This window comes from Desulfuromonas sp. (assembly GCF_002868845.1).
Classification (GTDB): domain Bacteria; phylum Desulfobacterota; class Desulfuromonadia; order Desulfuromonadales; family BM501; genus BM501.
This window is the reverse complement of record NZ_PKUB01000020.1, coordinates 1-57,671: the sequence shown is the minus strand read 5'-3', so window position 1 is coordinate 57,671 and position 57,671 is coordinate 1. Positions and strand designations below refer to the sequence as shown.

Annotated in this window: 41 protein-coding genes, 1 tRNA gene and 1 pseudogene (1 of these 43 running past the window's edge); 23 read left to right on the top strand and 20 right to left on the bottom strand. The window is 64.7% G+C overall.

The features are described from left to right. Together C0617_RS06240 and C0617_RS06235 are read right to left on the bottom strand one after the other, a co-directional pair. On the bottom strand, nt 1–1,000 hold the 5' portion of the coding sequence (locus tag C0617_RS06240) for an Rne/Rng family ribonuclease (RefSeq protein ID WP_291316154.1). 509 nt of this gene lie to the left of the window's left edge; only the first 1,000 of its 1,509 coding nucleotides appear in the window; its start codon is at nt 998–1,000; its stop codon lies beyond the left edge, outside the window. A 100-nt stretch (nt 1,001–1,100) separates the two neighbouring features. Then, a complete protein-coding gene (locus C0617_RS06235) occupies nt 1,101–3,599 on the bottom strand; it encodes a TIGR03960 family B12-binding radical SAM protein (RefSeq protein WP_291316153.1) in 2,499 nt (832 codons plus the stop codon). A gap of 164 nt (nt 3,600–3,763) precedes the next feature. Here C0617_RS06235 and C0617_RS06230 point away from each other — a divergent pair, with 164 nt between their 5' ends. From C0617_RS06230 to C0617_RS06165, 14 genes are all read left to right on the top strand, one after another. Continuing rightward, nucleotides 3,764–4,486: a PHP domain-containing protein gene (locus tag C0617_RS06230; protein WP_291316152.1), complete on the top strand. Its 723-nt coding sequence runs from the start codon at nt 3,764–3,766 to the stop codon at nt 4,484–4,486. A gap of 9 nt (nt 4,487–4,495) precedes the next feature. Then, entirely contained in the window at nt 4,496–4,891 is a 396-nt protein-coding gene (locus tag C0617_RS06225; RefSeq protein ID WP_291316151.1) for a DUF4870 domain-containing protein, read from the top strand. A gap of 4 nt (nt 4,892–4,895) precedes the next feature. Beyond that, nucleotides 4,896–5,984, top strand: a complete 1,089-nt coding sequence (locus C0617_RS06220; RefSeq protein WP_291316150.1) for a glycosyltransferase family protein — start codon at nt 4,896–4,898, stop codon at nt 5,982–5,984. Then, nucleotides 5,981–6,643, top strand: a complete 663-nt coding sequence (locus C0617_RS06215; protein ID WP_291316149.1) for an endonuclease III domain-containing protein — start codon at nt 5,981–5,983, stop codon at nt 6,641–6,643. Before C0617_RS06220 ends, C0617_RS06215 begins: the two co-directional genes overlap by 4 nt. Nucleotides 6,644–6,747: 104 nt before the next feature. Continuing rightward, nucleotides 6,748–10,458, top strand: coding sequence for a PAS domain S-box protein (locus C0617_RS06210; protein WP_291316148.1), 3,711 nt, complete (start codon nt 6,748–6,750; stop codon nt 10,456–10,458). Beyond that, complete coding sequence (locus C0617_RS06205; protein ID WP_291316147.1) at nt 10,455–10,739, top strand: hypothetical protein; 285 nt, start codon at nt 10,455–10,457, stop codon at nt 10,737–10,739. The genes C0617_RS06210 and C0617_RS06205 overlap by 4 nt, the downstream gene beginning before the upstream one ends. A gap of 61 nt (nt 10,740–10,800) precedes the next feature. After that, on the top strand, nt 10,801–11,124 hold the full coding sequence (locus C0617_RS06200; protein ID WP_291316146.1) for an MTH1187 family thiamine-binding protein: 324 nt from the start codon (nt 10,801–10,803) through the stop codon (nt 11,122–11,124). A 9-nt stretch (nt 11,125–11,133) separates the two neighbouring features. Next, the gene (gene nhaA / locus C0617_RS06195; protein ID WP_291316145.1) at nt 11,134–12,477 is read left to right on the top strand and encodes a Na+/H+ antiporter NhaA; all 1,344 of its coding nucleotides are present in this window, start codon (nt 11,134–11,136) and stop codon (nt 12,475–12,477) included. Between the two features lie 121 nt (nt 12,478–12,598). Continuing rightward, nucleotides 12,599–15,388 (top strand): isoleucine--tRNA ligase, encoded by a 2,790-nt coding sequence (gene ileS / locus C0617_RS06190; protein WP_291316144.1) that lies wholly within the window; start codon nt 12,599–12,601, stop codon nt 15,386–15,388. Continuing rightward, entirely contained in the window at nt 15,388–15,879 is a 492-nt protein-coding gene (lspA, locus tag C0617_RS06185; RefSeq protein WP_291316143.1) for a signal peptidase II, read from the top strand. The genes ileS and lspA overlap by 1 nt, the downstream gene beginning before the upstream one ends. A 74-nt stretch (nt 15,880–15,953) precedes the next feature. Next, nucleotides 15,954–16,030 (top strand) — tRNA-Pro (locus tag C0617_RS06180). Nucleotides 16,031–16,087: 57 nt separating this feature from the next. After that, nucleotides 16,088–16,678: a glycerol-3-phosphate 1-O-acyltransferase PlsY gene (plsY, locus tag C0617_RS06175; protein ID WP_291316142.1), complete on the top strand. Its 591-nt coding sequence runs from the start codon at nt 16,088–16,090 to the stop codon at nt 16,676–16,678. Between the two features lie 31 nt (nt 16,679–16,709). Continuing rightward, nucleotides 16,710–17,711 carry an endolytic transglycosylase MltG gene (gene mltG, locus C0617_RS06170; protein WP_291316141.1) on the top strand — a complete coding sequence of 334 codons (1,002 nt, stop codon included), beginning with the start codon at nt 16,710–16,712 and terminating at the stop codon, nt 17,709–17,711. Nucleotides 17,712–17,907: 196 nt separating this feature from the next. Then, nucleotides 17,908–18,792, top strand: a complete 885-nt coding sequence (locus C0617_RS06165) for a hypothetical protein (protein WP_291316140.1) — start codon at nt 17,908–17,910, stop codon at nt 18,790–18,792. Nucleotides 18,793–18,960: 168 nt separating this feature from the next. Here the strand turns inward: C0617_RS06165 and C0617_RS06160 are convergent, their stop codons facing one another. The 13 genes from C0617_RS06160 to C0617_RS06100 form a co-directional block, all read right to left on the bottom strand. Further along, nucleotides 18,961–20,550, bottom strand: a complete 1,590-nt coding sequence (locus C0617_RS06160; RefSeq protein ID WP_291316139.1) for an NAD(P)/FAD-dependent oxidoreductase — start codon at nt 20,548–20,550, stop codon at nt 18,961–18,963. A 7-nt stretch (nt 20,551–20,557) separates the two neighbouring features. After that, on the bottom strand, nt 20,558–21,946 hold the full coding sequence (locus tag C0617_RS06155; protein WP_291316138.1) for a GMC family oxidoreductase: 1,389 nt from the start codon (nt 21,944–21,946) through the stop codon (nt 20,558–20,560). Beyond that, entirely contained in the window at nt 21,946–22,680 is a 735-nt protein-coding gene (locus C0617_RS06150) for a flavodoxin family protein (protein ID WP_291316137.1), read from the bottom strand. The genes C0617_RS06155 and C0617_RS06150 overlap by 1 nt, the downstream gene beginning before the upstream one ends. Beyond that, nucleotides 22,673–29,056, bottom strand: coding sequence for a type I polyketide synthase (locus tag C0617_RS06145; RefSeq protein WP_291316136.1), 6,384 nt, complete (start codon nt 29,054–29,056; stop codon nt 22,673–22,675). The genes C0617_RS06150 and C0617_RS06145 overlap by 8 nt, the downstream gene beginning before the upstream one ends. Nucleotides 29,057–29,149: 93 nt before the next feature. After that, nucleotides 29,150–30,355 (bottom strand): hypothetical protein, encoded by a 1,206-nt coding sequence (locus C0617_RS06140; protein WP_291316135.1) that lies wholly within the window; start codon nt 30,353–30,355, stop codon nt 29,150–29,152. 6 nt (nt 30,356–30,361) lie between these two features. After that, on the bottom strand, nt 30,362–31,147 hold the full coding sequence (locus C0617_RS06135; RefSeq protein ID WP_291316134.1) for an outer membrane lipoprotein-sorting protein: 786 nt from the start codon (nt 31,145–31,147) through the stop codon (nt 30,362–30,364). Next, nucleotides 31,101–33,431 (bottom strand): MMPL family transporter, encoded by a 2,331-nt coding sequence (locus tag C0617_RS06130; RefSeq protein ID WP_291316133.1) that lies wholly within the window; start codon nt 33,429–33,431, stop codon nt 31,101–31,103. The genes C0617_RS06135 and C0617_RS06130 overlap by 47 nt, the downstream gene beginning before the upstream one ends. Nucleotides 33,432–33,981: 550 nt before the next feature. Continuing rightward, nucleotides 33,982–34,488 (bottom strand): hypothetical protein, encoded by a 507-nt coding sequence (locus C0617_RS06125; protein ID WP_291316132.1) that lies wholly within the window; start codon nt 34,486–34,488, stop codon nt 33,982–33,984. Between the two features lie 169 nt (nt 34,489–34,657). Next, entirely contained in the window at nt 34,658–34,822 is a 165-nt protein-coding gene (locus C0617_RS06120; RefSeq protein ID WP_291316131.1) for a hypothetical protein, read from the bottom strand. A gap of 356 nt (nt 34,823–35,178) precedes the next feature. After that, nucleotides 35,179–37,248, bottom strand: a complete 2,070-nt coding sequence (fusA, locus tag C0617_RS06115; RefSeq protein WP_291316130.1) for an elongation factor G — start codon at nt 37,246–37,248, stop codon at nt 35,179–35,181. 44 nt (nt 37,249–37,292) lie between these two features. Beyond that, nucleotides 37,293–39,119 (bottom strand): TIGR04442 family protein, encoded by a 1,827-nt coding sequence (locus C0617_RS06110; RefSeq protein WP_291316129.1) that lies wholly within the window; start codon nt 39,117–39,119, stop codon nt 37,293–37,295. A gap of 67 nt (nt 39,120–39,186) precedes the next feature. Further along, nucleotides 39,187–40,008: a GPMC system MBL fold metallohydrolase gene (locus C0617_RS06105; RefSeq protein WP_291316128.1), complete on the bottom strand. Its 822-nt coding sequence runs from the start codon at nt 40,006–40,008 to the stop codon at nt 39,187–39,189. After that, nucleotides 40,005–42,380, bottom strand: coding sequence for a methyl-accepting chemotaxis protein (locus tag C0617_RS06100; RefSeq protein ID WP_291316127.1), 2,376 nt, complete (start codon nt 42,378–42,380; stop codon nt 40,005–40,007). The genes C0617_RS06105 and C0617_RS06100 overlap by 4 nt, the downstream gene beginning before the upstream one ends. A 355-nt stretch (nt 42,381–42,735) precedes the next feature. Here C0617_RS06100 and C0617_RS06095 point away from each other — a divergent pair, with 355 nt between their 5' ends. Further along, nucleotides 42,736–43,029 carry a DUF1540 domain-containing protein gene (locus C0617_RS06095; RefSeq protein WP_291316126.1) on the top strand — a complete coding sequence of 98 codons (294 nt, stop codon included), beginning with the start codon at nt 42,736–42,738 and terminating at the stop codon, nt 43,027–43,029. A 137-nt stretch (nt 43,030–43,166) separates the two neighbouring features. Here C0617_RS06095 and C0617_RS06090 read toward each other — a convergent pair whose 3' ends face one another. After that, a complete protein-coding gene (locus C0617_RS06090) occupies nt 43,167–43,490 on the bottom strand; it encodes a transcriptional regulator (RefSeq protein WP_291316125.1) in 324 nt (107 codons plus the stop codon). Between the two features lie 70 nt (nt 43,491–43,560). Between C0617_RS06090 and C0617_RS06085 the strand changes: the two genes are divergently transcribed. The 8 genes from C0617_RS06085 to C0617_RS06050 all read left to right on the top strand — a co-directional run bounded on the left by C0617_RS06085 (nt 43,561) and on the right by C0617_RS06050 (nt 50,512). After that, on the top strand, nt 43,561–44,004 hold the full coding sequence (locus tag C0617_RS06085) for a tetratricopeptide repeat protein (protein ID WP_291316124.1): 444 nt from the start codon (nt 43,561–43,563) through the stop codon (nt 44,002–44,004). Between the two features lie 46 nt (nt 44,005–44,050). After that, nucleotides 44,051–44,398, top strand: coding sequence for a DUF3147 family protein (locus C0617_RS06080; protein WP_291316123.1), 348 nt, complete (start codon nt 44,051–44,053; stop codon nt 44,396–44,398). Nucleotides 44,399–44,776: 378 nt separating this feature from the next. Then, nucleotides 44,777–44,938, top strand: a complete 162-nt coding sequence (locus C0617_RS06075; RefSeq protein ID WP_291316122.1) for a hypothetical protein — start codon at nt 44,777–44,779, stop codon at nt 44,936–44,938. Between the two features lie 46 nt (nt 44,939–44,984). Next, a complete protein-coding gene (locus C0617_RS06070; RefSeq protein ID WP_291316121.1) occupies nt 44,985–46,475 on the top strand; it encodes a leucyl aminopeptidase in 1,491 nt (496 codons plus the stop codon). Nucleotides 46,476–46,614: 139 nt separating this feature from the next. Beyond that, the gene (locus tag C0617_RS06065) at nt 46,615–46,779 is read left to right on the top strand and encodes a hypothetical protein (RefSeq protein WP_291316120.1); all 165 of its coding nucleotides are present in this window, start codon (nt 46,615–46,617) and stop codon (nt 46,777–46,779) included. A 203-nt stretch (nt 46,780–46,982) separates the two neighbouring features. Then, nucleotides 46,983–47,189, top strand: a complete 207-nt coding sequence (locus C0617_RS06060) for a cold shock domain-containing protein (protein WP_291316119.1) — start codon at nt 46,983–46,985, stop codon at nt 47,187–47,189. Nucleotides 47,190–47,382: 193 nt separating this feature from the next. After that, nucleotides 47,383–49,062 carry an energy-dependent translational throttle protein EttA gene (gene ettA / locus C0617_RS06055; protein ID WP_291316118.1) on the top strand — a complete coding sequence of 560 codons (1,680 nt, stop codon included), beginning with the start codon at nt 47,383–47,385 and terminating at the stop codon, nt 49,060–49,062. A gap of 22 nt (nt 49,063–49,084) precedes the next feature. Then, nucleotides 49,085–50,512: an alpha/beta hydrolase gene (locus tag C0617_RS06050; protein ID WP_291316117.1), complete on the top strand. Its 1,428-nt coding sequence runs from the start codon at nt 49,085–49,087 to the stop codon at nt 50,510–50,512. A 93-nt stretch (nt 50,513–50,605) separates the two neighbouring features. Here the strand turns inward: C0617_RS06050 and C0617_RS06045 are convergent, their stop codons facing one another. The 4 genes and pseudogenes from C0617_RS06045 to C0617_RS06030 form a co-directional block, all read right to left on the bottom strand. Continuing rightward, nucleotides 50,606–52,909, bottom strand: a complete 2,304-nt coding sequence (locus tag C0617_RS06045; protein WP_291316116.1) for a serine protein kinase PrkA — start codon at nt 52,907–52,909, stop codon at nt 50,606–50,608. Nucleotides 52,910–52,935: 26 nt separating this feature from the next. After that, nucleotides 52,936–54,576, bottom strand: a complete 1,641-nt coding sequence (locus C0617_RS06040; RefSeq protein WP_291316115.1) for a SpoVR family protein — start codon at nt 54,574–54,576, stop codon at nt 52,936–52,938. Between the two features lie 214 nt (nt 54,577–54,790). Further along, the gene (locus C0617_RS06035) at nt 54,791–56,155 is read right to left on the bottom strand and encodes a DUF444 family protein (RefSeq protein ID WP_291316114.1); all 1,365 of its coding nucleotides are present in this window, start codon (nt 56,153–56,155) and stop codon (nt 54,791–54,793) included. A 35-nt stretch (nt 56,156–56,190) separates the two neighbouring features. Continuing rightward, a pseudogene (locus tag C0617_RS06030) lies at nt 56,191–57,671 on the bottom strand (serine protein kinase PrkA); the annotation flags it as partial.

Below are 57,671 nucleotides of genomic sequence, written 5' to 3'. Positions count from 1 at the left end.
AGATGGTGTCTTCGAGGTTGTGCTTGCCGACGAAGCGGCCGGTGTTGACGTCGATGGCGGTCAGCGCCTCGGTCTGCTCGATGATGATGTAGCCGCCGCTCTTGAGCCAGACCTTGCGTCCCAGGGCCCGGGCGATCTCCATCTCCAGGCCGAAGGCGTCGAAGATCGGCTCGTCGTCCTCGTAAAACTCGATGACGAATTTGAGCTTGGGCATGAACTTGCCGATGAAGCCCACGATCTTTTCGTGCTCGGCGTGGGAGTCGACCACGATGCGGCGCACGTCCTCGGTGAGAATGTCGCGCAGCACCTTGCTCGTCACGTCCAGGTCCGAATGGATCAGGCAGGGGGCCCCGTGGTCTTCCTGGCGGCGGTCGATGTCCTCCCACAGCCCGACGAGAAACTCCATGTCCGCCCGCAGGTCCTCCTCGCTCTTGCCCTCGGCGGCGGTGCGCACGATGAACCCCGTCCCGTCAGGACGGATCTCCTCCACCAGCGCCCGCAGCCGGTCCTTTTCGTCCTCGTCCTCGATGCGGCGGGAGATGCCCACGTGGTCGACGGTGGGCATGAAGACGAGGTGGCGCCCCGGCAGGGAAATGTGGGACGTGATCCGGGCGCCCTTGGTGCCGATCGGTTCCTTGGCGACCTGGACGAGGAGTTCCTGTCCCTCCTGAAGAAGTTCCTCGATGGGCGGCAGGGGGGGGCGCTCCTGGGTCGCCTCGTCGGCCCGGACGTGGTGACTGCCCCCTTCTACGAATCGTTCCACCGCCTCCATCTCGTCCAGGACGTCGGCCACGTAGAGGAAGGCCGCTTTGTCCAGGCCGATATCGACGAAAGCCGCCTGCATTCCGGGCAGCACCCGGATCACCTTGCCCCGGTAGATGTTGCCGACGATGCCCCGTTCACGGTTGCGCTCGATGTAGAGCTCGGCGATGTGGCCGTTCTCCAGCAGAGCCACCCGGGTTTCGTGGGAGGTGGTGTTGATGACCAGCTCCTTGGTCATGAAGCCTCCAATAAAAGTGTGTTAAAGGTTGATATCTCTATAAATGCGAAAATGGATGAATTTGTTTCAGGGCCAAGTCCGGTGCCCGGCGCAGGGCGGCCTAGGCCAGCATGACCGCCGTTTTGCGGATGCGCAAGTCGCGCACCGCTTCGGGCGGCAGTCCGAGCACCGCCGCGGCCGCCAGCAGGGGGCTGCCCTTGGTCATGGTCAGCCGCAGGGCGCCCTCTCCCAGGGACAGGTCGAGTACGCCGGGGCGCACGTCAACAATGACGGTCCTCGCCCCCTTGTCGCGCTCCATCGGAACTTCGGCCGCCTTCAGGAAGGCGGCGACCCGCTCGCTCAGATCCTCCGGCGGAGCGGGGGGGAGGTCCACCCTGTAGATAATTTCCTTTATGCTAGCAGAGGGCGAGGGGGATTGCCAGGGCAGAGAGGCCCCCTCCAGGACGCGAAATCCCTCGGGCAGCTGGGCGTTTAGCCCTTCGACGATTTCCCGGGCGCTCCAGGGCAGGAAAAGGTGCAGGTCGATGATCTCGGCGTCGCTCTCCACGCCGGTCGGCAGGGCGTCGGGGAAGGAGATCTTCGGCGCAGGGTGGAAGCCTCTGGAGAAGCGCACCGGGATGCCGGCGCGGCGCACCGCCCGGTGGAACAGGGTCATGAACTCCAGGTGGCCGACGAAGCGCGCCTTGCCGTCCTTGCGCAGGCGCAGTCGGACCTTGTACCGCTCTTCCTCGTCGGCGTCGGGCAGGGGGCGGGGCGCCGGCGGCAGGGCGAGCTCCGAGCTCTCCGCGATGCGCGGGCGCAGCTGCTCGAAGTCGCAGACTCCGCAGGCGGAGCAGTCTCCGTCCCGGCAGTCTGTGATGGGCTCGGCGGCGTAGGCGCGGTGGCGCTCCTGCATGAGGAATTCTTTGGGGCACCCGCAGTCGATGTGTTCCCAGGGCAGCGTCTCGTCTTCCCGGCGCTCCCGCAGGTAGAATTCGGGGTCGATGCCGCAGGCCTCAAGGGCCTGCATCCAGAGATCGAAGTCGAAGTGCTCGCGCCAGCCGTCGAAGCGGCAGCCGAGATCGACCGCTTTTTCCAGGACCGCGCCGAGGCGCCGGTCGCCCCGGGCGAAGACCCCTTCCATGAAGGAGAGCTCGGGGTCGTGCCACTTGAGGCGCAGCTTGCGCTTCTTCAGGGTCTCCCGCAGCAGGTTCTGGCGCCGGCGGGTCTCCTCCAGGCCTATCTGCCCCTCCCACTGGAAGGGAGTGTGGGGCTTGGGGACGAATGTGGAGACCGACACGTTGACGTCCGCTCCCCCCTCGGTCCCCTTGCCGGCGCGCTTGGCGGCGGCGGCCAGTTCGGCAATGGCCAGAAGGTCTTCCTCGGTCTCGGTCGGCAGGCCGAGCATGAAGTAGAGCTTGACGACCCGCCAGCCCAGCCCGAAGGCGCTTCCGGTGGCCTCCAGCAGGTCCTCGGCGCTGATCCCCTTGTTGATGACCTGGCGCAGCCTCTCGGTCCCCGCCTCCGGGGCGAGGGTGAAGCCGGTCTTTAGGACCTTCTTGACCTCCTCCATCAGCTCCTGGGTCAGGGAGCCGACCCGCAGGCTGGGGAAGGAGACCGCCACCCTTTCTTCCGCGTAGCGCTCCATGAGACCCTTGAGCAATGGGGCGATGCAGGAGTAGTCGCCGGTGGAGAGGGAGAGGAGGGAGACTTCTCCGTAGCCCGAGTTGGCCAGGGCCTTCTCGATGAGGGCGGCTACGGTCTCGGGGTCGCGCTCCCGGACCGGTCGGTAGATGTAGCCGGCCTGGCAGAAGCGGCAGCCCCGGGTGCAGCCCCGGGCGATCTCCACCGCCACCCGGTTGTGCACGGTGTTCATGAAGGGGACGATGGGGCTGTCCGGGTAGGGGGCGCTGTCGAGGTCGGCGAGAAAGCGCCGCCGCACCTTGTCGTAGCCCGGCCTGCGGGGCGTGATGCCTGCCACGGTGCCGTCGGGGTCGTAGCAGACGTCGAAGAGGGAGGGGACGTACATCCCCTCGATCCCGGCGAGGCGTCCGAGCAGGGCGGCGCGCCCCTCCCCGGCGGCGCGGGAGTCCCGGATCGCCTGGCAAAGATCGACCACCGCCTCCTCGCCGTCGCCGATCACCGCGCAGTCGATGAAGTCGGCCAGGGGTTCGGGATTGAATGCGCAGGGGCCCCCGACAACGATCAGGGGCGCATCCTCGCCGCGCTGTTCCCGGCGTCGGGGGATTTCGGCCAGGTCGAGCATGTTCAGGATGTTGCTGTAACTGAGTTCGTACTGGAGGGTGAACCCGACGATGTCGAAGCGGCCCAGGGGGCGCTCGGACTCGAGGGAAGCCAGGGGGGCCCTCTCTGTGCGAAGCTGGGCCTCCATGTCGGGCCAGGGTGCGTACACCCGCTCGCCGGCGACCCAGTCCAGGTCGTTGAGGACGCGGTAGAGGATTGCGGTGCCGAGGTGGCTCATGCCGACTTCGTAGACGTCGGGGAAGGCCAGGGCGAAGGTTACCTCGACGCTGCTCGGGTCTTTCTTGATGCTTCCCAGCTCTCCGCCGAGGTAGCGGGTGGGGCGGCTGATCCTGGAAAGATTGTCGGTCACGGACATGCGGTTTTTCGTTCCTGATGAGGGTTTCTTAGGGATTTTCCTGCAAATACACAAATTTAGCACGGCCATGCGGTTCGGAACAAGGACTTTCCTTTCCCCGATGGGCGGTTTTGTGGTATACGTTTCCGACGGTCGCAGCTGATATCCCCAAGGAGAGAACCGCCATGTCCCATCTTCCCCGTCCCGAGGTCGACCTGCACGTCCACACGGTCGCCTCCGGCCACGCCTATAGCACGCTCGCAGAGGTCGCCGCCGCGGCCGCCCGCCGCGGCCTGAGGGGAGTGGGGATGACCGATCACGGTCCGGGCCTGCCCGGCGGACCCCATCCCTACCATTTCATGGCCCTGCGTTTCGTTCCTCGGCAGTTGGACGGGGTGCGGGTTCTGCGGGGCATCGAGGCGAACATCCTGGCAGAGGGGCGGGTGGACCTGGACGACGACCTGCTCGGGAAACTTGACCTGGTGATGGCCGGCTTTCACGAGGAGTGCGGTTTCGACGGCCGGGGCGAGGAGGCCAACACCCGGGTCGTGCTTGCCCTGATGGACAACCCCCTGGTCCGGGTGATCACCCATCCGGGCAATCCCAACTTCCCCCTCGATTACGAGACGGTGGCCCGCCGGGGAGCGCAGACCGGCACCGCCCTGGAGATCAACAACTCTTCCTTCACCATCAGCCGCAAGGGAAGTTCCGGCAATTGTTCCCACATCGCCCGGCTCTGCGCCCGCCACGGAACCCCGGTCGCCATCGGCAGCGACGCTCACTTCCACGAGGGGGTGGGGGAGTTCGCCGAGGCCCTCTTGGTCGCGGCGGAGGCCGGGGTCAAGCCGGAGCAGATCGTTAACCGCACCCTCGAGTCGACCCTTGCATTTCTCGGCCTCGAGGTCTAGGAGGGAGACGTGGTCGATATCGAGATGAAGCCCGACGCGGGCGGCGAGTTCTCTTTCGGGGGCCCGGTCCGGGACGAGGAGAAAAACTGGGCCATGACCTGCCACCTGAGCGCCTTCGCCGGCTATCTCCTTCCCTTCGGGAACATCCTCGGGCCCTTGCTGGTCTGGCTGTTCAAGGGGAAGACGTCTCGCTTCGTGGCCGCCCAGGGCAAGGAGGCCATCAATTTCCAGGTCTCCGTCACCCTCTATTTTCTCGGCGCCTGGCTGCTGGCCGCGATCGGCATCGGCTTTCTCCTCATGATCGCCATCTCCATTTTCGACTTTGTCGCCATCATCCTCGCCACCGTGAAAAACCGTCGGGGCGAGCCCTACCGCTACCCCTTCTGCCTCCGCCTCATCAAGTAGCCCGGTGAAGATCCGCTACTATATCAGCGGCCACGGTCTCGGACACGCCAGCCGCTCCTGCCAGGTCATCAACACCCTGCGCCGCAGGCACCCGGAGATCGCCGTGGAGGTCGTCTCCGACGCCCATTCCTGGTTTTTCGCCGGTTTTCTCGACCCCGCGGTGCCTGTGCGGCGGCGCCGCCTCGACCTCGGCGTGCTCCAGCGGGGGAGCCTGGTCATGGAGGAGGAGGCGACCCTGCGCGCTTACCGGCGGTTCCTGCCCGAGCGCGAGCGGGCCGTCGCCGAGGAGGCGGCCTCTCTGCGACGCGAGGGGGTCTCCCTGGTCGTCGCCGACATCCCTCCGGCGGCGTTCGCCGCGGCGAAGCGGGCCGGTCTGCCGGCGGTCGCCCTCGGCAACTTCTCCTGGGACTGGATCTACGAGGACTTCGCTCTGCGCCACCGCGGCTACGGGGACGTCCTCGTTTCGGTGCGGGAGGATTACGCAGGGGCCGATCTTCTGCTGCGCCTCCCCTTCCACGGCGAGTTCCCCGCCTTCTCCCGCATCGAGGATCTGCCCCTGGTGGCCCGGCGGGGGAGCCTTCCCCCGGCCGAGGTGCGCGCCCGCCTCGGCATCCCGGTGGGCAGAAGGGTCGGCCTTCTCTCCTTCGGCGGCTTCGGTCTCGAGGATTTCGACTTTTCGGGGCTTGCGAAGCTGCAAGACTGGACCTTTCTGAGCGGGGCCGACCGCCCCTGGACGGGGCCGAACCTCCAGCTTATCCCCCAGGGCCTCTTCGCCTACCCCGACTTGGTGCGGGCTTCCGACGTTGTGGTCACCAAGCCGGGCTACGGCATCGTCTCGGAGGCCATCGCCAACGGCACCGCGGTCCTCTACACGCCGCGGGGGGACTTCCGGGAGCAGGAGGTGCTGGTGGCCGCTCTGAAGCGCTATGCCCGCTGTCGCGAGATCGACAACGCCGCACTCCTCTCCGGCCGCTGGGGCGCGTCCCTGGAGGCGCTTCTGGCTCAGCCGGGGCCGCGGGAGCCCCTGGCGCTGGACGGGGATCTCGTCGCCGCCGAGCGCCTGGCGCAGCTGGCCGGCGGGGTACGGGCATGAGAGCTCGCCTCCAAGCAATATTTGACCTCCTCGCAGCCCACTTCGGCCCCCTGCACTGGTGGCCCGCAGAGACCCCCTTCGAGGTGGCGGTCGGGGCGATCCTCACCCAGAACACCGCCTTGACCAACGTGGAGATGGCGCTCGCCAACCTGCACGAGGCCGGGGCGGTTTCGGCGGCGGGCATCCACGGCCTGGAGCGGGGAGAGCTGGAGGGCCTGATCCGTCCCGCCGGTTTTTTCCGGCAGAAAGCCGAGCGCCTGCAGTTGATGACCGCGCACCTCTATGGTCGTCACGGCGGCCGTCTGGAGACCCTTCTCGCCGCCCCCCTCGGAGAGGCCCGTGCGGAGCTCCTCGGCCTCAAGGGGGTCGGTCCGGAGACCGCCGACTCCATCCTCCTCTACGCCGGCGGCCATCCCTCTTTCGTGGTCGATGCCTACACCCGGCGCCTTTTCGGCCGCCTCGGCCTTCTGGATGGGGATGAAGGCTACGAGGCGGTCCGCTCCCTTTTCATGGACCGCCTGCCCCGCGACGCCGACCTGTTCAACGAGTACCACGCCCTTATCGTCGAGGAATGCAAGATTTTCTGTCGCAAGCGCTCTCCCCTTTGCCCGGCCTGCCCCCTGCTGCCCATCTGCCCCTTCGGGCGGGAAACTCGATAAAATCTGCCCGTCACCTGAATATGTTCTGCTATAATTAAAAAGTTTTCTGCCCCGTCCCGGTGCGCTCCGCGGACCGGGACGCTTTCCCCCTTTCGGATGTACTTATGACCTCGAGGTTTTGGGCCGGGAAAATGCCGGGACTCGGGACGGCCCTGGCGCTTCTGCCGGGAGTTCTCCTGTTAGTTCTTCTTCTGCCCGCGGTCAGCGCGGCCCAGGGGAGGAGCGTCTTCATCCTCCACTCTTACCATCCCGGCCTGCGCTGGACCGACGGCATTATGGCGGGTGTGCAGGAGGCCTTTGCCGAGTCGGGGCAGGACATCCAGCTCCACGTCGATTACCTGGACGCCAAGCGCTACCACGCCCCCGAGTACTTCGCCAACTTCGTCGACGGCATCCTCCCCTATAAGCTCGCCAACCTCTCCTTCGACCTGGTTCTGGTCTCGGACAACGACGCCTTCGACTTCGCCCTCAAGCACCGCGACGACCTCTTCGCAGGCGCTCCCATTGTCTTCTGCGGGGTCAACGGCTTCCGCCCCGAAATGATCGCGGGTATCGGCGGTATCGCGGGGATCACCGAAGAGCCCGCGGTGGCCGAGACGGTCGGGGTCGCCCTTCGCCTGCACCCCGGGACCGAGGAAGTCATCGTCGTCGGCGAGACCGGCAGCGTCACCGGGCGCCAGATCGACGCCCAGGTGCGTGAGGCGCTCGCTTCCCTGGACGATGGCGTTCGCCTCTCCTTCTGGAACGACGTCCCCCTGGAGGAACTCCGGGAGAGGGCCCGCGCCCTCCCCGCCGGGCGGCTCCTCCTCCTGACGAGCGTGCTGAAGGACCGGACCGGGAGGGTCTATTCCTACGCCGGGAGCGCCCGCCGGCTGAGGAAGGTCGCCTCCGTGCCATTCTACGGCCTGTGGGATTTTTATCTCGGCGAGGGGATCGTCGGCGGCAAGCTCATCAGCGGCCACAGCCAGGGGCGCCTGGCCGCGAGGCTGGCCCTGCGCATCCTCGGCGGCGAGGCGGTCGACGCCATCCCCGTGACGCGCTCCGAGGCCAACGAGTACATGTTCGATTACCGGGAGCTGGAGCGCTTCGGGGTCGATCTCCAGACCCTGCCCCCAGGCAGCCATGTCCTCCATCGCCCGACCGCCTTCTACACCGTCAGCAAACCCTATTTCTGGACCGCTCTGGCCACCTTCGCCGGCTTGGTCGCCTTCCTGATCGTTCTTGTGCTCAACATCCTGCTGCGCCGAAGATCGGCCCGAGAGATCGAGAGCCTGGCCCGCTTCCCCAGGGAGAACACCAACCCGGTCCTGCGGATCGCCGCCGACGGCACTCTCCTCTACGCCAACCGGGCCGGATCCGAGATCCAGGGTTGCCTCGGTGGGGGTGTCGGGGAGCCGGTGGCCGGAAGGTGGCGCCGCCTGGTGGAGGAACTCCTGGCTGGGGGCGAGAGCCGGGAGGTGGAAGTGCTCCGCGGCGAAGCGGTTTTCAATTTCGACTGGGTGCCGGTGGCCGGGGCCGGCTACGTCAATCTCTACGGAAAGGACGTCACCGAGCGCAAGCGGGCCGAAGCCGCCCTGCGCGAGAGCGAGGACCGCTTCCGCTCCATCTTCCAGACCGCGGCCGCAGGGATGAGCCTGATCACCCCGGAAGGTCGGTTCCTCCAGGTCAACCCGGCCCTCTGCCGCTTTCTCGGCTATGCCGAGGAGGAACTGGAGGGGCAGACGGTGGAGGCGCTCACCCACCCGGAGGATCGCGAGGCGACCCGCCGGCATTACGGAGAGATCTCCTCCGGGCGGCGCCAGCACCTCGAATACGAGAAGCGCTACCTGCGCAAGGACGGCGGCGTGGTCTGGGGCCAGGCCTCGGTGGCCTGCGTGATGACGCCGGAGATGAAGCCCCTGTTCTGCGTCGCCCTGGTCCAGGACGTCACCGAGCGCAGGCGGGCCGAGGAGGCCCTGCGCGAGAGTCAGACCAAATTCCGCGCCCTCTTCGAGCAGTCCTTCCACTTCATCGGACTGCTTCGGCCCGACGGCACCCTGGTGGAGGTCAATCGCACCGCCCTGGAATTCATCGGCGTCGGAAGCGGAGAGGCCTTGGGTCGACCTTTCTGGGAGACCCCCTGGTGGGCTCATTCCTCCCGGGAGCAGGAGCGCCTGCGCCGGGCCGTCGAGCGGGCGGCGCAGGGGGAATACGTCCGCTACGAGGTTTCCCACCCCGACGCCGCGGGCCGGATGCACGCCATCGACTTCTCCATCAAGCCCCTGGTCGATGAGGCCGGCCGGGTGTCCCTGCTGATCCCGGAAGGGCGGGACATCACCGAGTACAAGCGCAACGTGGAGGCCCTGCGCGAGAGCGAAGAGCGCTTCCGGACCCTCGTGGAGCAGGCCGCCGACGGCTTTCTGCTGCACAACCTGCAGGGACAGGTCCTGGACGTCAACCGCCAACTCTGCCGTATGCTCGGTTTCAGCCACGAGGAGCTGGTTCGGATGACCCTCGGCGACCTGCAGGAGGGGCTCAGCATGCCGCGGGCGGAGCGGGTCTGGCGGCGGATGGTCCCCGGCGTCCCCGCCTCCTTCGAGGGGAGGGCGCGCCGCAAGGACGGGACGAGTTTCCCCTTCGAGGGGCGGATCTGCCTCATCGATTCCTGGGGGGAGACCCTGGCTTCGGTCCTGGTTCGGGACGTGACCGAAAGGTGGCAGGCAGAGAAGAGGCTCAAGGAGGCCCTAATTGAGGCCCAGGCGGCGCGGGAGCGGGTCGCCGCCATTATCCGCTCGGTGGCCGACGGGCTCATCGTGACCGACGGGGACAACCGCATCATCCTCATGAACCGGGCCGCCGAGGATCTTCTCGGAATCGATTTCAAGCTGGCGCACCTGCAGCCGATTGCGACGGTCCTCCCCGAGGCGGCCCTGCGCGACCACATCGCCCGGGCCCAGGCCTCTTCCTCGGAACCGCTATCGGAGGAGCTGGAAATGACCGACCGCCGCCTGGGCGAGGTGCGCTTCATCCAGGTGCGCACCTCCCAGGTGCAGGTCCAGTCTGGCATCCCGGGCGGCGTGATCAGCCTGCTGAGGGACGTGACCCGGGAGCGGGAGATCGACCGCATGAAGAGCGAGTTCATCTCGGTGGCGGCCCACGAACTGCGCACCCCGCTGACCTCGGTCCTCGGATATGCCGGACTGCTGCTGGACGAGGAGCAGTCCGGCGGATTCGAGCCGAGACAGCGCAGGGAATTTCTGTCCTACATCCACGGCAAGGGCGAGGAACTCAAGAGGATCATCGATGACCTGCTTAACCTCAGTCGCATCGAGTCGGGGCGGGTGCTGGTGCTGAAGCGCTCTCCCTGCGACCTCGCCGCCCTGCTCGGGGAAGTCATTCTTCACCACCGCAAGGAGGCGCCTCGACACGACTTCCAGATCGAGGTTCCGCCGTCCTCCCTTGTGGCGAACATCGACCGGGGCAAGATGCACCAGGTTCTCGACAATATCCTCGGCAACGCAGTGAAGTATTCCCCGGCCGGGGGCGCCGTGCGGGTCTTTCTGCGCCGGGAGGGGAGCGAGGCGGTCGTTGCGGTGGAGGACGAGGGGGTCGGGATGACATCCGACCAGGTCGCCAAGGTGTTCGAGAAATTCTACCGCGCCGACACTTCCGACAGTTCCATCGCCGGGATAGGGCTGGGGATGACCATCGTTCAGGGGATCGTCGCGGCCCACGGCGGAAGGATCTGGGTGGAGAGCGAGCAGGGAGAGGGAACCAGGGTGACCTTTACCCTTCCCCTGGCTGCTGGAGGCGAAAACGGCGGAGGGGGGAAGTGATCACCTTTTACCATAGTCGGGGCTGCCCGCGTTGCGCGGCGATCCGCGAGGGTCTCGAAACCCTCTGCCTGGCCCACCGGGTGGTCGGCGTCGGCGGGGGCGAGGCGGCGGAGGGACTGCCCGATGGAATCCGGCCGCCGGTGCTGCTCGACGGCCGGGAGGTGGTCCGGGGGCACCGGGCCATCCGCGACCGCCTCGACAGCCTGGAGGCGATCAAGGCCGAGTGGGACAAGTACCAGTCCGACGCCTGCTACTGCGACGAGGACGACGAAGAGGGCTAGAGTTTCACGCGGCTGGCAGTCTGATATGATTTGATTGGGTTTTGAAGAGGGAGGGCGGCATATGGCCATTGTTGAAGTCAGCATCACCCCTCTCGGGACGTCGACCCCGGGGGTTTCCAGCTATGTCGCCGGTTGCCTTGAGATTCTCAGGGCGAGCGGCCTGGCTCATCAGCTGACCCCCATGGGGACTGTGATCGAGGGCGATCTGGACGCCATCTTCGCGGTTCTGCGCCGGATGCACGAGGCGCCCTTCGCCGCCGGTGCGGCGCGGGTCTCGACCCAGGTCAAGATCGACGACCGCCGGGATCGGACGGGACACACCATGGCTGGCAAGGTACGGGCGGTCGAGGAGAAACTCGATCCGCAGGCCGCATCCGGGGACTAGGACAAACCGATGCTCAATTTCGATGAACTGCCCTACAAGCTTGCGGTCTTCATGCGTCCCTTCGAGGACTTCTTCAAGCGCCAGGCCTCCGGAGGGTTTGTCCTCATGGCGGCGACGGCGCTCGCCCTTTTTCTGGCCAACTCCCCCCTGAGCGATGCCTACCACCACTTCTGGGAGTTCGAACTGACCGTCGGTTTCGACAGCTTCGGGCTGACCCAGAGCCTGCACCACTGGATCAACGACGGGCTGATGGCGGTCTTTTTCTTCGTCGTCGGTCTGGAGATCAAGCGCGAGTTCCTGGCCGGCGAGCTCGCCAGCGTCCGCAAGGCCGCCCTGCCGATTGCCGGGGCGATCGGGGGGATGCTGGTGCCGGCGCTGCTGTTCCACCTGGTTGCTCCGGAGGGGCCCGAGGCCAAGGGCTGGGGTATCCCCATGGCCACCGATATCGCTTTTGCCCTCGGCATTCTCGCCCTGCTCGGGCCGCGCATCACCCGCTCCATGGCGATCTTTCTCACCGCCCTGGCGATCGTCGACGACCTCGGCGCAGTGCTGGTCATCGCCCTTTTCTATACCGGCGAGCTCTCGACCGCCGCCCTGGGCGCGGCCGCCGTCTGCCTGCTGTTGCTGGTGATCGGCAACCGCCTCGGAGTGCAGCACCCCAACTACTTCGCCCTGGTCGGCCTGGCGCTCTGGATCGCCCTGCTCAAGTCCGGGGTGCACGCCTCGATCGCCGGGGTGCTCATCGGCGCCACCATCCCGGTCCGGCCCCGCCATTTCCACGAGGAGTTCCTGGCCAAGGCCGAAGACCTGCTGCAGCGCTATCGGCAGCTGCGCCGCACCGATGGCCCCTTTCACAACGAGGAGAAGCTCGGCACCCTGCTCGCGCTCGAGCACATCTGCCACGACGCCATGAGCCCTCTGCAGCGCATGGAGCACGAAATGCATCACTGGGTCATCTTCGGGGTGATGCCGATTTTCGCCCTGGCCAACGCCGGGCTGACTTTGACTCCGGGCGACCTGCAGGCCTCCCTGTCCCACCCGGTGACCGTTGGGGTCACGCTCGGGCTGCTGCTCGGAAAACCCCTGGGGATCGTTTTCTTCTCCTGGCTCGCGGTGCGGCTGGGGGTGGCCGACCTGCCTGCCGGTGCGAACTGGACGGCGATGTTCGGGGTGGGGATGCTCGGCGGAATCGGATTCACAATGTCCCTCTTCATTTCGAACCTGGCCTATCTTGATCCGGCCCTGGTGGCTTACGCCAAGGTCGGCATCTTTGCCGCGTCGATTTTTGCCGGGGTGGCCGGTTTCGCCCTGTTGCATCACGCCGGCCGGCGCCGGCCGTCTGCCGAGCCCTGAGTTCTTCGGCGTCGGCCCCTCTCTTCGGGGATCGCCCCCCTTTTCCCTTGACTTATTCAGCTGTTTTGCTAACTTACCGGGCTTGATTTCACCTGGCCCAGGCCGCTGCCGGAGAACTGTCATGGACTACAAAGAGACCCTCAACCTGCCGCAGACCGACTTCCCCATGCGGGGCAACCTGCCCCAGCGCGAGCCGCAGACGCTCAAGCGCTGGGAGGAGATGGGGCTCTATGCAAAGATTGAAAAGGCCGGCCAGGACCGCCCCAACTTTACCATGCACGACGGCCCTCCCTACGCCAACGGCCACACCCACATCGGCCATGCCCTCAACAAGATCCTCAAGGACGTTGTCATGAAGAGCCGGCGCATGCAGGGCTTCTACGTCCCCTACGTGCCGGGCTGGGACTGCCACGGCCTGCCGATCGAACTGATGGTCGACAAGAAGCTCGGCAAGAAGAAGCTGGAGATGACCAAGGCGCAGGTGCGCAAGGAATGCCGCGCCTACGCCGCGGAGTGGGTCGGCATCCAGAGCGAGGAGTTCAAGCGCCTCGGGGTCTTCGGCGACTGGGAGCACCCCTACCTGACCATGCACACCAGCTACGAGGCGGCCACCGCCCGGGAACTCGCCCGCTTCGCCGAGCGGGGCGGCCTCTTCAAGGGCAAGAAGCCGATCCACTGGTGCTCCTCCTGCGTCACCGCGCTCGCCGAGGCCGAGGTCGAGTACGCCGACCACACCTCCCCCTCGATCTACGTCAAGTTCCCCTACGCCGGCACCCTCCCCGCCGAGGCGTCGGCCCTGGCAGGGAAGACGGTCTCCTTCGTTATCTGGACCACGACTCCCTGGACGATCCCCGCCAACCTCGGCATTTGCCTCAACCCCGAGCTCGACTACGTCGGCGTCGAGGTCGGCGGCGCCGACGGTGAGGTGCTGGTGATGGCCGAGGGGCTGTACGAGACGGTGCTGAAGGAACTCGGCATCGACGACTACCGGGTCATGGCGACCCTCAAATCCGCCGGCTTCGAGCGGCAGACCTGCCGCCATCCCTTCTACGACCGCGACTCCCTCATCGTCCTCGGCGACCACGTCACCCTCGAGGCCGGCACCGGCTGCGTCCACACCGCCCCCGGCCACGGCCAGGAGGACTACCAGGTCGGCCTGCAGTACGGCCTGGAGATCTACAACCCCGTCAACGACTACGGCAAGTACCGGGACGACGTCGAATTCTTCGGCGGCATGAAGATCACCGCCGCCAACGACGCCGTCTGCGCCAAGATGACCGAGGTCGGGGCGCTGCTCCAGGAAAGCAAGGTGACCCACAGCTATCCCCACTGCTGGCGCTGCAAGAAGCCGGTGATCTTCCGCGCCACCGAGCAGTGGTTCATCTCCATGGAGGCCAACACGCTGCGCGAGAAGGCCCTCGAGGAGATCGACCGGGTCAAATGGATCCCCGCCTGGGGGCACGACCGCATCTACAACATGGTCGAGAACCGCCCCGACTGGTGCATCAGCCGCCAGCGCTCCTGGGGGGTTCCGATCACCGTCTTCTACTGCGAGAAGTGCGGCGAGGCCCTCGCCGACGGCAAGACGATGCACCATGTCGCCGACCTCTTCGAGGAGGCCGGCAGCGACCTCTGGTACGAGAAGGAAGCGGCGGAGCTTCTCCCGGCGGGGACGGCCTGCCCGTCCTGCGGCCACGGCGCCTTCACCAAGGAGAGCGACATCCTCGACGTCTGGTTCGACTCCGGCGTCTCCCACGCCGCGGTCGTCGAGAAGCGCGACGAGCTCTCCACCCCCGCCGATCTCTACCTCGAGGGGAGCGACCAGCACCGCGGCTGGTTCCACTCGAGCCTCCTCGCTTCCGTCGGAACCCGGGATCAGGCCCCCTACAAGGCGGTCCTCACCCACGGCTTCGTCGTCGACGGCAAGGGGAAGAAGATGTCCAAGTCGACGGGGAACGTCGTCGCCCCGGAGGAGGTCATCAAGAAGTACGGCGTCGAGATCCTGCGCCTGTGGGTCGCCGCCCAGGACTACCGGGACGACATCCGCATCAGCCAGGAGATCCTGCAGCGCCTCTCCGACGCATACCGCCGGATCCGCAACACGGCCCGCTACATCCTCGGCAACATCCATGACTTCGACCCGTCCGCCGACAGCGTCCCCGACGGCGACCTGCTGGAGATCGACCGCTGGGCCCTCTCCAGGCTCGAGGGCCTGGTGAAGCGGGTCGAGCGTTCATACGGCGAGTACGAGTTCCACGTCCTCTATCACGCCGTGCACAACTTCTGCTCCGTTGACATGAGCGCTTTTTACCTCGATGTGCTCAAGGACCGGCTCTACACCGCGCCGAAAAAGAGTCTCGGGAGGCGCAGCGCCCAGACGGCCATGTACCGGATCCTCGACGCCCTGACACGGCTGATTGCCCCGGTCCTCTCCTTCACCGCCGACGAGATCTGGGCGGAGCTGCCCGGCGAACGCGAGGAAAGCGTACATCTGGCCGCTTTTCCCCGCTTCGTGGAGAGCCTCTTCGATGACCGGCTCGAGGAGCGCTACGGGCGTCTGCTCAAGGTGCGCTCCGACGTTTCCAAGGCCCTGGAGCTGGCCCGGGGCGAGAAAGTCGTCGGCCATTCCCTCGATGCCAGGGTCTTTATCGAGGCCCCCGCGGGCGAGTGGCGGGAGCTGCTCGAGGCCTACCGGGACGAGTTGGCGACCCTGTGCATCGTCTCCCAGGCCGAGCTCGCCGAGGGGCTGGAGGGGGCCGTCGCCGGCGAGGAGGTCGATGGCCTCAAGGTCCGTGTCGAGAAGGCCGGCGGCGATAAGTGCGAGCGCTGCTGGAACTATTCGCCGAGCGTTGGCGAGTCGGATGCCCATCCCACCGTCTGCGGCAGCTGCCGCGAAGCACTGGCTGGTTGATGATGATCTCTGCCCGCTACCGCACCCTGGCCTGGGTCAGCGCAATCGTCCTGATTCTGGATCAAGTCACCAAGCTCTACGTCGACAGCCGTTTCGTCCTTCACGAGTCGGTGACGGTGCTGGAGAACTTCCTCCACATCACCTATGTGCGCAACAAGGGGGCGGCTTTCGGCATCCTCGCCGACAACGCCCTGCGCCTGCCATTTTTTATCGGGGTCTCCCTCGTCGCCTGCATCGGCATTCTCTGGTACCTGCACCGCACCGGCGACAACCAGAAGTTGCTACATCTCGCCCTGGCCCTGATCTTCGGTGGGGCCATCGGCAACTTTATCGATCGGGTGCGCCTCGGCGAGGTCATCGACTTCATCTACGCCCACTGGTACGAACACTACTGGCCCGCCTTCAACGTCGCCGACTCGGCGATCTCCGTCGGGGTCGTGCTGCTGCTGGTCGACCTGTGGGTGGAGGAGCGTCGCAAGAAGGTTCCCTGAACGGGGAAAACCCCCTTGCCATTTCCCCTCGCTCGTGGTAAAAATGTCGGCCGGTCTTACGAGAGGACAAGTGTCGGGATGTAGCGCAGCCTGGTAGCGCACCTGCTTCGGGAGCAGGGGGCCGCTGGTTCGAATCCAGTCATCCCGACCATCTCTCTTTCCTGGCGAAAGCGGCTCCGGCCGCTTTTGTGCTTTATACCGGAATATTATGGGCATACTGACTCTGCTTCTTCTCGTCTCCTATCTTATCGGAGCCATCCCCACCGGGGTCCTGCTGACCCGTTTGGCGGGGGGAGGCGATGTCCGCCAGTCGGGCAGCGGCAACATTGGCGCTACCAATGTCTACCGGGTGGCGGGTCGCCGCCTCGGGGTGCTGACCCTGGCCGGGGACGCCCTCAAGGGGGTGCTGCCGGTTCTCTACGCCACCGCGGTCCTCGGCCTGGGCGACGCCCAGACCGGGCTCGTCGCCCTGGCGGCCTTTCTGGGGCACTGTTACCCCGTCTATCTCGGATTCAAGGGGGGCAAGGGGGTGGCTACAGCCCTTGGCATATTCCTCGTTCTCTCCCCCCTGTCCGTACTCGGAGCCTTTCTCCTTTTCGCTCTGCTGCTGTGGCGCTTCCGTTACATCTCCCTGGGATCGATCAGCGCCGCGGCGGTAATTCCTTTCCTGGTCCTGTTGGTCGAGGGCTCCCGGCCCCTGTTCCTTGCCACCCTGATCATAAGCGCCCTGGTGGTTCTGCGTCACCGGGGCAATATCGAGCGTCTTCTCAATGGCACCGAAAATCGCTTCAGAGCCTGAACGGCTGCTGGCGTAAGCGCTGGGCGACCTCATGGGCAAACGTACCATTACTCTCTGGATCCTGATCTCGGCCGTGATTCTGCCCCTCGTTTTGCTGGGCGGTGTTTTCGGCCTTTTTTTGTTTCGGCCGGTGGCCCCCCCGGGGGAGCGGCTGGTGACGGTCGCCCCGGGCCAGCCCTTCAACCAGGTGGCGACCCGACTCGAGAAAGAGGGGGTTGTCGACAGCGCCCTGGGGCTGAAGCTGCTGGCCCGCCTGCAGGGGGCGGCCCGCCAGGTCCAGGCCGGCAATTACGAGTTCTCCTCCCCCGCATCCCCCCGCGAGGTCCTGGCCCGCCTGGTCAGCGGCGATGTCCGACGGCTGCGCTTCACCGTTCCCGAGGGCCTGACCCTTGCGGAGATCGCGGCCAAGCTCGAAGCCGAGGGTTTCGGGCGGGCCCGCGCCTTTCTGGAACTGTCCGGCGACCAGGGCTTTATCCGTGGGCTCGATCTTCCCGGCCCGACCCTCGAGGGCTACCTCTTTCCCGAGACCTACACCGTGACCGCCGGAATGCCCGAACGGGAGCTGGTCGAGGCCATGGTCCGGGAGCTTCGCCGCCGCCTCTCCCCGGAGCTGGTCGCCCAGGCCACGGGGCGCGGGCTGAACGTCCACCAGCTCCTCACCCTTGCCTCCATTATTCAGAAGGAGGCCGGCAACCTGGCGGAAATGCCACTGATCTCCGCCGTCTTTCACAACCGGCTGAAGAGGGGCATCGCCCTGCAGGCCGACCCGACGGTGATCTACGGGGTGAAGGATTTTGACGGCAACCTCACCCGCAAGCATCTCAACACCCCTACCCCCTATAATACCTACCTTCGTCGGGGCCTGCCTCCGGGGCCGATTGCCAACCCGGGAGAGGACGCCCTGCGCGCCGCCGCCGAACCGGCTCCGGCGGAGTACCTTTACTTCGTCGCCCGCGGTGACGGAACCCATGCCTTCTCCTCCACCCTGCGCGAGCACAACCGGGCGGTTCGCAAATACCAGCTGCGGCGCTAACGTCTCCTGCCATCTTTTATCCGGTGTCCGTTCTTCCGCCCGTGCATGGCGGCACTTGCGGCAGCCCGAATCTCCCTGAATGGCGGTGCCAGCTGCTCGGCGGGCCGGAGCGAAGCGGTTTCGCAGCGGTGTGGACAACCCGCCGGAAGGTGCTAGACTTTCCAGGGTGTTGGATATCGAAAAGGAGGATGGATCTATGCTGCGCGTTCTGATTTTAGTGTCGATTCTCTCTTTGTCCCTGGCCGCCTGCGGGGAGAAAGAAAAGGCCAAAGCCCCGGCGGTCGAGCCCAGCCTGACTGCGCCGAAGACCGCCGAAACTTCGGGGCCGCCCCCGGCCGGGAAGAAAGCCCCCGCCCCTCGGATCCCGGTTGCTGAAAGGGCCGCGCCTTCTCCCTCGGAAGGGGCGGAGGCAGCCCCGGGCGAGGTCGTCGAAAAGATGGTCCCGCTGAGGGCCCTCGCTCCTGTCGCCCCTCATGCCGAACAGGAGGGCGATGTCGAATCCGAGGCGAAGCGGTTCCGGGTCGCTCCGCCGGAATCGGCGGCCCCCGAGGGCGGGGAGGAGTTGCTGCAGGCCGCCCGGGAGCAGACCCGGGAAGCCCGGACCCAGGTGGACAAGGCCTCGGAACTGATGCGCCGGGCCGGTAAGCAGACCGAGGCGACCACCCAGGAGGTCGAGCGCATCGCCCGGCAGGCCGAGCAGGCGCGGGAGAAGGCTCGGGAGGCCCAGGAAAAGGTAACGCGCATCAGCGACCGGGCCCGGGAGGTCACCGAGCAGGCGGCGTTGGTTCAGGATGAAGCCCGGGCGGTGGCCGGGCAGGTTCAGGGATTGGCGGGGCAGGTCCGGAATGTGGGAGAGCAGGTCCTGCAGCTGAAGACCCAGTCCCGGCAGGTCTCAGATCAGGCCGAGGCGATCATCGACCAGGCCCGGCAGGCCATTGACCAGGTGGAGAAGGCCAGCGCGCAAAGCCGCCAGTCCACCGAGCTGGTGGAGCAGGCGGCCCGGGAGTTGGCCGAGAGCGTTTCGGAGATCCTGCGCATGACCGGCGGCGCGGGGGCGCCGCAGGCCTTCGAGGAACTCTAAGTCAGGGGCGAGGGCGTACTGCCCGCCATTCGGGGCGCAGATGCTCGGTACTATGTTTCGTTAAACTGCGCGTTGTTACCAGATCGATATTTTTCGCCGTGACTTAGGGCACGGCGTTTTTTTGTGCCTGACAAATAGGTTGACGGTCTACGTCCTGGCCGGTCTCGTTCAGATGGGCCTGCCCTTGAGGATGCGCCACAACAGGTTTTTTTTCAGGATGGCAGAGCCGGTGATCACACCGGAGAGAAGGGCGCCTGCGACGCCGACCGTCACGATGTCCTGACCGGTCAAGAAAAGATTTTTTACGGGGGTCTGGGCCCGCAGCCAGTTCAGGCGAAAACGCTCCGGGGTGTGTTCGAGGCCGTAGATCTCGCCCCTCCGGTAATTGGAGAAATGCCTGGTCGACAGGGGGGTGGAGGCCACGCAGACTTCGACCCGACCTTTGACCTGGGGCAGGACCGAATACAGCTTCTGCAGCAGCTTCTCTTTCATTTCCTCCTTGAGGGCCTCGTAATCCGCCCCTCGCCCGCCCAACCTGCTCTTCTCCCACCGTTCGAACCAGTCGTAGGGACCGATCCCGAGGACCTGGATGCTCGCTTTGCCGGGATGTTTTTCCGCCCACTGCGAATCTCTTTTCGAGGGAAAGGAGATGTAGGCGAAGTAGGGGTCGCTGTCGGGGGCCCGGCGGAAGCGTCGGTAGTCGTCGTCCATATCGTAGCTGTCGTAGAGCCAATAGTTCGAGCCGGGCAGGGCGAGTTCCCGGTCCGAGCCGTTCAGGCCGAGGTAGACCCCGACGATGGCGGTGGATGGGCCGACCCGGGCCAGGTCGTCCCGCACCGGGCCGAGGCGGTTGTCCTTTGCCGGGAGAAGGTGCTCGAAGGTGTTGCGCGCACCGGCGTTGCTGATGGTCACGGCGGCGCGCAGTTCGTCCCCGTTGGTCATCCTGACGCAGACGGCCTTTCCCCTGTGCAGAAGGATCTCCTGAACGTCGGCTTTGACCACGACCCTGCCGCCGTTTTGCTCGATGACCGGGGCGATGGCCTCGTAGATGCCTGCGGAGCCTCCCCGCGGATAGCTTCCTCCGTCGAGATAATGCTCGGCCACCAGGGCGTGCACGGCAAAGCTGCTCTTTCGGGGGGGCAGGCCGTAATTGCCGTGCTGGGCGCAGAGGACGGAGATGAGCTTTTCGTTGCTCGTCAGGCCGTGAAGGACATCGTAGGTCGTTCGGTCGGAGTATCGGCGGAAGAGCCATTTCGGGACAATGCCTGCCACCTGGCTCAGCCGGGGATGCAGGGCTCGCTCGGCAAAGAACAGCCTGGCCAGGGGATCAATTTTTCCGAGAAGCCGGTAGTACTCGCGGATCGCTTTTTCCTCGGCGGGGAAATAGCCGATCATGCGCTCGATCTGTTTTTCGGGCCCGGTCTCGAAGTCGTAGACGTCTCCCGCGATAATGGCCCGGTCGTAGACGCTGTCCATGGAATCCCATTCCAGGCGCCCCTCGGCCAGATAGTCGAAGATCCTCTGGAGGTTGGTTCCGTGCTTGTGAAACTTGCCGACGTAATGGACCCCGGCGTCCCACTCGTAGCCTCCCTGGGAGAAGGTGTGGGTGAACCCGCCCGGGACATAGTGGCGTTCCAGGACCAGGACTTTTTTCCCCGCCCTGGCGAGGAGGGCCGCGCTCGTCAGGCCTCCCAGGCCGGAGCCGATGACCAGGGCGTCGTAGCTTTCCTTTGCCACTTCTGAGGAGTAGGGTTGCATGATGGTCCTAACTTGTCGGGACGGGAACCGGTTCAGCGATGATCCCGGCCTCCCCTGCCAGGGTCTTGGCGAGGCGCTTGGCCAAGGCGACAATGGTGAGGATGGGGGGCATGCGGCTCGCTTCGGGAAAGTGCTCTGCCGGCAGGACGCTGGCGTCGCACACGAAGAGGTTGTCCGCGGCGGTCTGCAGGTCTGTGCCGACCACGGTGCCGATGGCGGCGGTGCCGCCGGGGTGGGCGCCCTGGATCCTCGATTCGCCAAGGGAGGCGGGCGCCGCCCCCGCCTCGGCCAGGATTCGGCGGGAGATTGCGGCCCCTTCGGCCAGCCGCCTTCGGTCCCTGGCGGTCACCGGCTTCGAGAAGCTGCCGTCGGGAAGGACCCGACCGTTGGCCTCGTCGCTGATCTTGGTCATGATGCCGAGCATGTTGTGCGAAGGCCGCAGTGCGGTCGCCGGTCCGGTTTCCATGGAACGCGCCAGCCGGGGCTGGTTCATGAAGGGGGAGAGAAGGAATCCCCGGGAATGGTTCCCGAGCTCGACCAGCGCCATGACCGGTTCGCGGTCCTGGTGAAGGCCGTCCGTGACCCCGTAGGTGTTCCACATCAGGTCAAGGAAAAACCCCCCACCCGCCTCTTTTAACCGGGAACGCTGAAGGATGGCGGGGGTTTCAAGGCCCCCCGCAGCCAGGATGACGACCTTGGCGTCGATATCGAGCGGGCCGTCGGGGCCCACGCAGCGGACCCCCCTCGCTTTCCCCCGCTCCACCCGCACCTCCGTCACCCGGGCTTCGTAGAGGACCTTGGCGCCCAGCTTTTCCGCCTCCCGCAGGTAGTCCACGGCCGTCCACTTGGCCTGCCGCGCGCAGCCGAAGTGGCAGTGGCCGCACTTGTTGCATCGGTCGGTCTTGATGAACTTGGGCATCGGCCGCATCTCGTGGTCGAGCCTGCCCGCCGCTTCCCGTATTCGGAGCGAGCCTGGGGAAAGGAGCCGTTCATCGATGGGGGAGAGGCCCATCTCCTTTTCCGCCTCGGCGAACTCCTGTTCCAGGGCGACCCCCATCTCGGCCAGTTCCCGTTCCATGGAGCGGACGCCGTTGCCGCAGGAGATGACCGTGCTGCCTCCCGCCATCAGGGCTCGCCAGAGGATCACCCCCTCCTTCGAGCGGGGCGGGGAGAAGGGGCGTTTGCGGATCGCCCGGGGGACGACCCGGGGATAGTGCCGCAGGTCGAAAAAACGGTACCCGTCCAGGAAGGCCCCGACCTTGTCCCGTGCCTTCCCCCGCTCGATGACCAGGACCTGCCGGCCCCTTTTGGCCAGTTCCCGGGCCAGGGTCCCGCCGCCGGCTCCGGAGCCGACGATGAGGAAATCGCAGCTTGTTCCGCCCTTCACGGCGGGCATCAGGAGGCTCCCTGCATGGCGACGAAGTAGCTCTCGAAGGTTTTTACCAGCTCTTCGATGGGCCCCGCGGGCCGGGAAATCTCCTCTTCGGTTTCCCGGGAAATACAGTCGTTTTTCATGAATTCGACTCCGGCCCGGGCGCAGGCGTCGAGAATCCTCTGGTGCTCTGCGCGCCGGGGGTCGGCGCCGCCGAGGACGGAGAGGTCGCGGGACATGGGGACCAGGACGTTGCCGCCGGGCTGAAGCCAGAACACCTTCTGCATGGTCAGCATCGTCTCTTTGAACAGCACGAAGTTGTGCGCCCCGGGGAAAGCGCAGACCCCGATCACCGCCGAGGGGCGGTTCGCTTTGTAGGGCGGCGGGTGGGTCCATACGCCGTCGTTGATCGCCAGGTTCGATCCCGCCAGGCAGACCAGGCGCTCCATGGTGCGGGTCAGGTGGGACGCCACCCCGTAGACGTGGAGGGGGGAGGCGAGCACCACCCGGTCGGCCTGCCTGAACTTCTCGGCGATGAGGTTGCCGTCGTCCTTGGGGAAAACCTCGCATTTCTTCCATTGGCGGAAAAAACAGGCCAGCTCCCCCGCGCAGGGGGTGATGTCCATTTTGGACAGGTAGATCGTTTCAGTCGTGGCCCCGGCCTTCCGGCAACTGGAGAGGAAGGTCTCGAGGATCAGCTCTGTGATCCCCTTGTCGGCCCGCGGACTGGCGTTGAGGACCAGAATGTGCTCAGACATGCCCCCCCCCCTCCTGGCCCTGAATCACCAGGCTGACAGCCAAAAGGTCTTTATCCTCCTTCGTGCAGACCACGTTCACGATCTCCATTTCTGGGAGGTCGGGATAGCGGAAGAGCAGACGGGCGTCGTCTTGCGCCTGGACGAAGGCAGGAACCATCCGCTTCAGGCCGTTGGCTTTTTTCCCGGCCTCGAGCAGGGTCCAGACCCGGGTGGCGCTGATGTCGAAGGCCTCTTCCGTCGCCTGAGAGAGGCTCAAGGCCAGCCCGTAGCCGTCCGGGCCGAGAAGGCCGCGCCAGGTTTCGGCATCCCGGACGCTGACCGCCTCCATGTCGATTCCGACCGGGCCGGATCCGGCAAGGGCCAGGGACATCCCGTCGACATCGGACAGGGAGATGGAGGGCGCAGGGTGTTTTCGATCCTTCGTGGACCAGCCGAAGACCACCTCGGGCTTGCCTTCGGCGGAGTGGGCCAGGGTGAAGTCGGCGCCCGTCAAGCCCTCGTTGCCGGTGTTTCGGGCCAGGGCGAGAACCGCTCTTCGGGCGGCCAGCGTGTTGGCCAGAGAAGAGCCCTGCCGGCTCTCGGAAACCTGGTCGCGGATGCGCTTTTGCTCCCCGGCAGTCAGTTCGGCAAGGTCGTCGGCCTTCATGGTGCCGTGAGAGACGATGGCGAGGGTCAGGGGCGCCGCGATCAGCTGCTCCTGCGCCTGCTCTGCCAAACGGGCCAGTTCCAGCCAGTTCTTGACAGGTTTCTCCCCCAGGCCCGTTTCGGTCGCGGGGGCCCGCACGCTGAGCCCGTTGATGGTCTCCACGAGGTTGCCGTCGGCATCGAAGATGGCCAGGTCGGCGGTGAAGGCGCCATCGTCGTTGAGAGTCGCCCGGGTCCAGCAGGTCAGCTCTTCCCCTTCGAGGGGACGGCGGTAAAAACGGATTTCCTCCATCCCTTCAGGAAGGTAGCCCGGGGGCATGATCAGGGCCCCGGACTGCAGACAGGCGTCCCTGACCGCGGGGGAGGGTGAAGCCAGGGTCTGCTCCGACCCGCCATCGAAGTACTGGGCGCCCTCGGGAACGCGGATTCGGGTGATCGATTCCTCCGCGGTGGTAAACGTCAGAACCCCTGAGATGCGCCGGAAAAACTTGCCCTGGAAAAGCGGGGTCGGACTGAACTCCTCCGGGGCCACCGGAAGCGGAGCGGGCAGTTCGGGGCAGTTCGCCAGGGCGGCCTTCGGCGGATCGGGGAGGCCGAAGACGCACTCGACCTGGAAGTGATCCGCCTCGAACCCGTCAGCCTCCGAGCTCATGGCTACCCTGACAAGGGTCGTCTCGCCGTCGGGCGCCCCGGAATAGGCCATGGTGCGGACCCGCACCTCGGCATTCTCGGGAATGATCAGGGGGCGGTTGAAGCGGATGGCCCGAAGCACCGGCAGGTCCTGCCTGCCGCAGCAGGCCATGGCCGCCTCGGTCATGGCCTCCAATGCCATGACCCCGGGAAACATGGGGGTGCCGTCGAAGACGTGTTCCGGAATGTAAAGGTCCTTGACATGGGAGAGACTGGCCTCGGCGACCAGTTCCACGCCGGGCAGGAAACGGACCGGCTTCTCCAGAAAACGCATCTTCGGCAGGACCGGCGGCGGGTAGAGTTTGGCATCGATGGTGGCCCCGAGGGTGCCGGTGACGACGAAGGTCGATCCGCTCCAGGCCCGGCTGGCCAGGTTCCAGTAGGAGGCCGTCCCCTCGGCCACGGGAATCGAGGCGACCCCCCCCGAGCGCAATATGTCGATGGAGCCCGACTTGGCGCCGATGCCGATCTCTTCCCAGACCGAATAGCCGAGGGTCAGGGCGTGGAGACCGGGGTGGGCCTGGCGCAGGCTTTCCACAGCGCCGTCGAGCCAGGCGTTGGCGAATGTGTAGTCGGCCTGGCGGGCCATCCCGGTGCGGCCCAGGACCGAGCTGATGACGTGCAGGGTTTTGAGTTTCTCCAGGGACAGGGCCGACAGCAGGTTGTAGAGGCCGTGGGCCTTGATTCGGATGCAATGGAGGTAGCTCTCCATGTCCATGGAGCGGAATTCGGCGAATTTGGAAATGCCGGCTCCGTGAAGCAGGCCCGTGACCGTGCCGAGGTTGCGCTCCACGTCCTTGACCACGCCGGCAACGGCTTCGGCGTCGGTGACGTCGCACTGGAGGTAGAGATGCCTGATCCCTTCCATGCCCATTCGCTTCAGATTCCGCGCCAGTTCGTCCCCCTCGGCGTCTGCGGACGGCTCCGGCGGGGGCGACGATCCCAGCAGGGCGAGTTTTGTTCCGGTTTTGCGTCCCAGCTCCAGGGCCATTTCAAATGTGATCCCCTTGCCGCCGCCGGAGACCAGGATGACGTCGGTGCCGCCGATCCGGGGGGCGTCCCCGGAGGGCGTTTCGAGGGGCACTGCCGTGGGGGAGGTGCGCAGCTCGTCGGCATCGTAGTGGAATTCGATCCGGTCGCTTGCGGTGCCGAACTCGAGGACCGCGGTCTGGGCAAACTTCTCCGCACTCCAGGAATCCGGCATGGTGACCGATTTCCAGTGCAGCTTCTTGTGCTCGAGGGAGAGGGTTTTGAGCAGGGCGGCGCCTGCATCCATGTCCCGGGCCCGGTCATCGGCCGCTGCCGGCCGCAGGACAAGGCAGCGGAAACCGCTGTCCGCCGCCACCTTGTCGCTGAGGGCGCTGCGCAGGGTGGTGAAAAGGTCGGTGGCCAGACCTTCCACCCGGTCGGCGAACTCCTGCGCGGGGCAGTCGAGGAACATCCGCTCCTCCTCGGGGAGGATGATTGCAAGGGCCGCCGGGCCCTTTTCACCCGTTCCCGGTTCGGGCACGTTCCGAAATCCGAACTGCAGGACTGAAAAGCCGTTGTCCTCCAGGCTCCGCGCCAGCGCGAAAGCGCGGGGGCAGTCCGGCTCCGTCACGATCCAGACCGGGCCGGCCTCCTTGTGCGCGAGGGGCAGCTTGCGGTCCTGCTCCAGGGGGGCCGGCATCGGCCTGATGTGCAGCGAGCGGATGGTGCTGTCCAGTTCCTCCTCATCCCCTTCCTGCGCGGCCTGCTGATGACCGCCGAGCTCCGTGACCAGGTCGACGATGCTGGCGTTGGCCAGCACCCCCGGGTCGAGGGGGGCCTGCTTGCCCATGGCCCGGCTCAGGGTCAGGACAAGTTCCCCCGCCTTGATGGAGTCGAGGTTGAGGTCGTCGCGCAGGCGTTTTTCCGACTGGACGAACTCGGGAGAGAAGCCGGTTCTCTGCACGATCCAGTCGATGGCCATCTGCAGGGCCGACTCCTGGTCGACAACCTCGGGCTCCGTTTTCGTCGCGGCGGCAGGAGCTTTTGCGGCTTTCCCGGGCGACGCCGCGGGCCTGACCGGCTGGTCGCCGCTCTGGTGCTTGAAATCCAGGGCGATCAGGTCGCTGAGGAACTCCCCCCGGCGCTGCAGGTAGTCGGAGAAAATGGCGGGGTCCCCATCGGCGGGCAGCAGGCCGGCGGGAAGCCAGCCGCTGAGAGCCAGTGGTGTCTCCGGCTCGGGGACCGGCCGTTCGCAGGGGTTGACCAGGAGCTCCGGCCGGTAGTCCCGGTAGTCGAAGGGGCGGCTGAAGCGTTCTGCGAAAATGCGTTCGGTCTTGACCGGCACGCCCAGAACGTAGGCCCGGGCCAGCACCCGGTTCAGGTGGTGGAAATTGTCCTCGTTCTCCAGGTCCGTAGGGAGGCACTCGACGTTGTCCGCCCCGAGGGTGTCACGGACCAGGGAAGAGAGGACGGCGCCCGGGCCGACTTCGATCCAGAGGTCCGGCGTACATTCCCTCTGGATGTTGCTGACGGCTTCGCTGAAAAGGACCGGCTGGCGGATGTGGCCGGCGAGCAGTTCCCGGATGTCGCTGTCTGCCTCCAGGGGGCGGCCGGTCGCGGTGGAGTAGACGGTTCCGGCCGGGGGGGCGAAGGCAACCGACTCCAGCGCGGCGCGGAAGGCCTCTGCGGCCGGGGCGACGAAGTCGGAGTGGAAGGCGTGGGAGACCGGGAGGCGAATGGCCCTGACGGCCTCGCTTTTACAGAGTCCCAGGCACTGCTCGACCGCTTCGCTCGATCCGGAGACAACGGTCTGTCGTGGAGAGTTGTAGTTGGAGATGACCAGGGGGAGGCCGTGGCGCTCCAGGAGTTCCGTCACTTGCTCCGCCGGGGCCCCGAGGGCGGCCATGCCGCTGGCGTTGGGCGCGGCGATGTCGGTAATCGCCTGCCCGCGCAGGGCCGCGATGCGTACTGAGGTCGCCGGGTCGAAAGCGCCGCCGGCGCACAGGGCGCTGATCTCTCCGAGGCTGTGGCCGACGGCGACGTCGGGCTTCAGGCCGAAAAACTCCAGGCTTTCCAGGGCGAGCATGGAGGCGGCGACGATGGCCGGCTGCTGGAGACGGGTCTGGCGCAACTCGTCGCGCCAGCCGGCCCGGGTCGCCTCATCGGCCCCCCACAGGTCGCGCAGTACGCAGTCTTCGAGGCTGCCGCCTTGGAGTGAGGAGAAGCCGGCATCCATTTCCCCGGCGAGTTCCCGGGCGAAGGGGTAACGGCCCCGCCAGTGCTCGCCCATGTTGAGGCGTTGGGAGCCCTGGCCGGGAAAGAGAGCGGCCAGGCGCGGTTTTTCCCGGGCGGTCCCGGCGAAAATTCCCTGCCCGGGGTCGTCGAGTTCGGCCAGGGTGGCTTCCGCCGCGAGCTTCTCCGCCACTGTACGCAACTGCTCGGCCAGCTGCCAGGGGGAGTCGGAGACGATCGCCAGTCGCATCGCGCCGGCCGGTTTTTCAGCGGCCAGGGCCGCGGCCAGGTCGGTCAGCTCGGCCCGGCAGATCCGCTCGGCAACCGGGAGGAGCGTCTCTACCTGGTCCCTCAGGTCGCCCGGCTCGGCGCCGGCGAGGAGCAGGAGTTCGGAGCCCTGGTGGGAGCCGAGAAGCTCGAGGTCTTCCGGGGAAGGCTGGTCCTGCGGGTTGGCCTCTTCGAGGGTGATATGGGTGTTGATCCCGCCGAAGCCCATGGCGCTGACCGAGGCCCGGCGCGGTCCGTCTTCCGAAGCTGCCCAGGCCGCTCCGCGGATCTCCGGGCGCAGCTCGGAGAGGGGGACCCCGAAGGCGGGGTTGGGCCGCTGGCAGCTGACGGTCGGGGGAATCACCTTGCGCTGCAGGGAAAGGGTCGCCTTGATGAAGGCTGCCACCCCGGCGGCCGCCTTGCAGTGGCCGATGTTGGCCTTGATGCTGCCGATGCGGATATTCCCCTTTCCGGGGGAGTCGTCCAGGACGGAGCGGATGGCGCCGATCTCCGTCTTGTCGCCGAGGCTGGTGCCGGTGCCGTGTCCCTCGATCAGGCCGATCGAGCTGATCGGGTAGCCGGCCTTCTTGTAGGCCCGCTGCAGGGCGAGTGCCTGGCCCTCGACCTTGGGGGCGGTGATGCCGCCGCTGCCGTCCGAGGAGATCCCCCATCCCTTGATGGTGGCGTAGATCCGGCACCCGGCCGCCCGCGCGTAGTCTTCCCGGGCCAGGACCACGACGCCGCAGCCTTCCCCGGTGATCATCCCGGCGCCCCGCTCGTCGTAGGGACGGATGTCGTCCTTGGCCAGGGCCTTGGTCTTGGCGAAACCGACGATCTCGAAGGGGTCGAGGCTCACGTCCACTCCGCCGGCCAGGGCGACTTCCATCTCCCCGGCGACAATGGCGTTGCAGGCGTTGGTGACCGCCAGCAGGGAGGAGGAGCAGGCGCCGTCGACGACGTAGCCGCCGCCGCGGAAGTCGAAGTAGTTGCAGACCCGCCCGGCGATGACGTTGCCCATGCTCCCGGCGAGGTAGTCTTCGGTGATTTCCGGCAGGGGCGAAAGGCAGAAATGCTTGATCGCCTCGACCAGGGCGTCGGCGTCGTCCGCCCCGTAGGTCTGGGAGACGGCCCGGCGTACGGAACGTTCGATATAGGGCCAGCGGTTGCGCAGCAGGTAACTGCGGAAGAACTCGCCGGTTCCGCTGTTGCCGAGGATCACCCCCGCCTGGCTCTTGTAGAGTTTCGCAAGGTCCAGCCCGGAGTCCTCCAGGGCCTTCCGGGCGGTGTAAAGGGTCAGCCAGTGCACGATGTCCGAGACGTTTGCGGTGACGGGCGGGATGCCGAATTCCGTCGGATCGAAGGACCAGCCGCTGATCACCGCCATCTGGGTGCTGTAGGTTTTGCCCGGGGCCGTCGGGTCCGGATCGTAATAATCTGCCATCGGCAGGCGTTCGTCGGGCATCCGGCGGAAAAAGCGGCGACCCGCAAGTACGTTCTGCCATAATTCATCGAGGGAGAGGGCGCCGGGGTAGACGCAGTTCATGCCGATGACGGCGATGGATGGGGTGTTCATGGTGATGCTCCTTTCCTCTGGTGGCTCAACCTTCTTCAAAGATGGTCGCGTCGTCTCCGGTTTCGGCCCCCACCGGCCCCGGGCGTGCGGCGTTCAAAAAAACCGTTTCAGACGGAATCGGGCGAAGTCGTCCCGGGCCAGTCCGGCCAGTGGGTCGCCGTTCGGGATGTCGCTGAAGATGCGTCCTTCCACTTCCATTATCCAGTGCCGGCCGATGCGGCGGCTGGCTTCGAGGTTGAGCATGAGGGCGCCGTTGTCACGGTCCCAAAGGACGCCTGCGAGCAGTTCGCTGCTCTGAACGTCGTTCGGGCTCAGGCGCAGCCCCAGGAAGAGGTCGTCGTCCCAGGGGGTGACGGGGGCTTCGTCGTCGCGGCCGTCGTAGAGGTACTCACCGAGCAGGCCGAGATCGACGGCGCTGCCCCGGAGCCCGAAAAGGGTGTATTCGAAGCCTCCGACAAGGGCCCCGAAGCGCTTGCCCTGTCCGCTTCGGGTCATCGCCTCCAGCTTCCACAGCCAGCTTCCCTTGGTGGCCTGGAGGTCGAGGCTGGTCTGCCCGATGATGTCGTAATGCGGCACCAGGACGATCTTCCCCGATGCCTTGGGGGCGGGGACCAGGCGCGGCTCCCGGGATGTCCCCCGGAAATGGCCGAGGCCGATGTCCCAGTCCCCGAAAACACGGCTCCAGCGGCCGGCCCAGTCGATGCGGGCCTCTTCCCGCGAGGACTCGTAGGCCGCCTCGTCGGTATCGATCGGCAGAATTCCCCGCAGGCGGGCCCGGCCATCGGGGAAGGTGCGTTCCCGGAATCCGGGCAGGGCGAAGAGGCCGAAGGTTCCCCAGTCGGAGAGCAGGTTCAGGTTCGCCATCGGCTGACCCAGCTTCTCCTCGGCGTCCACGTCTTCGACCAGGTCGGTCTGGTTGACGATATCGATCAGGTGCCGGGACTCGGCCACCCCCCAGAAGACCTTGCCCAGGCCGAGGCGCAGGTCCCAGGAGCGCTCCAGGTGCAACCAGTTCAGTTCCCTCAGGTCGCCGTGGGTCCGCTGGTCATCGTCCGCGTCGAGGCGCAGGAAGGGGATCACCGTTATCCGGTCATTTCCATCGTTCCACTCGAGACGGATCTCGGGCTGCAGCTCCAGGGAGGGGGAGAGGGTGCTGCGCTCCTGCTCGGGGAAGGCCGGGCTGCGGGGAAAAACCCGCAGTTCGATGCCGCCGTAGCCGGACCATTCCCCGTTCGCGGCGGCCGTTCCGCTGGCGGCCAGAAGGACCAGGGTCGTTATAGCAAGGCAGAGCCTGAACATGGCCGGTTAGCGCAGGCGGCCCAGGGCGCCGCGTTCGAAGTCGGCCTCGTTCAAGGCGGTGCGAAACTGGTAGCTTTTCGCCAGCAGGCGGGTGCTTTTCCCGGTCTGGTCGTTTTCCATGGTGAGATCGTGGGCCCGCCAGTAGGTGCCGAGGTACTGGCGGTAGTCTTTGAAACTCAAGGTTTTGAGCAGCGAGCCTTTGCGGTCGTAGGAGACGATTTTGCGCAGGCGGTAGGCCTCCTTGTCGATCCAGGTCATCTGGCGGCTGTAGCACGATCCTTCATAGATCGGAAAGCGCTCCATCTTGTAGCAGGCGACATTGTCGCAAAGCTCTTCGCCGACGAAGCGGTAGGTGTATTTCGCCAGTTCCTGGGAGGCGAGGTCCTCGTAGGCGAACTCGCTGCCGACAAAGGGGCCCGACTTGTTGCGGGAGGAGATGCGCTTGGTGCGTTTGAGGGCCGGCAGGTAGAGCCACTGGTCGTCCGGTTCGGTGATCCGGGTATAGGTCAGAAGGGCGGTTCCCCGGATGTCCCCGGGGCGGTCAAAGATGATCAGGGCCTTGTCTCCGGCCGTCTCCTCGGGGACCTCGAGGGTCAGCATGCGCAGCTCTCGGTTGCTGGTTTGGCCCTGGCTGTTCTTCAGGATCATTTCCAGTTCGACGGTACTGTTGCCGAACCCCTGGTCCCTCCGGTCGGCCTCCCGGGCAATTTCCAGTCCTCTTTTCTCCGGCGTTTCGGCCAGGGCGTTAAAGGGAAGCAGGCTCAGCAGCATCCAGATCAGAACTCTTGGCATGGGACTTCTCCTCGGTTTTCATCAGCAGTGCGGGCAGAAAGAGCAGGTCGGTGGCCAGGGCCAGACCGATGGTGATGGCGGCCATCTGGCCCATGGCGGCGTTCATTTCGTAGGCGGACAGGGAAAGGACCAAAAAGCCGCCCAGCAGGACCAGGGTTGTGACGATCATGGCGGCGGCCACGCTCGAGAAGGCGTAGAGGGTCGCCTCTTGAGGGCTTTTGCCCAAAACCCGTCGGGCCCTCTGGTACTTGGTCATGAAGTGGATCGTGTCGTCGACCACGACGCCCAGGGTCATTCCCGCCACCATGGAGACGGAAATCCCGACCTGGCTGACCAGCAGCCCCCACACCCCGAAGGCCATGGCGGCCGGCACGAGGTTGGGGAGGATGCTGAGCAGGCCCAGCTTCACCGAGCGCAGGGCGGCAACCATGATCAGGGAGATCAGGGCCAGGGCTCCCAGCCAGCCGGGGAGCATGCTCGCGACGTTGCGGGCGGTGAGGTGGAAGAACATGACCGCCGGGCCGGTTCCCTCCACCTGCATGGAGACCGGGGCGTTGGCGCGCAGCCAGGTCCGGGCGCGCTCTTCCAGCGCGAGCATCTGGCGGGAGGTGATGTGGTGGAGGGTGACGGTCAGGCGGGTCGCCGATTTGTCCACGTTGATTCGGTCGTTCAGGTCGAGGCCGTAAGGCAGGGACATCTCGTAGAGCAGCAGGTACTGGGCCGCCAGGTCCCGCTTGTCCGGAAGGCGATGCCAGAGGGGGTCGTCGTCGTGCAGGTTCTGGTTGAGGCGCTTCATGGTGTCGGTGATGCTGTTGACGTGCACCGCCTCGGGCTGCTGCCGGTACCACTGAGCGAAGCGGTCGAGGACGGCGAGGAACGCCGGGTCGCTGATGCCTCCCGGTTCCCCGGCGTCAAGGGCGTACTCGACAGTGTAGATGCCGGTCAGGTGCTCGTTTGAGTAGTCGGTGGACCGGCGGAATTCGATGCTTTGGTCGAAGTATTCGATGAAGGCGTCATTCAGCTCGTTCCGGGGGATGAAGGATGCGAGGAGGAGCATCACCGCCGCGCTACCCCAGAGCAGGGAGCTTCTGTGCCTCACCACGGATCGGCCGAGAACGTTTATGGCCCCCCCTTCGCGGGCCTGCGCCCGGGGGGGGGCAAGGGGCAGGATCATCATCAGGGCCGGCAGAAGGGTCATCCCCAGGATGAAGGCGAGGGCAACTCCCAGGGCGACGATGTTTCCCAGGTCGCGGAAAGGGGGAGTGTCGCTGAAATTCATGCTCAGAAAGCCGATGGTCGTGGTCAGGCTGGTCAGAAAGACCGGTGCGAGATTGACCTGCAGGCTCTCCGTCATCGATTCAGCCCGGGCGAGGCCCTGACGAAGTCCCTGAAAGAAGCCGACCAGGATGTGGACGCAGTTGGCTACCGCCAGGGTGAGGATGATGGTCGGGGCCATGACCGAAGCCGGGGTCAGCTTGACGCCCGCCCAGCCGGCCAGGCCCATGGCCCCGGATATGGAGAGAGTGACGACCAGGGCCGAGGCGAACACCCCGGCCCAGGAGCGCAGCAACAGGGCGAGGAGGGCTGCCACGGCGGCGAACATGATCGGGACGAGGGTCCGCAGGTCGTGCTGGCTCGCCTCCCAGAAGGCCCGGTTCATCATCAGGTAGCCGGTCAGGTGAACGTCCATGCCGGGGTTGTCGTGGCGCACCTGCTGCGCCAGTTCCCGTGCCCGAAAAACAGCTTCTTGCACCTCCGAGCGGGGGTCACGACCGGGCAGCTGAACGGTGACATTGACCCCGGCGACGTCGGCTTCGGGGGAGATCAGCTGGTTCACGAGCCGAGGATCGTTCAGGGAGATTTTTTTCACCCTCGCCAGCTCCCGGCTGGAGAGGGAGGCGGGGTCGCGGACCAGATCCTCGACGACCAGTTCGTCTCCCTGGGAAAAGCTGTGCTGAAAGTTGGTGAGGGAATCGACCCGGGTCGAGTGGGGGATCTGCCAAGCGGCCTCGGTGAGGGATTTCAGGGCCGCGAGGGTTTGGGGGGTTAAGACCCCGCCGTCGGCCGGGTGAAGCACAAAGAGGATGTTGTCGACCTTGGTAAAGGTTTTCTGCAGGGATTCGAAGGCGGCAAGTTGAGGATTGTCTTCGCTGAAGAATACCCGATAATCTGTGGTGAATTCCAGAAGGCGAACGCCAGCAGAAAGGCCCGCGAAGACGCCCAGGGCCAGCAGGAGGGTCAGGAAGCGTCGGTGGATGATGCTTCGGGTGAACCGCTCAATCACCGCAATCTCCAAAAGACAGCTTCCGGTCAAGGAAGAGGGCTCAGAACTAATTAATGGGCGTGAGGGGCGGGATTAACTTTAAGCAACAAGAAAAATACAATTAAGCATAAAAAATTTGAGAATATAAATCAACAATAAACTTTACAATTAGGTGTGTTTTTGTGTGGGGGCATATTAGCGTCCAGCCGTAGTATGTGGGGGAAAACACCCTTATATTTATGTGTATTTTGTGTTTTTTTGAGGATAAATACCCATGCTTTTTGTTGATTTATGGTGGTAAATGGGTATTTGTCCCCAGCCCTGGGGGGCTTTTGGGGAGCTATGTGGGTCAAATGTCTCAAAAAGTTTGTTTTATGGATGGGTGTGGGGGAAAAGCCCCAGGGCCTTGGCCGGCCCGCAAGGAAGGGAGATCTGCCGCCCTGTCTCATTGGCGATCTGGACGGCGGGGATGGCTCCCCTTCCCTCTACGGCGGCAGGGGCGGGGGCTTTCGGCAGAGAGGGAGCAAGGGGGGGGGAGGGATGCAGAGCTTGGGGTGGCGGGAAGGGGGATCTAATGGTGTCTTTGGGGGAATGGTTCTTTAATGATCTCTTTTTTCAGTTGGTCGTACTCGTCCAGAGTGATCCGGTTGTCCTCGAGCAGCCTGGAGAGTCTCTCGAGTTCCCTGAGGCGCAGCGCCTCGGGGGATTCCAATTGATGGATCGGCCCGGAGTCCCCGGCATCGATGATGCGTCGATGGTCCTGGGGCTGGCCGATGCGGAAGGAGGCGACCCCTCCGAGAAAACTCACCTCCAGGGGACGGTCGCGAAAGGCAGGGTCGTTGATCACATCGCGCAGTTTGCGGTTGTTCTTCTTGATGAGGCGGTAAAAGTAGTAGCAGGAGACGAGGACCAGGAGGAGTCCGCCGAGCAGGATCCAGCCCATGTATTCAACGACCCCCCGGAAGAATACCACGGCCAGTCCGAGCAGCACGGCCAGAAGGGCGTGCAGGATAAGGACGAAGTAGGACAGGAAGATGCTGCTGAGGATCCCTTTTTCCTTTGGTTTCTGCTCGGTCATTGGAACCTTGCGGCAAGCCAGTCTTTTGCCGGGGGTTGAAAACGCGCACGGTCGGTAGAGGAAACAGTTTACCACAGCCTGCGGGGGGGCCGTGAAGGGAAAAAGGAAAGGCCCGCATCCTCTCTGGGGATGCAGGCCTCTGGATTTCATTTGGAAGGTTTTGCGAGAGTCAAGAGAGTTCGATGAGAACCGGGGTTTTCCCGCCGCTTTTCATGCGGCGGAACTCCAGGTGGCTGCCTGAGGTCTGGCCGAAATCGATTTCAGCATCCTCGGAGAAGTGACTGAGCATTTCTTTCAGTTCGCCGACGGTCAGTTTAATTCCGGAGTTGTTCATGGTACAGATCTCTCCTTCTTTAGACAATGTGATGCGAAATCGGGCAGGGGGAGAAATTATCCCTCTTCTGGTAGTTCAATGAAAACGAAGGGAGTATGCCAGAAAGAAACCAAGAATTCAAATAAAAAAATATTACAATTGAATTAGGGTTGAGCGGATTTCGAAAGGGGAACTCGTGTCACCGGTGGTTGGTTGCAGCTGTGAATCCTGAGCTGTTTGGGTCCCTGCGAAGGCGCCGCCGATGTCGGCTTGGCCACGCGCCGACGCAGGCCTGGCCTGCGTTAAGTCGAGGAGGCGCAACGCAGAGAACGGGCGACAGGGCCAGAATTAAGGGATAGGATTAACCGCACGGGACACTAGGTCAGGCCGAAGCGCTTGAGGGTCTCGGGCGGGGCCTGATCGAAGCGGGCGAATTCCATGGTGAAGGTGCCGCGGCCCTTGGTGGCGCTGCGCAGTTCGGTCATGTAGCCGAACATCTCGGACAGGGGGATCTTGGCGCGAATGACCTCGGTGCCGTTGCCCGACTGCATCCCCTCCACCTGGGCCCGCTTCTGCGGCAGGGTGCCGAGTACTTTGCCGGCGTGTTCGGCCGGGACGGTTAGCTCCAGATCCATGACCGGCTCCAGGAGGGTCGGTGCGGCCTTTCGACAGGCCATGACCAGCCCGCGTTGGGCGGCCGCCCGCAGCCCGTTTTCGGTTGTGACGCCGGCCTGAAAGGGGGCCTCCGCCACCTCGATCTCCACGTCGGTGAGGTGGTAGCCGGCCAGGGGGCCGGCGACGCAGGCCTGCTCAAGGCTATGCCGCAGGGCGCTTCTCAGCTCCTCGGGCAGGTCCGGTTCGGCGCCCTCGGGCAGAGAGACGCGCAGGCCTTCGCCCCGGGGCAGGGGGCGCAGCCGGAGCAGGACTTCGCCGCCGTGGACCTTGCCCTCGGTCTCGCGGTGAAAGATCTCACGGCGTTCGACCTCCCTTTGCAGAGTTTCCCGGTAGACCACCTGGGGGCGTCCGGTCTTTACCTTGACACCGAACTCCCGGGCCAGTCGATCGCAAACCACCTCCAGGTGGAGTTCGCCCATTCCGGTCAGGAGGGTCTGGCCGGTCTCCTCGTCTTCGTGCACCCTGAAGGTGGGATCCTCCCACTGGAGCTTTTCCAGGCTCGGCGTCAGCTTCTCCCGGTCCTCCAGGCTTTGAGGCTCAACGGCCAGGGAGACCACCGGTTCGGGGACGGCGAGGCCGTCCAGAAGCAGGGGGTTCTCGGGGCTGCACAGGGTGTCGCCGGTGAGGGCCTCCTTGAGGCCGGCGGCGGCGACGATGGCGCCGGCCCGTCCCTCGTCGAGGCGCTCGCGTTTGTGGGAATGCATGAGGAACAGTCGGGCGACCTTTTCCTGGCAGCCGCGCGCAGGGTTGAGTACCGTGTCCCCGGGCCTGAGGACCCCCGAATAGATCCGCAGGTAGGTGAGCTTGCGCCCTTCGTCGGAGCGCACTTTGAAGGCCAGGGCGCAGAGGGGAGCGTTCGACTCGCAGGTTAACCGTTCTGGCGGATCTTCTCCGTCCGGACGCTTGGCGATCACCGGCGGGGCGTCAAGGGGGGAGGGGAGAAAGGCCCCTATCGCGTCTAGCAGGGGCTGCACCCCCTTGTTGCGCAGGGCCGACCCGAAAACGACGGGGAAGATCCGGCAGGCCAGAGTGCCGCGGCGCAGGGCGGCCTGAAGGCGCTCTCCGGCAATGTCTTTGCCCTCCAGGAAGTCGGCAAGGACCGTGTCGTCAAAATCGGCAGCCGCCTCCACGACCTTCTCCCGGGCGGCGCGCACCTTTTCTCGGAGTTCGGCTGGCACCGGGGCGCTTTGCACCGACGCCCCCTGGTCCTGCTCGGAGAAGGTGAGGAGGCGTTCGGAGAGCAGGTCGATCACCCCGGCGAAGTCCGCCTCGCTCCCGGTCGGCAGCTGCAGGGGCACGGCCCTGGCCCCGAGCTGCTCCTCCATCTGGACAAGCACCTTGCCGGGATCGGCTCCGATCCGGTCCATTTTGTTGACCAGGCAGACCCGCGGCACGCTGTAGCGGTCGGCCTGACGCCATACCGATTCGCTCTGGGGCTGCACCCCCTCGACCGCGCTGAAGATGGCCACTGCACCGTCGAGCACCCGCAACGACCGTTCGACCTCGATGGTGAAGTCGATGTGCCCGGGGGTGTCGATGAGATTGACCCACAAATCTTTCCAGCGGCAGGTGGTGGCGCTGGCGGTGATGGTGATGCCCCGTTCGCGCTCCTGCTCCATCCAGTCCATGGTGGCGAAACCGTCGTGGACCTCGCCCATTTTGTGGATCTCGCCGGTGTAGTACAGGATGCGCTCGGAGACCGTGGTCTTGCCGGCGTCGATGTGGGAGATGATGCCGATATTGCGGATGCTCTGGAGGGGCGGCTGGGTCATGGGCTGGCCCTTGTCTGGGGGTGAGAAAGCCGTGCCGGGCGCGGCTAGGCGCTGAGTCCCTGGCGGATCTGGTAGAGGTTCTCCAGGTCCAGATGGTTGAGCTCGAAGTATTCCCGCTCCAACTCCTCGACGTAGAAACGGTCCAGGCCGCTGTTGGCGAGGAAGTCCTCGCGCAGGGCGATGTCCCGGTCGGCGACGATGTCGGGCAGGAGGTTGTGCAGGTAGACCGCTTCCTTCTTGATGTGGACGACCACGTCCCTGAAGAGCCCGGGGGGGATATCCTCTCCGGGCAGGCCTTTCTGGGACAGCTCCTGGGCGACTTCGGCCCGTAGGGCCTCCTGCTCCGCCCGGGTGTTGTAGCGGGAGTAGAAGTTGCGGATGCGGTCCTTGACGTGGACCAGAAGGACCTGGTAGTGCCGCTCCTCATCTGCGATGGCGCTGAGCTGGCGCTGGAGGTCCTGCACTGTCAGGCGACCGTCTTCGATGGCGATAAGGCCTTTCTGGAGCTTCTCGATCTTGCGGCGGCCGAAGCGGCCGAGGTACTTGTCTTGATGGACGCAGGAGAAGAAGAGGGTTTCGAAAAGATCGGGGGCCAGCTCCGCGAAGGCCTTTTTGTTGCCCAGCAGGCTGCGGATCATCTCCTCGGAGATGGGGATGTTCTCCATGAAGGCGAGCTTGTTGATCTGCTCCGAGGTGTTGTCGAAGCGGTCGAAGTAGGTGACGATGGAGGAGAAGATTTCCAGCAGTGAGATGTCGGCACCGTCCCGGATCTTTTCATCGCAGGCCTTGCCGGTCTCGAGCAGGATCTGTTCGAAGGTGGCGTCCCGGTTCTCGCTTGCCCGCCGCTTGGCGAACAGGAGCTTGATCATGTCCTCCTGGTTGATGCTGGCGTCGATCTGGCTTTCGTGGAGGAAGATGCCCTCGAGGATCTGGCGGGTCACGCTGAGGTAGTCCTGCTCCTCCAATTCGACGAGATGGTCGTACTGGAGCATCTCGTCCAATGTGTAGAAGAGGGCGAAGGGGATCTTGTTGCGCACCGAGAGGGTCTTGAGGCGGGTCAGCCGGGCGTTTTCGAGCTTGTCGATCTTTCCCCTGCGGTGGCAGCCGATAAGGATGTTCTTGTATTCGTCGACGATGCGGCGGTTGTCCGCATTTTTGTACATGACGTCGATGCGGACCCGCTCTTGCTGGTAGTTGTCGACCTTCAGGCGCTCTGCCTGATTGCCCAGCGTCTCGAAATCGGGGTCTGGGATCGCCTTGTTGGCGAAATAAAGGTCGTGGAAAGCCTGCTGGTAGGCTTTGTGGCGCTTGTGGATGAGCTTGATGAGATGGAAAGAACTGCGGTGCCCGAGGAGGCCGAAGATCTCGTCGAGGAGCTCGGTCTCTTCTCCCTCCCCCACGTGGTTGCTGCGTTTGAGGGTCTTGCCGAGCAGGCGCAGGATTCCTTCCTGCTGCTCCTTCAGTCGTCCGGAGACCGAGCCGGTGAGGAAGAAGAAATAGTTGGTCAGGGCGTTGCCCCGGAAGAAAATCTGCTCGTAACTCTGGAAACCCCCGGTTTGGTCGGTGAACTGGAGCCTGCCGCTTTCCCGGTAGGTGGTGCCGTACAGGACCAGGCGGTTGCGTACGTCCCCCTTGGCCAGGTCGGCGAGGGGCTGGTCGACGCCGAACATGTATTCGCAGAAGGTCCCGCCGTTGCCCCGGTGGCGAATCCCGTCGGGCCCGAGCACCAGTTCGTTGCCGGGGGAGAAGAAGCGCAGCCGGTCGCCCGCCACGTCGTAGAAGTGGCAGCCGAACGCATCCCGTGCCGCAGCGGTGGCAAAGAATTCGATGGTGTCGTTGAGGTGGCCGTGGAGCCGGATTTCCTGATGCATGGGACGCGTTCCCGATAAAGGTTTCCAAGTTTAAAGCGAAAACGGTCTGAAATTCAAGCGACTTTCGTCAGTTCCCAGCGGCGGCTTTCGGGGTGTCTTTCCCCGCGGCGTCCAGGAGCAGGCTCAGACTCTGTCCGTCCCGGGCCAGTTCCACCCCGGGGGGAAGGTCCGGGGCGTGGCGGGGATAGTCGACATCGTGGCTCAGGTGGGTGAGCAGGGTCCGTTTCGGGGCGAGGGCTTCGGCGACCTTCAGGGCCTGGGCGATGGTGAAGTGGGTGGCGTGGGGGCGGAACCTCAGGGCGTCGATAACCAGGGCTTCGAGGCCTCCCAGGAGGTCCCAGGATGATTTCGGGATGGCGCTGCAGTCGGCGAGATAGGCGAAGGGCCCGATCCGGTAGCCGAGGCACTGCCCGCTGCCGTGGCGCAGCGGGAGGGGCTCGATGGGCAGGCCGAACAGTCGGAAGGGAGCGCTCGCCTCGCGGGTCTCCAGGCGGGGGCGGTACCCCGGTTCCGCGCCGGCATCGAAGATGTAGGAGAATCTGCGGCGCAGGGTGGCGATGGTTTCGGCCGAACCGTAGACGGCGATGGCCGGTTCTCCCCGGCGATTGAAGGGCCGCAGGTCGTCGATGCCGTGGACATGGTCGGCGTGAGTGTGGGTGAAGAGGACCGCGTCGATGCGGGTGATGCCCTCGCGCAACGCCTGCTGGCGCAGGTCGGTGGATGCGTCGATGAGGATGTTTCTGCCGGCGAAGGAGAGCAGGGCGCTGCACCGGGTGCGGGAGTTCTCCGGCAGTCCGGAGGTGCAGACGGCGCAGGAGCAGCCCGGTACGGGAACCACGGTGCTGGTCCCTGCGCCGAGAATGGTGACTGTCAAGCGCTCGGGACTCATGCCTTGAAGGCGCCGACCTCCTCCTCGAGGGTGGTGGTCTGGTTGGAGAGGAGGTCCACCACTTGGTCCATTTCGGCGGTGCGCGAGGCGTTGCTCTCGGCGATGCTGCGGATGCTGGAGACCGCTTGGACCACCTGACTGCTGCGCTGGGTCTGCTCCCGGGTGGCCGCATCGATGCGCTCGATCATGGTGCGGATCCGCTCCATGTTGGCGTTGATCTGGCGACTGCCCTTGGTCTGCTCGCCGGTGCTGAGTTTGACCTGGGAGGCGATTTCCTTCATTGACTCGGAGGCCAGGGCGAGCTGCCGGGTTCCGTCGGTCTGCTGCTTGATGGCGGTGGCGATCTGTCCCAGCATGGCCGAAACCTGATTGATGGAGTCGGTGATCTGGCGGCTGCCCCGTGCCTGCTCCTGGGTGGCCCGGACGATGCTGCGCACCTGCTCGCTCGACTTGACGGTGCTGATGTGAATCTTCTCCAGGGCTCCCCCGGCGGCCTGGGAGCGGCTCACTTCCTGGTGCACCCGTTCGCTGCCGGCCTTCATGGTCGCCACCGCCTCCCGGGTGCCGGTCTGCAGGTTGTTGATGATCGAGCCGATCTCCCGGGTGGAGACGGCGGTGCGGTCGGCCAGTTCGCGGATTTCGTCTGCGACCACCGCGAAGCCCTTGCCGTGCTCGCCGGCCTGGGCCGCGATGATGGCGGCGTTGAGGGCCAGCAGGCTGGTCTGGTCGGCCACATCGTCGATGACGGTGAGGATCTTGCCGATGGCGTTGGACTGGTTGCCCAGTTCCTGGATGACGGTGCAGGCGCGATCGACGGTTTCGCGGATGGCCCCGATGCCGGCGATCGTGGCGTCCACCGCTTCCTTGCCCTTGCGCGCGTCCTCGGTGGCCTCTTCGGAGAGGCGGTTGGTTATCTCGGCGTTCTCCTCGACCTCCTTGATGGAGGCGTCCATCTCGATGATGGAGGAGGCGGTCGATTCGGTGGCGGCGGAGAGGTGGTCCACGTTCTCGGCGACCTGGTGGCTCGTGATCGACATTTCGCTGATTGAGCTGGAGACTTCCTCGACGGTGGCGAAGAGCTTTTCCATCTGCGAGGCGATCTCTTCGATGGTGGCCCCCAGCTCCAGGGTCGCCGAGGAGCTCTCCTCGGAGGCGTCGACGAGGGAGCTGGTGCTCTCGGCGATGCCGCTCACCGCCCCGTCGATGCCCTGGATGGCCCGGAAGGACTCCTCCAGGGCCTGGGCCTGGCGCACCGCCCCGTCGTTGACCTCGGCCGAGGAACGGCGGATCTTGTCCGTCGCCTCCACCAGGCCGTTGGAGACCTTGCGGGTGCGTTGGACCATGTCCCGCTGCCGCGCTACGAAGCGGTTGAAGTTCCCGGCGAGTTCGCCCACCTCGTCCCGGGATGTCACTTCCAGGGACTTGGTCAGGTCGGCCTCTCCCTCGGCAATTCCCTTGAGGTTTTCCACGACCTCCGCCAGGGGACGGGTGATTTGCCCGGCGATGGTGATGCCGATCAGGGTTGCCACGAGGCCTGCTGCGGCCAGGATCCCGAAGAGGGCCTGACTCATGCGGTTGCGGGCGTAAATTAGTTCTGAGCGGTTGAGGGCCATGAGCGCGCCGCGCTTGGCCCCGCCGAGGGAGTTGGTGAACAGGGCATGGGAGACGCCTTCGAGTTCGGCCTCGCGCTGGTCGCCGGAGAGGACTTTCGAGATGTCGACGGAGGCCAGTCCAGCGACCGTCGAGGCGATGACGCCGCTTCCATCGAAAAAGGCGATTTCCGCCCCGCTGCCCGACTTGACCTTGTTGGCAAAACCTTCGTCGAGAAAGGTGACCCCGACGAGGTGGCCGACCGTCTCGTCGTCAAGGTAGACCGGGGTGGCGGCAACGATGGAGAAGCGGGTGTCGAATTCCCCGACCTCGAAATAGAAATCCCCTTCCAGGCTCGCTTCGACCACGGGATGGTCAATGCCGGAGACCTGGGGAAGGTCGTTCCCGGGCAGAGACCTCAGCATGATCTTTCCCTCCCGGTCCAGGACTTCCAGAAGGTCGAAGTTGTAGCGCTTGTGGGCCTCGTCGGCCACCCCCTGCAGGGGGGCGGTCAGGCCCGTATCGGCGGCCTCTCTGACCGCCTCGGACACGCCTTCCTTGACTGCCAGGAGCTGGATGTAGTTGCCCTGCTCCAGTTGGGCGTAGGTGGTTGTGCGCTCCACGAAGTTGGCGACGTCATTGGTGCGCCGTTCCATGGCTCCTTCCATCTGCTGATTGGAGAGGTAGGAGACGATGAGAAGGGTGGCGGCCACCGGGATGACCGAGAGGATGACCAGCGGAAGCAGGATTTTCCAGCGCAGGCTGAACCTCTTGTATATCATAAGCACCTTCTTGGTTGGGTATTGTCGGATCGAAGCAGGGCAGGCAGGGACCCCTGATGCTCCCGGGTAAAATAGCATCAGCAGGCAAGGGTTGACAACAGTTAATCCTTGCAGCCTCTCGGGGAATGCATCACGAAGTTCTCCGCTACCATCGCCTTTCTCTTCTCTTTTCGGCCATCGGGTGCGGTTAATTTATATCTGCCTGAGCCTTGGCCTCTCTCTGCGACCTTTTCCGAGGAGTTTTTCCGGGAGGGGTCGCTGAGAAGACTTCGCCCCCCCCTTTCTTGACAACGGTCGGGGACCTGTTAGCTTGATTTCAAGGGACGCTTCTGCTCCGGGAAAGAGAGATGCCACCATGCCCATGAATATGCCCAAAGTCACCGACTGTTCGGTTTCCGACTGTGCCTACAACGACAAGCACGCCTGTCACGCCATGGCTATTACTGTGGGGGAGAAGCCCAGTGAGCCGGTCTGCGACACCTATTTTCAGTCATCCATCCACGGCGGAGTGAGGGACATGAACGCCGGGGTCGGAGCCTGCAAATCCTATGACTGCCAGCACAACACGGATTTCGAGTGCATGGCCCCCAATGTCCACATCGCCATGAAAGGCAGCCAGCCGGACTGCCTCGATTTCGAGCCCCGCTGATTCGATTCAACCCTAGGCGGAGCAGAAGCCTCTTGCTGTCTCTGACGGCGCAAATTCGAAGTAAAAGACCAGTCACTGGCCCCGCGGAGGAGGATCCTCCCGGGGTTTTTTGCGGCCACTTTCGGAGGAGGCAGGGGCTAGTCGATGGTGAAGAGCGGCTGGCTGATGGTTTCGGCGCGGCAGAGGGGGCACTTGCCCGGCCTTTTCAGGCGTTCCCGCTTGCGGAACACGAAGCCGCACTGCCGGCAGGCGGCGGGAGTGATTCGAAGTTGCCGGGGGGCGTTGCGAAGGGTATGCTGGACGTGCTCCAGGTGGACGAAGACCTCCTTTTCGGCAATGCCGAGGGCCGCCGAGATCTCCATGGAGTTCAGGGACTGCTTTTCCAGCAGGTCGAGGAGCTGCCTGCGGAGGGTGTCCCTTCGCAGGGGCGGAACCGTTGCGGGCTTCGGCTTGGTTTCCATGGGGGCCTTCCTAGGGTAAGATTGTAATGCGTCTTTGGTGCCATTATACAGCAGGAGGCGACGGCCAACCATGATTCTTCAGGAGCAGCAGAGTGAAGCCGCCAAGGGGATTGCAGCGGCCAATCGGGGAGAGACTCTGCTTGCTCTGGTCCACCTGGAGAAGGTCGCAGCCCAGCACCTCTCCCCCTCGGCGGCCTCCACCCTCGGCTATTGCCTGGCCAAAGAGCGCCGCCAGATGCAGAAGGCCGTTCAGCTCTGCACCGAAGCCATGCGCCGGGAGCCGAACAACGCCCTCCATCATTTCAACCTGGGGCGGGTTTACCTGCTGGCCGGGCAGAAGGAGAAGGCCATCAAGACTTTCCGGCGCGGTCTGAAGCGGGGACGCAACCCCCGGATCGTGGCGGCGCTGAAGCAGCTCGGCCTCCGCGATGAGCCGATCGTACACTTTCTGGATCGGGAACACCCGCTGAACAAGTACCTCGGCTTGGTATGCAAAAAGCTGGGGCTGAGATGAGGTTTCTGCCGGGGAGGCCGCCTCTTTGCGGCGGAGCGGCGTTTTCATGTATTTTTTTCTCAAAGTCGTAATCTCCGCACTGGTGATCGCCGGGGTGTCCGAAGTGGCCCGGCGCCACACCCCCCTGGCGGCCATTCTCGCCTCCCTTCCCCTGACCTCCATCCTGGCCCTGCTCTGGCTTTACCACGACACCCTGGACATCCAGGTGGTCAGCGACCTGACCGGGCAGATCTTCTGGGCCCTGCTGCCGTCGCTCCTCTTTTTCCTGATCCTTCCACGGCTGCTGCGGGGAGGGATGCCCTTTGTCCCGGCCCTTCTTTTAGCCGTTCTATTGATGGTGTGCGCCTACGCCCTTTATGCCGGGGTGCTGAAGAGGCTCGGGGTCGATCTTTAAAGAGATGATTGAAAAGGGGGGCGATGCGGGCTAGACTTTGATTTCATGAGTCCTTCTTTCCCCAGCTGTCCTTCTCCCCATCCGCGAGATGGCGGCCGTTTGAGCCGGCGGGTCGTGTTGCCGACCGTCTGGGCAGAGGGCGTGGGCCCAGCCTGGCCGGTCGAATCTCCCAGCCCGGCGGGGCGACCGGGGGGCTGGCCGCTTTTATGCGGCGCCTCGCCAGGCCTCTCTCTGAAAGGTACCGACTTGCGGAGCAGGTTCCGGAAAATCTGATTCGCCGCTACGGTTCCCGCACCCCCCCCGGCTTCTCTCCCTGCTGGAGCGAGAGTCCGACCTGAGCCGCCCCTCGCCGAAGGCTCGTCCCTGCTGGCGGTGCAGGTGGCCTACGCCGTCGATTTCGCGTTGGCCCGCACCCCGGAGGACGTGCTGCGCGGCGTACCTCCCCGGCCCTGGAGGGGGCGGGGGGTGAGCGAACTCGATGGCGTGGTTCGGAGCGTGGCCGACCGCCTTCACGCCGGGCCCGAACAATGCCGCAATTGATGGGAACGTTACCGAAGCAAATATCCCACCCAGGAAAGGACCACCGATGGATATCAAGGTCAAAAAGGCCGATCCGCTGAAACAGAAAACCCCCTGCCTGGTTCTGGCGGTTTATGAAGGCAAGCTCGCCACGTCCTTGCTCAAGGATCTTGACAGGGCCCTGGGGGGGGCTCTCGGCCGGGCCGGGCGGGCGGGGGAGTTCGCCGGAAAGCATCGGCAGACCCTGATGCTGCATGGCGGCCCCGCACTTGCCGCCGAGCGGGTTCTGCTGGTGGGGCTCGGAAAAGAGAAGGGGTCGGGGTTTGAGCATCTGCGCCAGGCCGCGGGGACTGCGGGCACCTTTCTGCAGGAGCGCAAAATTACCGGTTTATCGGTGGGGCTGGAGTCCTTCGCCGTGCGCGGAGACAGCCCCGAGAGAAGGGCGCAGGCGGTGACCGAGGGGCTTCTGCTGGGCACCTACCGCTTCGACCGCTACCGCAAGGAGAAGGCCGAAGAACTGCCCCCCTCCCTCAAACAGATTAATCTCCTGACAGGGGACCAGGCCCAGGCCCGCGAGAGCCGCAAGGGGGTGGAGAATGCACAGGCCATCTGCCGGGGAGTCGCTTTGGCCCGCGACCTGGTCAACGAGCCGGGCAACGTCAAGGCGCCCGAATACCTTGCCCAGTGCGCCCGGGACCTGGCCCGGGAGGCGGGCCTGGGGTGTACGGTTCTCGGGCCCCGGGAGGTGGAGGAGGAAGGGTTCGGGGCGATGCTCGGGGTGGCTCAGGGCAGCGTCCGGGAGCCGCGGCTCATCGTCCTGGAGTACCGGGGCGGCAACGGAGACGCCAGTCCCATCGCCTTGGTGGGCAAGGGCGTGACCTTCGATGCCGGGGGGATCTCCCTCAAACCGGCCGAGAAGATGGACGAGATGAAAATGGACATGGCGGGGGCTGCGGCGGTTCTCGGCACTCTGCTGGCGGCCTCCCTTCTGAAACTGCCGGTCAACCTCGTGGGGATCGTCCCCGCGGTGGAGAACATGCCTTCGGGAAGCGCCATCCGTCCCGGGGATATTTTGACCTCCCTCTCCGGGCGAACCATTGAGGTGCTCAACACCGATGCCGAGGGGCGGCTCATCCTGGCCGACGCCCTGACCTATGCGAAGCGTTTCAACCCCCGGGTGGTCATCGACCTGGCGACCCTCACCGGAGCCTGCATTATCGCTCTCGGCCATCACGCCACCGCCGTGCTGGGCAACCACAAGGGGTTGGTCAGGCAGCTGGTGCGGGCCGGGGGGGAGTGCGGAGAGCGGCTCTGGGAGCTCCCCCTCTGGGACGATTACGCGGCCCAGCTCAAAAGCGAAGTGGCCGACGTCAAGAACATCGGCGGCCGGCCGGCAGGCACGATCACGGCGGCGGCATTCCTGCAGAAATTCGCTTCCGACTTCACCTGGGCGCATCTTGACATCGCCGGGACGGCCTGGGAGGAGAAGGGGCGGGCCTATATCCCCAGGGGGGGGACCGGCGTCGGGGTCCGACTGCTGCTGGAGTACCTGAAATAGGCCCTTGGCTGGGAGCGGGGTCGCGGCTCTCCTTGACCGGAGCGTCCTTTGTGGTAGATTTCATGGCATGACAGTGATTTTCTCATGAAGGTGTGCCGACCTGCCGGAAGAAGAGGGCGGGGAACGAGAAGGAGGCTGTTTGCTCAGGTACTGTGCATGGTGCGGTGAATACCAGGGGGCCACGTCAGCCAAGGGACACCAGATCCGCAAGAACGTGTGCGAACTCGACACCGCTACGATTTGCCCTTCCTGCATGGATCGACTGAGGCGGGAAGTGTCCGAGGGGCCGGCCCAGCAGGTCTGAGGAAAAGGGCGGGACCGGGGACCGAATGTCAGGGAATGGGCCTGTCTGGGGAGGCTTGTCCTCTTTTTTTGTCCGAATCCCAATAAAAGTATGAATTTTTTAACAAGATTGGTTGATTTTTTTTGACAACCCGATAAAAATATGGAAGGCAAAGGTTTCCGGGGCTCCCGGGGTATGTAGGTGTTTTATCAAGACAGGAGAGGATGATGACGACGAAGGGTACTGTGAAGTTGTTCAATGATGCTAAAGGTTTCGGTTTTATTCAGCAGGAGGAGGGGCCCGACGTATTTGTGCACTTTTCCGCTATCGACATGGACGGGTTCAAGACCCTGGCCGAGGGGGACGAAGTCGCCTTCACAATCATCGACGGGCCCAAGGGGCCCCAGGCCCAGAACGTGAATCGTCACTGAGCGATATTTCAGTTTCAAAAGGAAAAGGCCCCGCCACCCGGCGGGGCCTTTTTTCATTCCGGCGCAGGGGCTTGGCCGTTGCCTTCCTGTGCAGGATTTCCCCTTGGCGCAGGGTGCTAAAACAAGGTAAGATCGTTGGCCCGGAGCGCACCCCGCCCGGGCCACGAAACATCTACCGGAGGGATCAAAGACGATGAGCAGCGAGGGCAACAAGATCATCTATTCGATGATGCGGGTCAGCAAAAACTACGACAAAAAGCCGGTTATCAGGGATATTTCCCTGTCCTACTTCTACGGCGCCAAGATCGGTGTGCTCGGCCTCAACGGTTCCGGCAAGAGTTCTTTGCTGCGCATCATGGCCGGGGTGGACAAGGAGGTCAACGGCGAAGCGGTCCTCTCCGCCGGCTACAGCGTCGGTTTCCTGGAGCAGGAGCCGCTGGTGGACGTCGACAAGACCGTGCGCCAGGTGGTCGAGGAGGGGGTTCAGGAGACCGTCGATCTTCTTCAGGAGTTCGAGCAGATCAATCTTCAGTTCGCCGAGCCGATGAGCGACGACGAGATGGCCAAGCTCTGCGACCGCCAGGCGGCCGTGCAGGAGAAACTCGACGCCCTCGACGCCTGGGACCTCGACAGCCGCCTCGAGATGGCCATGGACGCCCTGCGCTGCCCGCCGGGTGACGCCTCCGTCGAGGTCCTCTCCGGGGGGGAGCGGCGCCGGGTGGCCCTGTGCCGGCTACTGCTGCAGAAACCGGACATCCTGCTCCTCGACGAGCCGACCAACCACCTCGACGCCGAGAGCGTGGCCTGGCTCGAGCATCACCTGCAGCAGTACCCCGGCACCGTCATTGCCGTCACCCACGATCGCTATTTCCTCGACAACGTCGCCGGCTGGATTCTCGAACTCGATCGCGGCCACGGCATTCCCTGGAAGGGTAACTACTCCTCCTGGCTCGAGCAGAAGCAGGAGCGGCTGCGCCGCGAGGAGAAGGCCGAGGGGGCCCGGCAGAAGACGCTGGAGCGGGAGCTTGAGTGGATCCGCATGAGCCCCAAGGGGCGCCACGCCAAGAGCCAGGCCCGCATTACCGCTTATGAGAACCTTGTTTCCCAGGAAAATGAAAAGCAGGGCAGGGATCTCGAGCTCTTTATCCCGCCGGGGCCGCGCCTTGGCAACGTGGTTATCGAGGCGCAGGGTGTGGCCAAGGCCTTCGGCGACAAGCTCCTCTTCGAGGACCTCGGTTTCCGTTTGCCCCCCGGCGGCATCGTCGGCGTCATCGGCCCCAACGGCGCCGGCAAGACGACCCTTTTCCGCCTCATTACCGGACAGGAGCAGGCCGATGTCGGGGCCTTTCGAACCGGCGAGACGGTCCGGCTGGCCTATGTCGACCAGGGCCGTGAGCTTGACCCGGGCAAGACCATCTGGGAAGAGATCACCGGGGGACAGGAACAGATCGAGCTCGGCCGGCAGTTGGTCAATTCCCGCGGCTACGTGTCCCGCTTCAACTTTTCGGGAAGCGACCAGCAAAAAAGGGTGGGGATGCTCTCCGGCGGCGAACGCAACCGGGTCCATCTGGCCAAAATGCTTCGCGAGGGGGCCAATGTCATTCTCCTCGACGAACCGACCAACGACCTGGACGTCAACACCATGCGCGCGCTGGAGGAGGGCCTGGAGAACTTCGGCGGCTGCGCGGTCGTCATCAGCCACGACCGCTGGTTTCTCGACCGCATCGCCACCCACATCCTCGCCTTCGAGGGGGACAGTAAGGTGGTGTGGTTCGAAGGCAACTATTCCGAGTACGAGGCCGACCGAAGGAAGCGTCTCGGCGCCGAAGCCGACCGGCCTCATCGCATCAAGTACCGGCAACTGACCCGCTAGTGCGGGCGGGGAGGGGGCTTTCGTGACCGGGGAAGGCGGCCAGGCTCGGCGGTTTGTTCTTTGCATTCTCTGGGCCCTCGGGCTTCTCTTCGGGATCTCCGTCGGCCCTGGGCATGCGGGCGGGCAGGTCTCTGTCCCGAAGCCTTTCCCGCAGCCGGACGGCTTCTCCGTCGGGGTTCGCGAGGAACTGGTCCGGGAGCCGGTCTTCGGGGGCCATGTCCTGATCCGCGAAGCGGGGGATGGGCAGCGGGGGACGATCGTTTTGATCCACGGCGTCGGCGATGAGGGGTCGGCGGTTTTGGACGGGCTCCTTCCCGTCCTCGCTCGGGACTACCGGGTTGTCGCCTGCGACCTTCCCGGCTTCGGCCGCTCCAGCAAGGCGAATCTCCTCTACAGCCCCGAGCGCTACACGGCTTTTTTGCGATGGCTGGTCGCGAGCCGGGTGCAGGGACCCTATGTGGTGGTCGGCCATTCCCTCGGGGGGGCTTTAGCTCTTCATTTTGCGGCGACCCGGCCGGAGGGGCTGCAGCGCCTGGTGCTGGTAAACGTGGCGGGGATACTGCACCGCACCGCCCTGACCCGGTTCATGATCCATCTCAAGATCGGGAAGCTTCAGGATCGGGAGGCGATGCCGGCCCCCCTGGCCTGGCTGGGGCGGCTCTTCGGCAAGCTGGTCGAGAAGATGCCCGAGCCTCCTGTCGACCTCGATGCTGTCCTGGAGCGGGAATCCCTGCGCGAAAAGGTTCTCGGCGGCGATCCGGCCAAGATCGCCGGACTGGCCCTGGTTCAGGCCAACTTCGCCCCGGTGCTGGAGAGGGTCTCCGTGCCGAGCTACCTCCTTTGGGGTGAGGATGACCGGGTTGCGCCACTGCGCACCGGCCGCCTCCTTGCCGCCCGCCTGCCGGAAGCCCGCCTGAAGGTGATTCCCGGCGGCGGTCATGTGCCCATGACCCTCCGGCCCGCTCTCTTCGAAGAGGCCCTGCGGGGTGCTCTCTCCGCTCCTTTTCGCGAACCTGATCAGAAGGAGATTCCCGGAGATCGGGTGGGGCTTTGCCGCGACCAGGAAGCGATTACCTTTACCGGTTCCTACCGGCGCATCGAGGTGGAGCGTTGTCGGAAGGTGCGCCTGGTCGGCGTGGCGGCCGCCGAGGTGAAGATTCTCGGTTCGGAGGTGTCCATCGAAAACAGTCGGATCGTCGGCGAGGGAGTGGGGCTGGCGGTGACCGGTTCCAGGGTCACCGCGACCGCGCTCGACATCCGGTCGGACGTGGGCATCGAGTCCTCTGCCAGCACCCTTGACCTGGCCGGAGTCCGGATCGAGGCCGCCTCCCGGGCCGTGCGGGGGCTGCGCCCCTCGCGCCTGCTTTTCTCCGTCAGCCGGGTCGATAGTCCCGATTACGAGGCCTATTTTCACGGTCCCTGGGAGGTCTCCTCCCGCCAGCCCCTCTGATGAAGCGGATTCCGAAAATAGAGATGCCGAGCGGGCGCCCACGGGCGCCCGCTCGGCGTTTGGGCGTTTGCCCTGCAGGGGGGGGCACGCCGTTCAGATGTCCGAAAAGGCTCGGGCGAGATCGTTGTCGATGACGTAGATGCAGACAGCCTGGGCCCCGGCCTTTGTGTAGCGGAAGCGGCTGCAGAGGTTGCCGATCAGGAAGGTGACGTCGTCGCGGATCTTCTTGTCGTAGGTCTTGAAGGCGGGCTTGTCGAGGTCCCTGACCGCCCGGCGGAAGTTCTCGTTGGCGAGGAAGGGATCGAGGACCTTCTCCTTGAGGTGGTGGACGTACTGCTCGTGCAGGCTCCCGAAGAGCCGCGTCTCGGCGACGGCCCTGCCTTCGGCGAGGATCTCCTGGGTGATGGTGCGCGAGGTGTACTCCCGCTGGGTGTCGGTCCGGAAGGCGATGCGGGCCTCATCCGAGGTCCCCTCTCCGAGGAGCTTGACCTCGATGCCGCGCAGGAAGTTATCATCGATAGAGAGCTGCTCCCCGGTGAATTCGCAGCGGGCGACGGTGCCCGGTTCGAAGTTGACGGCGAAGAGGTAGTTTTGGATCTCCCGCGAGATCCGTTCTTCGTTGAAGTAGTAGAGGGCCTCCTTGACTTCCTGGAGGACGGTGTAGTTGTACATCTGCAGCAGGGAGTCGAGCAGTCCCATGGGAAGTTGCTCCCCGAGTTCGGAGCGCATCCGGGTGAAGTACGAGCGCAGCATCGACATGGTGATCAGCTTGCGGGATTTGCCGAAGGAGGAATAGAGGTCGTTGAATATCTTGATGGCGTCTCGGCCGGAGAGTCCGCGGGCTCCTTCGGCCTCCGATTCGCCGATGATGCGCCGGCGCCGCTTGGCGGTGAGCCGTTTGCGGTCTTCCGCGGTGAGCCATTCGGGGATGTGCCCGGTGTAGATCTCCATCTTCAGCAGCAGCAGGTTGGGGTCGCAGAAGAGCCGGTATTTGCCCGGATCGAGAATCCACTCCTCCATGGCCGGCGATCTCGGTTCGAGGCGGGTGGAGATGATCAGGCGGGCGAAGTTGTGGAGCACCCGGGGCAGGAAGCTTTCGTCGAGTTGGCGGCCGAAGATGTTGCGGTAGATCTGGACCTCGGTGTTCAGGTCGAGGACGTAGGGGATCTTGATGTATTCCACCCGGTCGAGGAAGGAGCGCAGGCCCTCGATGTTCTTCTGGTCCTCGGGGTTCATCACCGCCAGCAGCAGCGAGTTGACGTTCTCCTCGATGTCTTCAACCTTGTGAACCCCTTCGCTGATGATGTTGTGCAGTTCGATGAGGCGATCGACGTTGTGGGACTTGATGTCCATGAGGGCGTAGATGCCGTTGTTGGTCCGGGCATAGCGGGAGGAGAGATAGCGCACCAGGCTGCTGTCCCTGAGCAGGTCGTTGATGCGGTTCTGCAGGATCTCGTTGTGCAGCACCGTCTTCTCCGGCGGGGTGTCGCCCGGGCTGAAGACGCTGATCCCCTGGCCGAGGCGCCGGTTGAAGCGGTAGCGGCGGGCGTAGAGCATGGCGAAGACCTGTTCGGGCTTGCCGAGGCGGTTGAGCAGGGCCTGGAAGATCGAGGAGCAGATGGTGCAGGGTTTGTCCTTGAAGACCCACTCGTATTCCTTGGCGGTGAAGAGGCGCCATTTGCTCTCGTCGTTCTTGAACAGGTCGTCGAAGAAGGCCCGGCGGTAGTCCTTGGGGACGACCAGCATCGGGTTGTCGTGGCTCGGGCAGGGGACTTCGATGAAGTCCTCGTTGGCGAGGAGGGATTTCTTGGCCTCGAGGATTTCGGCCTGGTTGAATTCGTAGTCGTCGAGGAGTTGCCCCAGTTTGTCGAGGAAGCGGTTGGTCTCGCCCGGCGCGATGCTGGCCAGGCTTCGCCTGTCGAGGCGCCAGACCGCCTCGAAGCGCACCCCCTCCTCGGTGTTGGCGTAGGTTTCGAACTTGCGCAGCAGGTTGTTGAGGAAGGTGCTCTTGCCGCAGCCGTGGGGGCCTTCGAAGATGTAGATCTTGTTCTGCTGGGCGCCCCGCTGGAGGGATTCCACCAGGTTGATGAGCCGGTTGGCGAAGAGCCGGTCGGCGAAGAAGGGGTTGTCCACGTCCTCGACGAAGAGCCGGGAGCTGTCGTAGTTGACGTAGTGGATCGACTCGGGGTCGCTGCTGTACTCGTCGGGGCCCTCGGCGACATAGTTTTTGACCATGTCGTGGAAGACCTGGAAGACGTTGCGCATGACCGCCGCGGGGTTGTCCGCCATGACTTTCAGTAATGCGTCGAAGGGGATGGCGGCCTGGTGCTCCCGGGCCTTGAGGTGGCGGTTGACGTTGCGCAGGGCTTTGCTGATGTTGTCCCCGGCTGCGGCCATACGATTCTCTCTCCTTCGGCTTCCCGCTAAAGGGGGCGGCTGGTCAGTTCGCGGTTTTCCATGGTGTACAGCATTTTTCGCCAGCTCAGGGGCGGTCTCTCGGGTTCTCCGGAGCCGCGCCCGAAGGGCTCTTCGCGCGCAACGGTCGGCTCCGCAGGTTCGTTCGTTTCGAGGTGGACCGGGCCGCCCCAGAGGTATTCGATCCCGAGCATGGTGTTGGCGATGTACTCTTTGAGCAGGGGCTTCTCCTCGAACCGGTGGACCAGGTAAAGGCTGCCTTCGGTCCTTTGGTCCGGGGAGACGGTGATGCTCGGGGGGTGGTAGAGGGTGTCGAAGATCATCTGCCGGTAGTCCTCGGCTTTGCGGCTCTTGACCAGGTATTCCCAGGTCATGCGCGCCTGGTTGAGGCGCTTCTCGGCGACGAACAGGTTGTGGCGGCAGACGAAATCCTGGTCGACGAAGGTGTTGAGAAAGGTGAAGTCGCTGAAATCCTCCCGCACCGAGAAAATGAAGTCCCTGCCGTTGGCGCTGCCGTCGTCGTAGGCGTCCCGCTCCGTCTGCATGCGCTGCCGCTCGAAGGACAGGCCGTAGCGACCCTTGTCGGCCATCTCCTCGATGTGGTGGAAGAGTCGCATGCCGAGGGCGTAGGGGTTGAGCCCCACCCGGGGCATGGAGGTGACCCAGGCGTTGACCCGGGCGAAATCGACCTCGTGTCCCCGGATGCGGTCGTCCTCCATGAAGAGCTTCTCGTGCCAGTAGCTCGACCACCCCTCGTTCATGATCTTGGTGCGGATCTGGGGCTGGAAGTAGAGGGAGGTCTTGCGCACCACATGGATCACCGACAGCATCCACTTGTTCTCGTCCCGGTTGAGGAACTCCGAGTGGTCCATGAGGAACTGCAGCAGGTCGACGCTGCGGGGGGGGCTGCGCCGGCGCTCCTTCTGGTAGACCGCCTCGAATTCGGGGTAGCGTCTGGCCACCTCGGAGAAGAAGCTCTGCCCCGCGGCCTTGCCGTCACGCTTGAGGCAGTCGTTGTAGCTGGCGATCTCCTTGAGATACTCGCTCCCCCTGACCTGCTTGATCCGCTGCAGGAAGACGTCGAAGTAGTAGTCAAGGCGCCGGGTTTGCCGGTCCGCCGGGCCGGGTCGCAACTGCTCCGAGAGCTCCCGGTAGTAGCCGACCAGGTTGTCGATGCCGCGGGCGAACTCGATGACGTAGTCGACCCAGCGGCCCTTCTCCGAGCGCAGCCTGGCGATGAGGCGCTTGTCCGCCAGGGCCTGCCCCGTCAGGTCGAAATCCCAGGTGTGGCGGAAGAAGAGGTTGTTCTGGAAGAAGTCGATGTGGCCGAGGACGTGGTAGAAAATCATCACGTTGAGCCAGTCGGGGTTGTTGTCGTTGTAGAAGGAGATGGCCGGACGGGTGTTGATGACCGTCTCGTAGGGATTGCCGGGGTAGAGCTCGTAGCGGCCCTTCTCCTTGAGCACCTCCACGTCGTGGACCCAGTAGTCGTAGAGGGTGGGGATCATGTACTTGGGGGTGAGTTCGAGCAGGTCGCGGTTGGTGACGATGTACTCCAGGGTCTCGTCCCCGAAGCGCAGTCCCGCCGCCCGCGCCCGCGCCTTGCAGCCCTCCATGATGCCCTTGGTATGTTGGTCGATCAGTTCCATAGACGGTGGAAGCGGTCTTTTTGAAGCATCTCCGCGTCAGTTTTCAAAGTGCCTTCGTGCGGCGTACCGATGTACGCCTCCTCGGCACTTTTCAACTTCCTTGACCTGCTCCAAAAATCCTCGCTTCTTCAACTCTCCTGCGGGTTATAGAATCGTTCCTGACTCCTGACTCCTGACTCCTGACTCCTGACTCCTGACTCCTGACTCCTGACTTTCAACCGATCAGCTTCTTGATCCCCTCGATGAGGCGCGGCTCCCCGGAGGCCTCGTCCATGCTGTCGAGGCGGACCAGGTCGGACTTGGTCTCGAGCAGGCCCGACTTCTTCATGTATCTTTCCACCTCGGTGTTGCCGCTGGAGGTGTAGCTGTGCTCGGCGATGGTGATGCCGACCCGGCTGGCGTAGCGCAGCATTTTTTCGACCTGGGGCAGGGTGTGCTTCCCCTCCGAGTCCCAGTCGTCGCCGTCGGTGCCGTGGAAGACGTAGATGTTGTAGTCGGCGGCGAGGCCCTCCTTGTCGACGATCTCGTTGACGAGGGAGAAGGCGCTGGACACCTGGGTGCCGCCGGCCACGGTGGAGTTGTAGTAGGTTTGAAAGTCGGGGACCTCCCGTGCCTCGGTGTCGTGGAGGATGAAGCGGGTCTCCACCTGGCGGTCGTACTGGTAGAGAAGCCAGCTGAAGATCAGCACGTGCTGGGTGACGACGAGGTCGGTGGCCTTGCCTCCCATGGAGCCCGAATAGTCGCGCAGGAAGAAGACGATCGCCTGGGCCTCCATCTCCCTCTCCCGGGAGAGGATGCGGTAGACCTTGTCGTCGGGGGCGATGAGGAAGCGGGTGGGGTCGATGTCGCTCGTGTCGGGAAGGTTGCCGAGGGAGATGTTGGTCTCCAGGATGCGGCGCAGGGTGGCCTTCTTGTCGAGGAGTTGGCCGAAGCCGCGGTTGCGGTCGGTCAGTTCGTAGGTGAAGCGGGTCAGGGAGCGCTTCTTGCCTTTCTCCTTGAGGTTGGGCAGCTCGAACTTCTCGGTGAGGATTCTGCCGAGGTCGTAGGCGCTGGCCTCCACCTCGTGGGCGCCGCCTTCTCCCTGACCGGCCCCCTCGCCTCCTTCCCCCCCCTCGGGGCGCACCGGCGTCTCGCCGATGACCTCCCCCTCCTCGCCCTCGCCCGATCCCCCGGAGGAGGTCCCTTCGCCGGGAGGGGCGAAGCTGGGGTCGTGGATGAATTTTTCCTCCACCGTGGTCGGGACGACCACGACCTTGTCCTTGCCGCTTCGGCCCGGCTTGATCATCCGGCCGACCCGGACCTTGCGGGGGAAGCCGTCCTCTTCCCGCTGTCTGTCCCGCTCGAGCAGTTCGTCGATGGAGCGGATGTGGGTGACGTAGGGGCCCGCTTCCGGGGACATCCGCTGCATCATCATCAGATCGCCGAAGCCGTAGAACTCCGGCGCGGGCCGTGGGGGAGGCGGGCCGGGCAGGCCGTGACGGTCCTCGCAGCGCAATTCCCGGAGAATCCTCTCCTCCCGCTCCGCGCTCAGGCCCTGTTTTTTCAGTTTTTTATAGAGTTCAAGCAGCTTCGGGTCCATGCCTTACCGTCGGGTCAAAGGAGGTGTCCGGGTGATTACCCCTCATCCTCCTGGGTGCAGAAGTATTCGATGGTCTTCTGGGAGCAGGTGCGGCAGTAGCCGAGCTTGTCGAGCATGGTGGTGATCATGCGGTCGTAGAGTTTCTGGTTCTCCTCGTTGGTGCGGTTGGCCAGCGCCCCGACCAGGCTCCCGGCGCCGGCGATGTCGCTTTTCAGGCGCACGTCGGTGACCGCCTTGACCAGCTCCAGATTGTCCATGAAGTCGTAGTTGGGATCGACGGAGATCTTCTGCCCGTAGATCTTGCGGATGGTGGTGCGGAAGGTCTCGCGCTGTTCCTTGGTCTTCAGGCCGATCCGCTCTTCGACGTTGCGCACGAAGCGCTCGTCGATCTTGAGGGCCCTCAACTCTCCCGTCTGGGGATCTTTGTACTTCCACATCAGATTGGGGCCGAGGTTCTCGGCGTCGATGCCGATGATCATGTTGACGTAGTTCATCACGTCCTTGCGGATGGCCAGCGGCTCGTCCATATAGGCGTTGAACATCTCGGTCATGATCCGCTCGCGGTAAAGCCCCTTGGCGATCTTGAGGTCCTCCAGGTACTTGGCCCGGTCGCCAGCGTCGGGGACGTAGTCGAGGACGATGCGCTCCAGGGCGGCGAAGACGTCGAGGGCGACCATGCAGCGCCCCTCGTTGGTCTCGCTGCTCTCCACCATCAGCTGGATGGCCCGGCCCAGGTTGCGCTGTCCGAGGCCCTTCTGGCCGAAGCGCTTGATGATGTCCGGGTCCTGGCTGAGGGTGTCGATGACCTCGGCCAGGGTCTTGAGGCTCTTCTCGCCGGCCACCTCGCCGGCGGCCAGTTTCATCGTCTCGACCGGCGTCAGCTTCTCCGAGCGGGGCAGGCGCGACAGGACCACCGCAACCGAGGCGGCGTAGTTGAGGTTGGGGTCTTGGTGCAGGTCCTCCTGACTGAGGGTGGTCTTGGTATCCGAGCCGATGGCATAAACGGTCAGCTCATTCTGGCGCGTGTAGTCGGTGTTGTGGGCAACGTAGCAGATGCGGCAGCGGTCGATGATCGGCGCCTCCTCCTTTTCGGAGAGGAAGCGGTTGAACTCGGCGTTGTTGCTGGTGGCGATGATCAGGGTGTCGATCGGCCAGCGGTAGCCGTCGATCTCGATGACCCGGTTCTGGATGACGCCGAGGTAGACCTGGACCAGGTCCTTCTTGTTTTTGTAGATCTCGTCCGAGAAGTGGATGCCGCCGCCGGCCACCCGGGCCAGCGCCCCGCGCCGCAGGTCGAAGCGGTAGGGGTTGTTGGTGTCGGCGATGTGCAGCAGGCGCTGGATCGATTCTTCGCCGAGCAGGTCGATGGCCGAGGAGGTGATCTTGTCCTTCGCCGCATACTTGCCGGTCACCGTACCGAGGCTCTCGGTCAGGGGCACCGGGATGATCTACACGAACTGAAGCATCGCCTCCGGCTTGCCGCCGGTAAAGTTGCGGATGTCGTTCCAGATGTAGC

Coding starts and splice junctions, on each gene's coding strand:
- C0617_RS06040 (WP_291316115.1), bottom strand. CDS start 54,576: ATGGAACTGATCGACCAACATACCAAGGGCATCATGGAGGGCTGCAAG.
- C0617_RS06080 (WP_291316123.1), top strand. CDS start 44,051: ATGTATTTTTTTCTCAAAGTCGTAATCTCCGCACTGGTGATCGCCGGG.
- C0617_RS06060 (WP_291316119.1), top strand. CDS start 46,983: ATGATGACGACGAAGGGTACTGTGAAGTTGTTCAATGATGCTAAAGGT.
- ileS (WP_291316144.1), top strand. CDS start 12,599: ATGGACTACAAAGAGACCCTCAACCTGCCGCAGACCGACTTCCCCATG.
- C0617_RS06215 (WP_291316149.1), top strand. CDS start 5,981: ATGAGAGCTCGCCTCCAAGCAATATTTGACCTCCTCGCAGCCCACTTC.
- C0617_RS06090 (WP_291316125.1), bottom strand. CDS start 43,490: ATGGAAACCAAGCCGAAGCCCGCAACGGTTCCGCCCCTGCGAAGGGAC.
- C0617_RS06155 (WP_291316138.1), bottom strand. CDS start 21,946: ATGCCCGCCGTGAAGGGCGGAACAAGCTGCGATTTCCTCATCGTCGGC.
- C0617_RS06120 (WP_291316131.1), bottom strand. CDS start 34,822: ATGAACAACTCCGGAATTAAACTGACCGTCGGCGAACTGAAAGAAATG.
- C0617_RS06035 (WP_291316114.1), bottom strand. CDS start 56,155: ATGGACCCGAAGCTGCTTGAACTCTATAAAAAACTGAAAAAACAGGGC.
- C0617_RS06125 (WP_291316132.1), bottom strand. CDS start 34,488: ATGACCGAGCAGAAACCAAAGGAAAAAGGGATCCTCAGCAGCATCTTC.
- C0617_RS06100 (WP_291316127.1), bottom strand. CDS start 42,380: ATGATATACAAGAGGTTCAGCCTGCGCTGGAAAATCCTGCTTCCGCTG.
- C0617_RS06145 (WP_291316136.1), bottom strand. CDS start 29,056: ATGAACACCCCATCCATCGCCGTCATCGGCATGAACTGCGTCTACCCC.
- C0617_RS06110 (WP_291316129.1), bottom strand. CDS start 39,119: ATGCATCAGGAAATCCGGCTCCACGGCCACCTCAACGACACCATCGAA.
- C0617_RS06230 (WP_291316152.1), top strand. CDS start 3,764: ATGTCCCATCTTCCCCGTCCCGAGGTCGACCTGCACGTCCACACGGTC.
- C0617_RS06070 (WP_291316121.1), top strand. CDS start 44,985: ATGGATATCAAGGTCAAAAAGGCCGATCCGCTGAAACAGAAAACCCCC.
- C0617_RS06150 (WP_291316137.1), bottom strand. CDS start 22,680: ATGTCTGAGCACATTCTGGTCCTCAACGCCAGTCCGCGGGCCGACAAG.
- C0617_RS06160 (WP_291316139.1), bottom strand. CDS start 20,550: ATGCAACCCTACTCCTCAGAAGTGGCAAAGGAAAGCTACGACGCCCTG.
- C0617_RS06135 (WP_291316134.1), bottom strand. CDS start 31,147: ATGCCAAGAGTTCTGATCTGGATGCTGCTGAGCCTGCTTCCCTTTAAC.
- C0617_RS06235 (WP_291316153.1), bottom strand. CDS start 3,599: ATGTCCGTGACCGACAATCTTTCCAGGATCAGCCGCCCCACCCGCTAC.
- C0617_RS06140 (WP_291316135.1), bottom strand. CDS start 30,355: ATGTTCAGGCTCTGCCTTGCTATAACGACCCTGGTCCTTCTGGCCGCC.
- C0617_RS06165 (WP_291316140.1), top strand. CDS start 17,908: ATGCTGCGCGTTCTGATTTTAGTGTCGATTCTCTCTTTGTCCCTGGCC.
- C0617_RS06200 (WP_291316146.1), top strand. CDS start 10,801: ATGGCCATTGTTGAAGTCAGCATCACCCCTCTCGGGACGTCGACCCCG.
- nhaA (WP_291316145.1), top strand. CDS start 11,134: ATGCTCAATTTCGATGAACTGCCCTACAAGCTTGCGGTCTTCATGCGT.
- C0617_RS06210 (WP_291316148.1), top strand. CDS start 6,748: ATGACCTCGAGGTTTTGGGCCGGGAAAATGCCGGGACTCGGGACGGCC.
- plsY (WP_291316142.1), top strand. CDS start 16,088: ATGGGCATACTGACTCTGCTTCTTCTCGTCTCCTATCTTATCGGAGCC.
- C0617_RS06085 (WP_291316124.1), top strand. CDS start 43,561: ATGATTCTTCAGGAGCAGCAGAGTGAAGCCGCCAAGGGGATTGCAGCG.
- mltG (WP_291316141.1), top strand. CDS start 16,710: ATGGGCAAACGTACCATTACTCTCTGGATCCTGATCTCGGCCGTGATT.
- C0617_RS06045 (WP_291316116.1), bottom strand. CDS start 52,909: ATGGCCGCAGCCGGGGACAACATCAGCAAAGCCCTGCGCAACGTCAAC.
- lspA (WP_291316143.1), top strand. CDS start 15,388: ATGATGATCTCTGCCCGCTACCGCACCCTGGCCTGGGTCAGCGCAATC.
- ettA (WP_291316118.1), top strand. CDS start 47,383: ATGAGCAGCGAGGGCAACAAGATCATCTATTCGATGATGCGGGTCAGC.
- fusA (WP_291316130.1), bottom strand. CDS start 37,248: ATGACCCAGCCGCCCCTCCAGAGCATCCGCAATATCGGCATCATCTCC.
- C0617_RS06105 (WP_291316128.1), bottom strand. CDS start 40,008: ATGAGTCCCGAGCGCTTGACAGTCACCATTCTCGGCGCAGGGACCAGC.
- C0617_RS06095 (WP_291316126.1), top strand. CDS start 42,736: ATGCCCATGAATATGCCCAAAGTCACCGACTGTTCGGTTTCCGACTGT.